Annotated in this window: 57 protein-coding genes (1 of these 57 only partly in view); 35 read left to right on the forward strand and 22 right to left on the reverse strand. The window is 67.3% G+C overall.

From position 1 onward, the window contains the following. Positions 1-1079, reverse strand: the 5' portion of a protein-coding gene (locus IEY31_RS00530) for an ABC transporter substrate-binding protein (RefSeq protein ID WP_188967958.1). It extends 652 nt beyond the left edge of the window; 1079 of the gene's 1731 nt are visible here — the first part of the coding sequence; its start codon is at positions 1077-1079; its stop codon lies beyond the left edge, outside the window. Positions 1080-1481: 402 nt separating this feature from the next. On the opposite strand from IEY31_RS00530, the gene IEY31_RS00535 reads away from it, so the two are divergent. Beyond that, the gene (locus IEY31_RS00535; protein WP_188967960.1) at positions 1482-1955 is read left to right on the forward strand and encodes a hypothetical protein; all 474 of its coding nucleotides are present in this window, start codon (positions 1482-1484) and stop codon (positions 1953-1955) included. A gap of 96 nt (positions 1956-2051) precedes the next feature. On the opposite strand, the gene miaB is transcribed toward IEY31_RS00535, so the two are convergent. Continuing rightward, complete coding sequence (gene miaB / locus IEY31_RS00540; protein ID WP_188967962.1) at positions 2052-3431, reverse strand: tRNA (N6-isopentenyl adenosine(37)-C2)-methylthiotransferase MiaB; 1380 nt, start codon at positions 3429-3431, stop codon at positions 2052-2054. A 247-nt stretch (positions 3432-3678) separates the two neighbouring features. Between miaB and IEY31_RS00545 the strand changes: the two genes are divergently transcribed. Both IEY31_RS00545 and csaB read left to right on the forward strand, forming a co-directional pair. Beyond that, on the forward strand, positions 3679-5574 hold the full coding sequence (locus IEY31_RS00545; protein ID WP_373289085.1) for a DUF5693 family protein: 1896 nt from the start codon (positions 3679-3681) through the stop codon (positions 5572-5574). Next, complete coding sequence (gene csaB / locus IEY31_RS00550; protein WP_188967964.1) at positions 5571-6545, forward strand: polysaccharide pyruvyl transferase CsaB; 975 nt, start codon at positions 5571-5573, stop codon at positions 6543-6545. The genes IEY31_RS00545 and csaB overlap by 4 nt, the downstream gene beginning before the upstream one ends. A gap of 103 nt (positions 6546-6648) precedes the next feature. Here csaB and IEY31_RS00555 read toward each other — a convergent pair whose 3' ends face one another. Further along, positions 6649-6882, reverse strand: coding sequence for a hypothetical protein (locus IEY31_RS00555; RefSeq protein WP_229723223.1), 234 nt, complete (start codon positions 6880-6882; stop codon positions 6649-6651). Positions 6883-7059: 177 nt separating this feature from the next. On the opposite strand from IEY31_RS00555, the gene IEY31_RS00560 reads away from it, so the two are divergent. From IEY31_RS00560 to meaB, 4 genes are all read left to right on the forward strand, one after another. Beyond that, positions 7060-7314, forward strand: coding sequence for a hypothetical protein (locus tag IEY31_RS00560; protein ID WP_188967968.1), 255 nt, complete (start codon positions 7060-7062; stop codon positions 7312-7314). Between the two features lie 92 nt (positions 7315-7406). Continuing rightward, positions 7407-9554, forward strand: coding sequence for a methylmalonyl-CoA mutase (gene scpA / locus IEY31_RS00565; RefSeq protein ID WP_188967970.1), 2148 nt, complete (start codon positions 7407-7409; stop codon positions 9552-9554). A gap of 72 nt (positions 9555-9626) precedes the next feature. Next, the gene (locus tag IEY31_RS00570; RefSeq protein ID WP_188967972.1) at positions 9627-10424 is read left to right on the forward strand and encodes a VOC family protein; all 798 of its coding nucleotides are present in this window, start codon (positions 9627-9629) and stop codon (positions 10422-10424) included. A gap of 58 nt (positions 10425-10482) precedes the next feature. Continuing rightward, entirely contained in the window at positions 10483-11427 is a 945-nt protein-coding gene (gene meaB, locus IEY31_RS00575; protein ID WP_188967974.1) for a methylmalonyl Co-A mutase-associated GTPase MeaB, read from the forward strand. On the opposite strand, the gene IEY31_RS00580 is transcribed toward meaB, so the two are convergent. Next, positions 11414-12064 (reverse strand): DNA-3-methyladenine glycosylase, encoded by a 651-nt coding sequence (locus tag IEY31_RS00580; protein ID WP_188967976.1) that lies wholly within the window; start codon positions 12062-12064, stop codon positions 11414-11416. The genes meaB and IEY31_RS00580 overlap by 14 nt on opposite strands. Before the next feature lie 157 nt (positions 12065-12221). Here IEY31_RS00580 and IEY31_RS00585 point away from each other — a divergent pair, with 157 nt between their 5' ends. From IEY31_RS00585 to IEY31_RS00595, 3 genes are all read left to right on the forward strand, one after another. Continuing rightward, complete coding sequence (locus IEY31_RS00585; protein WP_188967978.1) at positions 12222-12497, forward strand: DUF2171 domain-containing protein; 276 nt, start codon at positions 12222-12224, stop codon at positions 12495-12497. Positions 12498-12615: 118 nt separating this feature from the next. Then, positions 12616-14586 (forward strand): amylosucrase, encoded by a 1971-nt coding sequence (locus tag IEY31_RS00590; protein WP_229723224.1) that lies wholly within the window; start codon positions 12616-12618, stop codon positions 14584-14586. Then, on the forward strand, positions 14583-14786 hold the full coding sequence (locus IEY31_RS00595) for a hypothetical protein (protein ID WP_188967980.1): 204 nt from the start codon (positions 14583-14585) through the stop codon (positions 14784-14786). Before IEY31_RS00590 ends, IEY31_RS00595 begins: the two co-directional genes overlap by 4 nt. A 157-nt stretch (positions 14787-14943) precedes the next feature. Here the strand turns inward: IEY31_RS00595 and IEY31_RS00600 are convergent, their stop codons facing one another. Further along, a complete protein-coding gene (locus IEY31_RS00600; protein ID WP_188967982.1) occupies positions 14944-17181 on the reverse strand; it encodes an ATP-dependent Clp protease ATP-binding subunit in 2238 nt (745 codons plus the stop codon). 252 nt (positions 17182-17433) lie between these two features. Here IEY31_RS00600 and IEY31_RS00605 point away from each other — a divergent pair, with 252 nt between their 5' ends. Next, positions 17434-17832, forward strand: coding sequence for a carboxymuconolactone decarboxylase family protein (locus IEY31_RS00605; RefSeq protein WP_188967984.1), 399 nt, complete (start codon positions 17434-17436; stop codon positions 17830-17832). A 39-nt stretch (positions 17833-17871) separates the two neighbouring features. Here the strand turns inward: IEY31_RS00605 and IEY31_RS00610 are convergent, their stop codons facing one another. Continuing rightward, positions 17872-18531 (reverse strand): outer membrane protein, encoded by a 660-nt coding sequence (locus tag IEY31_RS00610; protein ID WP_188967986.1) that lies wholly within the window; start codon positions 18529-18531, stop codon positions 17872-17874. 273 nt (positions 18532-18804) lie between these two features. Here IEY31_RS00610 and IEY31_RS00615 point away from each other — a divergent pair, with 273 nt between their 5' ends. The 9 genes from IEY31_RS00615 (at position 18805) to IEY31_RS00655 (ending at position 24362) form a co-directional block, all read left to right on the forward strand. Next, complete coding sequence (locus tag IEY31_RS00615) at positions 18805-19566, forward strand: electron transfer flavoprotein subunit beta/FixA family protein (RefSeq protein ID WP_188967988.1); 762 nt, start codon at positions 18805-18807, stop codon at positions 19564-19566. Beyond that, on the forward strand, positions 19563-20513 hold the full coding sequence (locus IEY31_RS00620) for an electron transfer flavoprotein subunit alpha/FixB family protein (RefSeq protein WP_188967990.1): 951 nt from the start codon (positions 19563-19565) through the stop codon (positions 20511-20513). Before IEY31_RS00615 ends, IEY31_RS00620 begins: the two co-directional genes overlap by 4 nt. Before the next feature lie 181 nt (positions 20514-20694). After that, positions 20695-20910, forward strand: a complete 216-nt coding sequence (locus IEY31_RS00625) for a hypothetical protein (RefSeq protein WP_188967992.1) — start codon at positions 20695-20697, stop codon at positions 20908-20910. Positions 20911-20989: 79 nt separating this feature from the next. Next, positions 20990-21325, forward strand: a complete 336-nt coding sequence (locus IEY31_RS00630; RefSeq protein WP_188967994.1) for a DUF2087 domain-containing protein — start codon at positions 20990-20992, stop codon at positions 21323-21325. An 8-nt stretch (positions 21326-21333) separates the two neighbouring features. Further along, complete coding sequence (gene radA / locus IEY31_RS00635) at positions 21334-22686, forward strand: DNA repair protein RadA (RefSeq protein ID WP_188967996.1); 1353 nt, start codon at positions 21334-21336, stop codon at positions 22684-22686. A gap of 164 nt (positions 22687-22850) precedes the next feature. Continuing rightward, positions 22851-23213 carry an ArsR/SmtB family transcription factor gene (locus IEY31_RS00640; protein ID WP_188967998.1) on the forward strand — a complete coding sequence of 121 codons (363 nt, stop codon included), beginning with the start codon at positions 22851-22853 and terminating at the stop codon, positions 23211-23213. After that, positions 23210-23740, forward strand: coding sequence for an SRPBCC domain-containing protein (locus IEY31_RS00645; protein WP_188968000.1), 531 nt, complete (start codon positions 23210-23212; stop codon positions 23738-23740). The genes IEY31_RS00640 and IEY31_RS00645 overlap by 4 nt, the downstream gene beginning before the upstream one ends. After that, complete coding sequence (locus IEY31_RS00650) at positions 23737-23952, forward strand: helix-hairpin-helix domain-containing protein (protein WP_188968002.1); 216 nt, start codon at positions 23737-23739, stop codon at positions 23950-23952. The genes IEY31_RS00645 and IEY31_RS00650 overlap by 4 nt, the downstream gene beginning before the upstream one ends. Continuing rightward, positions 23949-24362: a VOC family protein gene (locus IEY31_RS00655; protein ID WP_188968004.1), complete on the forward strand. Its 414-nt coding sequence runs from the start codon at positions 23949-23951 to the stop codon at positions 24360-24362. Before IEY31_RS00650 ends, IEY31_RS00655 begins: the two co-directional genes overlap by 4 nt. Before the next feature lie 93 nt (positions 24363-24455). Here the strand turns inward: IEY31_RS00655 and clpB are convergent, their stop codons facing one another. After that, a complete protein-coding gene (clpB, locus tag IEY31_RS00660; protein ID WP_188968006.1) occupies positions 24456-27014 on the reverse strand; it encodes an ATP-dependent chaperone ClpB in 2559 nt (852 codons plus the stop codon). Positions 27015-27321: 307 nt separating this feature from the next. On the opposite strand from clpB, the gene IEY31_RS00665 reads away from it, so the two are divergent. Continuing rightward, positions 27322-28212, forward strand: a complete 891-nt coding sequence (locus IEY31_RS00665; protein WP_188968008.1) for a hypothetical protein — start codon at positions 27322-27324, stop codon at positions 28210-28212. A 173-nt stretch (positions 28213-28385) separates the two neighbouring features. Here IEY31_RS00665 and IEY31_RS00670 read toward each other — a convergent pair whose 3' ends face one another. The 3 genes from IEY31_RS00670 to IEY31_RS00680 all read right to left on the reverse strand — a co-directional run bounded on the left by IEY31_RS00670 (position 28386) and on the right by IEY31_RS00680 (position 31074). Next, positions 28386-28898, reverse strand: coding sequence for a hypothetical protein (locus IEY31_RS00670; protein ID WP_188968010.1), 513 nt, complete (start codon positions 28896-28898; stop codon positions 28386-28388). Between the two features lie 122 nt (positions 28899-29020). After that, entirely contained in the window at positions 29021-30259 is a 1239-nt protein-coding gene (locus IEY31_RS00675; protein WP_188968012.1) for a TCR/Tet family MFS transporter, read from the reverse strand. A gap of 194 nt (positions 30260-30453) precedes the next feature. Continuing rightward, entirely contained in the window at positions 30454-31074 is a 621-nt protein-coding gene (locus IEY31_RS00680) for a nitroreductase family protein (protein ID WP_188968014.1), read from the reverse strand. 88 nt (positions 31075-31162) lie between these two features. On the opposite strand from IEY31_RS00680, the gene IEY31_RS00685 reads away from it, so the two are divergent. From IEY31_RS00685 to IEY31_RS00695, 3 genes are read left to right on the forward strand one after another with little or no spacing between them, the layout of a single operon-like run. After that, a complete protein-coding gene (locus IEY31_RS00685; RefSeq protein WP_188968016.1) occupies positions 31163-31564 on the forward strand; it encodes a winged helix-turn-helix transcriptional regulator in 402 nt (133 codons plus the stop codon). A gap of 7 nt (positions 31565-31571) precedes the next feature. After that, positions 31572-31802 carry a hypothetical protein gene (locus tag IEY31_RS00690; protein WP_188968018.1) on the forward strand — a complete coding sequence of 77 codons (231 nt, stop codon included), beginning with the start codon at positions 31572-31574 and terminating at the stop codon, positions 31800-31802. 43 nt (positions 31803-31845) lie between these two features. Next, a complete protein-coding gene (locus IEY31_RS00695; protein WP_188968020.1) occupies positions 31846-32424 on the forward strand; it encodes a hypothetical protein in 579 nt (192 codons plus the stop codon). A gap of 252 nt (positions 32425-32676) precedes the next feature. Here the strand turns inward: IEY31_RS00695 and IEY31_RS00700 are convergent, their stop codons facing one another. The 3 genes from IEY31_RS00700 to IEY31_RS00710 form a co-directional block, all read right to left on the reverse strand. Beyond that, positions 32677-33156, reverse strand: coding sequence for a hypothetical protein (locus tag IEY31_RS00700; RefSeq protein ID WP_188968022.1), 480 nt, complete (start codon positions 33154-33156; stop codon positions 32677-32679). An 89-nt stretch (positions 33157-33245) separates the two neighbouring features. Then, positions 33246-33920 (reverse strand): DUF2270 domain-containing protein, encoded by a 675-nt coding sequence (locus IEY31_RS00705; RefSeq protein WP_188968024.1) that lies wholly within the window; start codon positions 33918-33920, stop codon positions 33246-33248. 135 nt (positions 33921-34055) lie between these two features. Beyond that, complete coding sequence (locus tag IEY31_RS00710) at positions 34056-34715, reverse strand: MBL fold metallo-hydrolase (protein ID WP_188968026.1); 660 nt, start codon at positions 34713-34715, stop codon at positions 34056-34058. Between the two features lie 138 nt (positions 34716-34853). Between IEY31_RS00710 and IEY31_RS00715 the strand changes: the two genes are divergently transcribed. The 9 genes from IEY31_RS00715 to ftsZ all read left to right on the forward strand — a co-directional run bounded on the left by IEY31_RS00715 (position 34854) and on the right by ftsZ (position 44785). Then, complete coding sequence (locus tag IEY31_RS00715) at positions 34854-35930, forward strand: sensor histidine kinase (RefSeq protein WP_373289086.1); 1077 nt, start codon at positions 34854-34856, stop codon at positions 35928-35930. Next, positions 35927-36511 (forward strand): response regulator transcription factor, encoded by a 585-nt coding sequence (locus IEY31_RS00720; protein WP_075835311.1) that lies wholly within the window; start codon positions 35927-35929, stop codon positions 36509-36511. Before IEY31_RS00715 ends, IEY31_RS00720 begins: the two co-directional genes overlap by 4 nt. Positions 36512-36651: 140 nt before the next feature. Next, on the forward strand, positions 36652-37833 hold the full coding sequence (locus IEY31_RS00725) for a pyridoxal phosphate-dependent aminotransferase (protein ID WP_188968028.1): 1182 nt from the start codon (positions 36652-36654) through the stop codon (positions 37831-37833). 102 nt (positions 37834-37935) lie between these two features. Then, positions 37936-39117: an undecaprenyldiphospho-muramoylpentapeptide beta-N-acetylglucosaminyltransferase gene (gene murG / locus IEY31_RS00730; RefSeq protein ID WP_188968030.1), complete on the forward strand. Its 1182-nt coding sequence runs from the start codon at positions 37936-37938 to the stop codon at positions 39115-39117. A 23-nt stretch (positions 39118-39140) separates the two neighbouring features. Then, entirely contained in the window at positions 39141-40574 is a 1434-nt protein-coding gene (murC, locus tag IEY31_RS00735; RefSeq protein WP_188968032.1) for a UDP-N-acetylmuramate--L-alanine ligase, read from the forward strand. After that, positions 40571-41506, forward strand: coding sequence for a UDP-N-acetylmuramate dehydrogenase (locus tag IEY31_RS00740; protein ID WP_188968034.1), 936 nt, complete (start codon positions 40571-40573; stop codon positions 41504-41506). The genes murC and IEY31_RS00740 overlap by 4 nt, the downstream gene beginning before the upstream one ends. After that, a complete protein-coding gene (locus tag IEY31_RS00745; protein ID WP_229723225.1) occupies positions 41503-42207 on the forward strand; it encodes a cell division protein FtsQ/DivIB in 705 nt (234 codons plus the stop codon). The genes IEY31_RS00740 and IEY31_RS00745 overlap by 4 nt, the downstream gene beginning before the upstream one ends. After that, positions 42204-43541, forward strand: coding sequence for a cell division protein FtsA (gene ftsA, locus IEY31_RS00750; protein WP_188968036.1), 1338 nt, complete (start codon positions 42204-42206; stop codon positions 43539-43541). Before IEY31_RS00745 ends, ftsA begins: the two co-directional genes overlap by 4 nt. A gap of 173 nt (positions 43542-43714) precedes the next feature. Further along, the gene (ftsZ, locus tag IEY31_RS00755; RefSeq protein WP_188968038.1) at positions 43715-44785 is read left to right on the forward strand and encodes a cell division protein FtsZ; all 1071 of its coding nucleotides are present in this window, start codon (positions 43715-43717) and stop codon (positions 44783-44785) included. A gap of 451 nt (positions 44786-45236) precedes the next feature. Here the strand turns inward: ftsZ and mobA are convergent, their stop codons facing one another. Both mobA and IEY31_RS00765 read right to left on the reverse strand, forming a co-directional pair. Continuing rightward, positions 45237-45818: a molybdenum cofactor guanylyltransferase gene (gene mobA / locus IEY31_RS00760; protein WP_188968040.1), complete on the reverse strand. Its 582-nt coding sequence runs from the start codon at positions 45816-45818 to the stop codon at positions 45237-45239. Between the two features lie 10 nt (positions 45819-45828). Continuing rightward, positions 45829-47295 carry an aldehyde dehydrogenase family protein gene (locus IEY31_RS00765; protein ID WP_188968043.1) on the reverse strand — a complete coding sequence of 489 codons (1467 nt, stop codon included), beginning with the start codon at positions 47293-47295 and terminating at the stop codon, positions 45829-45831. A 243-nt stretch (positions 47296-47538) separates the two neighbouring features. On the opposite strand from IEY31_RS00765, the gene IEY31_RS00770 reads away from it, so the two are divergent. Beyond that, on the forward strand, positions 47539-47991 hold the full coding sequence (locus tag IEY31_RS00770) for a superoxide dismutase (RefSeq protein ID WP_188968045.1): 453 nt from the start codon (positions 47539-47541) through the stop codon (positions 47989-47991). A gap of 95 nt (positions 47992-48086) precedes the next feature. On the opposite strand, the gene IEY31_RS00775 is transcribed toward IEY31_RS00770, so the two are convergent. After that, positions 48087-49232: a prepilin peptidase gene (locus tag IEY31_RS00775; protein WP_188968046.1), complete on the reverse strand. Its 1146-nt coding sequence runs from the start codon at positions 49230-49232 to the stop codon at positions 48087-48089. A gap of 240 nt (positions 49233-49472) precedes the next feature. Between IEY31_RS00775 and IEY31_RS00780 the strand changes: the two genes are divergently transcribed. Next, positions 49473-50939: a beta/alpha barrel domain-containing protein gene (locus IEY31_RS00780; protein ID WP_229723226.1), complete on the forward strand. Its 1467-nt coding sequence runs from the start codon at positions 49473-49475 to the stop codon at positions 50937-50939. Between the two features lie 72 nt (positions 50940-51011). Here the strand turns inward: IEY31_RS00780 and rimO are convergent, their stop codons facing one another. From rimO to IEY31_RS00810, 6 genes are all read right to left on the reverse strand, one after another. Beyond that, complete coding sequence (gene rimO, locus IEY31_RS00785) at positions 51012-52508, reverse strand: 30S ribosomal protein S12 methylthiotransferase RimO (RefSeq protein WP_188968048.1); 1497 nt, start codon at positions 52506-52508, stop codon at positions 51012-51014. A 125-nt stretch (positions 52509-52633) separates the two neighbouring features. Further along, positions 52634-53881 (reverse strand): phosphoribosylamine--glycine ligase, encoded by a 1248-nt coding sequence (gene purD, locus IEY31_RS00790; RefSeq protein WP_188968050.1) that lies wholly within the window; start codon positions 53879-53881, stop codon positions 52634-52636. Continuing rightward, on the reverse strand, positions 53878-54792 hold the full coding sequence (locus tag IEY31_RS00795; protein ID WP_229723227.1) for an MBL fold metallo-hydrolase: 915 nt from the start codon (positions 54790-54792) through the stop codon (positions 53878-53880). Before IEY31_RS00795 ends, purD begins: the two co-directional genes overlap by 4 nt. After that, positions 54789-54962, reverse strand: coding sequence for a hypothetical protein (locus IEY31_RS00800; protein ID WP_188968052.1), 174 nt, complete (start codon positions 54960-54962; stop codon positions 54789-54791). The genes IEY31_RS00795 and IEY31_RS00800 overlap by 4 nt, the downstream gene beginning before the upstream one ends. A gap of 57 nt (positions 54963-55019) precedes the next feature. Continuing rightward, positions 55020-55364, reverse strand: a complete 345-nt coding sequence (locus IEY31_RS00805; protein ID WP_229723228.1) for an RNHCP domain-containing protein — start codon at positions 55362-55364, stop codon at positions 55020-55022. After that, positions 55361-55786 carry a hypothetical protein gene (locus tag IEY31_RS00810; RefSeq protein ID WP_188968054.1) on the reverse strand — a complete coding sequence of 142 codons (426 nt, stop codon included), beginning with the start codon at positions 55784-55786 and terminating at the stop codon, positions 55361-55363. The genes IEY31_RS00805 and IEY31_RS00810 overlap by 4 nt, the downstream gene beginning before the upstream one ends. Between the last annotated feature and the right edge of the window lie 104 nt (positions 55787-55890).

Raw genomic sequence — 55890 nt, forward strand, 5'->3', positions numbered from 1 at the left:
TTGATGTAGCCCTCGTAGTCAAAGGCGTAGGAGAAGCCGCGGCGCACGTTCACGTCGCTGAAGAAGTTGGCCGGAATGCCCTTGCCGTCCAGCTTGCCGCTGCCCAGCAGGCCGGTGCCCTTGCCCTGAATGTTCTCGTTCATGAAGATGGCGGTGGCGGTGGTGTTGGGCAGGTCGTCCACCCAGGTCACGCCGGGTTTGCCCTTGATCTGCGCCTCGTCGACGGCGCGGCCCGAACCCTCGATGATGTCGGCGTCGCCGCGCAGCAGTGCCTGCTGACGGGCGGCCAGTTCCGGCACCTTCTGACGAATCACGTTCTTGATGGTGGGCTTCTTGCCCCAGTAGCCGTCGAAAGCCTGGAACAGGTGGTTGTTGGCGTCGGCGCGCACCAGCTTGTAAGGGCCAGTCCCGTTGGGCTTCTTGCTCAGCTCGCTGCCGGTCAGGTCCTTGCCGATCCAGTCCTTCCAGGTCTTCTCGGTGCCGTCCCACTCGCCGATCTTGGCGCTGTAGCCCTTTTCCACGATGGCCATGCCGGTGTAGGCCAGCTTGGCCAGGAAAGCGGGATCCACGGCAGGCAGCGTGAAGATCAGCTGGCCGTTGTTGTTGCACTCCACGGACTTGTCGATCTTGGCCCAGGTGATGCTCTTGTCGTCGGCGGCGTTGCTGCCGGTGCCCAGCAGGGCCTCGGCCAGGAACCAGTTGCCGCTGGCGCCGCTGTTGGTGACCAGGTTGCGCTCGAAGGTGTACTCGGCGTCGGCGCAGGTCATGGTGGCGCCGCTGTGGAACTTGACGTTCTTGCGCAGATCAAAGGTGTAGGTCTTGCCGCCGTTGCTCGGGGTCCATTTGGTGGCCAGCAGCGGCACCAGCTTGGTCAGGCTCGCGCCGTCATAGGTGAGGAGCGTTTCGTACATGTTGTCCACGAGCGCCGAGGACGACGTGTCGTAGGTCACGCCCGGGTCCATGGTGGGCACGTCACCGGCCGACTGAATGACCAGGGTATCGGCGGGGGACGCAGCCAGCGCGGCGGAAATAACGAGGAATGAGCTGAGAGCGGCCAACTTTTTGGTGGGTTTCTTCATGGAGCCTCCTGAAAGGGGTTGACGGGTGGGGTGGGAGAGCCAACAAAAACGCAAAGGTCGAAGTTGCCCGGCCTGTCACCTGTCTAGTGTTTGAACGGGCGCATCATAGCGTAGGTCAATCGGCTCTGTGTGAACTGGGCCAGCATCTGCTGAAGAGGGTGGGGGGGGCGGGGGATCCCGTCCAGCCCTGCTGGGCCCAGCAGTCAGACGTGAATCCGCAAAAATGGTGCTCCGTGCCGCCTCACGGTCCGGTGCAACCCATGTCGTACACACGGCCGTCCCTTCACGGCCCATACCCCCTGCTTTCATCGTCAACCGTCGTCCTGGCAGGACGCGCTGTGGAGAGCACGGCACACCGCTGCATGCCCCCATTCTCAGACCGGTGCTGGTACCCTGAGCGCCATGTTCCGCCTTCCCCAGCTGCTGTCACCGCGTCTTGTATTGGTGGGTCTGGCTCTGGCCGCCACCTCATGCGCCCCGCGCGTCACCCTGCCGCAAACCCAGATCAGCTCCGGCGTCAGCGTCAATGGCCGGTTGTTGACTGTCACGCTCGTTAACCTTGGGCCGCACGATCTGCTGCTGAAGAACGACTGCCCACGTCCTTTCAGGCTCAGCGTGCAGGACGCGGCCACAACCGGGCAGCCGGAGCTGAAGTACGGGCAGTTTCAGGTGTGCGTGGCGTCGTACCTGCCGCCCAGGGCGTGGAACATCGGCGAGCGCATCGAGGCCGTGGTGGAGTTTCCCCAGGACACCGGCCTGCGCACGCTGGAGGCCCAGGCCAGCATCAACGTCAAGCTGGCCTCGGAAGGCATGGGGGCCGATGGATTCCGCACGGTGCAGGTGAAAGTGCCGGCCTTTCAGGTGAACATCCAGTAGGCCGGAAGCGCCGCCTCACAGACGCGCCTCTCCCACTCGGTATGAAAAGGCCCTCTTCACGCGAAGAGGGCTGCATGATGACTGGCGTTGGGGGTTTCAAGCCATCTGCAAGGGACTGCTGAGCGCCGCCGCCTGCGGTTCCAGCCGGGGCACTTCCGGCAGCGGCTGGCCGTCCGCGCCCAGGATCTGGCCGTAGAGCATGTGCGGGGTGCTGTGGCCAATGCGCACGGAGTAGACGCCCGCACCGTCCGCGCCGATGGCCTTGGGGACCACAGTGGGGTGGTTGCCGCGCGTGTGGCCTTCCAGAAAGCCCTCGCTGTGAGCGTCGCCGCGCAGCAGCACCTCCTGCACGGTACCCACCTTGCCCGCATTCTTCAGCTTGCTCCACTCCTTTTGCTTGACGATCAGGCGCTGCAGACGCTCGGTCTTCAGCTCGCGCGGCAGGTCCGCGAAGTGCTTGTAGCTGGGCGTGCCGGGGCGCGGCGAGTAGATGAACATGTAGGCGCTATCAAACCCCACCTCGTCGTACAGGCTCAGGGTGTCCTGGAAGTCTTCCTCGGTCTCGCCGGGAAAGCCCACGATGATGTCGGTGGCCAGCACCACGTTCGGCAGGTGCTTCTTGATGTCCGCGATATGGCCCAGGTATTTCTCGCGGGTGTACTCGCGGGCCATGCGCCGCAGCACGCGGCTGCTGCCGCTCTGCACCGGCAGATGTACGAAGTCGCAGACGGCGGGCGTCTCGGCCATTGCGGCGGCCACGTCCTCGGTGAAGTTCATCGGGTGGCTGGTGGTGAACTTGATGCGGCGCACGCCGCTTCCGCCCACCAGCCGCAGCAGATCGGCGAACGACGGGTACCCGGCCAGCCGTGCGCCACCGTCGACGCCGTAAGCGTTGACGTTCTGGCCCAGCAGCGTGACTTCCTGCACGCCGGCTGCGAGTTGCAGGTCCAGCTCCCTGAGAATGTCGTCGGGCGAGCGGCTGACCTGCGGGCCGCGCGTGGTGGGCACGATGCAGTAGGTGCAGTGGTGGTCACAGCCGCGCATGATGGTCAGGTGCGCCTGCAACCGGCCGGTGGGCGACGGTGGGATGTGTCCATGCAGCTCATCCTTGAACTGCAGGCCCCAGAAGCGGCCGTTGCTCTCCAGCGCCGCGCCGATGTCCAGCAGGCTGCCCGGCCCCAGCAGCACGTCCACCTCGAACTTGCGGGCCATCTGTTGGCCCTCTTCCAGCTGTGCCAGACAGCCCATCATGCCCACCACCAGCGGGCGCTGGGCCTTGACCTTCCGCAGTTGCCCCAGCAGGCTGCGGACCTTGTCCACCGGTTTGCCGCGCACCGCACAGGTATTCACCAGCACGAAATCGGCCTCGTCAATGCTCTCCACCAGATCCGCGCCGAAGCTGACCAGTTGCGACTGGACCAGATGCGTGTCGTACTCGTTCATCTGACACCCGTAGGTGATCATGTGTGCCTTCATGTCTGCTGTTCTCCTCTCAGCCTGACGGATGGATTCCGGGGCCTTTCTCGCGCCCGGCGCTGGGCGTGACAGTGGAGTGTAGCGCGTGGGCGGCACGGCAAGGCAGCCCGCGTACCAGCGGACAGGGCGGACACAAGACCGGTATCCCCGGCCCTCCACCCTTCGGCGGACGTGCCGGCCCGGCCCAGGCGCTAGGATGCTGCGATTTTTGGCTGCTTTCTCTTCCCCGCCCCACCCCACCGCTAGGATGTGCTTTGTGACCGACCCGAACCGCGCTCCATTGCCTCAGCCTGCCCCGCCCTCCCCCGTTCCCGTGACCGCGACGACCCTGCCGCCCGCCACGCGCCATCCATGGACCCCGCTGCTGCTGGGGCTGATCGCCCTGTCGCTGATTCCGGCGCTGCTGCTGGCCTTCGGGCGCGTGCAGTACGAGCAGTCCCAGAAAACGGCGGCGCTGGTCATGGACTATCCGGCGCTGGTCACGCAGGCCCGCCGCTTCGGGCTGGAGCCGCAGGCACTGCTGGACCGCTACCGGGCGCTGGGCGTGAACGGCGTGGCGCTGTACGAGGACACCATCGCCAGCCTGATCCAGCGCGGCGAGGTCTACCTGAAAAACGGCTCGGACCTGGCGATGGACTTTCCGGGACAGGGCGTGAAGACCAACGCGGTGTATATGCAGACCGCGCCGGGGGTGCAGCCCGGCGACATCACGGACCGCTACACCATTCCCACCCGCACGGTGCAGATCGGTGGGCAGACCTGGACCGAATGGCCCACGGACCCCACCTTCTTGCCTGCCGGGCCGGACAAGGAGAAGATCGAGGCCTTCAAGACGCAGGGCCTGACGCTGGTCTACCGCCCCTACCAGGATGACGCGGTGCCGGCTACCAGGGTGGGTGCCGACTGGCCGGACGTGCCGTTCATCGCCTTCACGGGCGACGAGGTGATCGGGTCACGCACGCCGGAACTGCTGGCACAGGTGGACAGGGCGATGGGCCAGCGCCTGCCCGCCATCATCGAGGGCAATATTCAATCGGGGCTGGACACGCTGGTGGAAAAACACGGCGGGGTGCGCCTGTTCGCGCTTTCGCCTGCCTATCAGAACAAGCTCGATCCGCTGGACGTGGCCAGCAAGTACAACTTGGCCGCCCGTGAGCGCGGGATGCGCCTGCTGTACCTGCGCCCCTACCCCACCATCAACGAGACCGAGGCGATGCTGGGCCGCACGCAGCAGTTGCTGGCCCGCTCCGGAATCACACTGGAAACGCCGCAGGTCGGCACCTTCACGCCCAGCCCGCTGCTGCGGGGCCTGAGCGTCGTGGGGCCGCTGGCGGCGCTGCTGCTGCTGGGCCTGAGCCTGCCGCTCTCACGGCTGGGGCTGCTCGCGGCGGCGGGGGTGGCGCTGGTGGCCTTTAGTCTGAACGCGCTGCACCCCTTCTCGGGCGCCGCCCTGGTGGCCGCCGTGACCTTCCCGGCGCTGGGCCTGGTGCTGCGGCGCTCACGCGTGACCGACTGGTTCGTGGCCACGGGGCTGAGCCTGGTGGGCGTGCTGTTCGTCTCGGCGCTGGGAGCCAGCCGCGAGAGCACGCTGGGTCTGGAGCCGTTCCGTGGGGTGGGCCTGACCCTGCTGCTGCCACTGATGCTGGTGGCGCTGAGCTTCCTGCCGCGCCAGGACATCCGCAAGACGGCGACCGACATCTACGCCGCGCCCATCCGGCTGGGCGACGTGGCCGTGATGGCCCTGGGGCTGATCCTGCTGTCGCTGGTCTTCGAGCGGCGCGGCAACACCACCGGCGGCCCGGTCAGCGACTTCGAGGCGTCGCTGCGGCGTGACGTGCAGGACTCGGTCATCCGCCCGCGCTTCAAGGAGATCGCCACGCACCCGCTGGCGCTGCTGGGCCTCAGCGGCACGCTGCCCGGCTACTTCAGCGGGCTGCTGATCCTGGCAGGCGTGGTGGGGCAATCCAGCATCCTGAACACCTTCTCGCACTTTCACACGCCGCTGCTGATCAGCGCGGCGCGTGTGTTTATCGGACTGGGACTGGGGCTGCTGCTGGGCGGCGTCGCCATCGGGCTGCTGCGCTACGGAATGCGGCTGTGGACCACTTCCGGCTCACCGCGCGCCGCCAGGGGGCAGGCATGACCCGCCGGGTGGCCGTCAGCGGCTACTACGGCTTCGGCAACACCGGCGACGAGGCCATTGCGCTGGCCATCACCCGCGAGATCAAAAAACGCGGCCTGACGCCCCTGCTGCTCTCGAACACGCCCCAGGCCTCGGCCCAGACCTTCGGCAGCGAGGCGGCGGCGCGCATGAGACCGCTGCCGCTGCTGTCGGCCCTGGCCCGCTCGCAGGTGCTGCTCAGCGGGGGCGGCGGCCTTCTTCAGGACAGGACCAGCGCCCGGACCCTCAGCTACTACCTGGGCGTGATCCGTCTGGCCCGGCTGATGGGCAAGCGCGTGGTGATCTTTAACCAGAGCGTCGGGCCGCTGTCCCCGGAGGGAGGGCGCAAGGTGGCCGCCGCCCTGGCGGGACTCCGGATCATCGTGCGCGACGGGGGCAGCCTGGAAGTCCTGGAAGGCCTGGGCCTGCGGGCGGAATTGGGGGGCGATCCGGCCCTGCTGCTGTCGCCCACGCCGGAATTAACGCGTGACCTGCAGGGCGTGATCATCGCCCCGCGCGGGGACGTGGTGCAGGCGCTGGAGCCGCTGCAGCAGGTCACCGCGCAGCTGCGTCAGGCGGGGCGGCACGTCACCGCCCTGAGCTTCATGCCGGACCACGACGACGCGGCCGCGCACGCCCTAGGGGCCCACCACGTGGTGAGCACCCGCGATCCGCAGACGGCGCTGGACGCCATTGCCCGCAGCGGCTACGTGATCGGCGTGCGCCTGCATGCCCTGATCCTGGCCGCCGCCGCCGGGACGCCTTTTTCCGGCATTGCCTACGACCCCAAGGTGCAGGGCTTCTGCGCCGACGCGGGCGCACCCAGCCACCCGCTTCCCCCGGCAGCGGCCCTGCTGACGGAAGAGGCCGTCCGCCGCGTCACCCCCGACTGGAACGCCATCGAGGACATGAAACTGCGCGCCGCCCACAGCTTCAGCCGGGCGCTGAGCTAGGGCAGTCGCCCGAAGGGTGGACTACACCTGAACGGACAAATGCTCCGGTCCGCCCACGTTAATCAGCGCCGCAGGGTGGTCCAGCACGGTAGTTCAGGCAGGCTCAGGCCCGCGGCTTCACGTACGCCGCCAGGGCCGCCAGGGCGCTGGTCAGCACCGCCAGCCCCACCGCGCGCGCAAAGTGCGTGATGCCGGACAGCCCCAGCTGACCGCTCACGGCGTGTTCCAGGCTGCCTACCGAGCGCAGCCACAGCGGCGCCGTGGACCCCAGCGAGGCGAAAGCCCCCAGCGTCAGGACAGCCAGTGCCACCGCCAGCACCATCAGAACCACGGTCATAAGCCACATCAGGGCGCGCATCAGTGCGGCGTCCCCATCACGCGGATCCTGGTCTGTCGGTCATCGGGGGGCATTCTATTCAAAGTGTCTTTCAGGACAGCGAAGAAAGTCACACCTCGCCCCCCTGGCCCCCATCCGGCAGGCGGCTGTGTGCCCTGTGGGCGGTACCCTGTAAGTGTGAGTCTGCCTGCCCGTGTCCGCGTGACCCGTCCGCCCCTGCCGCTGGCCCCCGCCCTGCATGCTGCCGCCGCCCGGCTGTGTCCCGGCGCCCCGCTGGAGCGCTTGCACAGCGCCGCCCTGGCCATTGCCGGGGGGGCCGTCATCGGCGCGCATCTGGTCTGGACCGACGGCGAGATGCAGGCCCTGGCGACGGTATGGCGCGGACGTGGCATTGAGGAGGCGCTGACGCGGGCAGTGGCCGAGCAAAGTTGAGGCAGTCTCTCCCTTCCGCTCCTGCCTCAGTCCCTTCCTAACGCCCGTTAGGCCCGCGCGTGGCATCATGGCCCCATACGGAGGCCAAGCGCATGAGCGAGCAACACACACCCAAGCTGGACGCCTGGAAGGCGCTGGCCCGCAAGGACCTGAAGGGCGCGGAGCCCGAAACCCTGAACCGCACGACGCCCGAGGGGCTGACCCTGAAGGCGCTGTACACCCGAGCCGACCTGCCCGAAGGCGCGGCCGACACCCTGCCTGGCCTGCCCCCCTACACGCGCGGGCCGCGCGCCACCATGTACGCCGCCCGCCCGTGGACCATCCGGCAGTACGCGGGCTTTTCCACCGCCGAGGCCAGCAATGCCTTTTACCGCCGCAACCTGGCCGCCGGGCAAAAGGGCCTGTCGGTGGCCTTTGATCTCGCCACGCACCGGGGTTACGACTCGGACCACCCGCGCGTGCAGGGCGACGTGGGCAAGGCCGGGGTCGCCATTGACTCGGTCGAGGACATGAAACTGCTGTTCGACGGCATTCCCCTGGACCAGATGTCGGTGTCCATGACCATGAACGGCGCGGTGCTGCCGATTCTGGCCGGATACATCGTGGCCGGGCAGGAGGGCGGGGCCAGGCTGGATCAGCTCTCAGGCACCATCCAGAACGACATTCTCAAGGAGTTCATGGTCCGCAACACCTACATCTACCCGCCGGAACCCTCGATGCGGATTGTGGCGGACATCATCGAGTTCACGGCGCAGCAGATGCCGCGCTTCAATTCCATCTCCATCAGCGGCTACCACCTGCAGGAGGCGGGCGCAAACGCCGCGCTGGAACTGGCCTACACCCTGGCCGACGGTCTGGAATATGTGCGGGCGGCGCTGGCCAAGGGGCTGAACGTGGATGCCTTCGCCCCACGCCTGTCGTTCTTCTTTGCCATCGGCATGAACTTCTACACCGAGGTTGCCAAGCTGCGGGCGGCCCGGCTGCTGTGGGACGAGATCATGACGGGTTTTGACCCCAAAAACCCCATGAGCCGCGCCCTGCGGACCCACTGTCAGACCAGTGGCTGGTCTCTGACCGAGCAGGACCCCTACAACAACGTGGTGCGAACGGCGGTGGAGGCGATGGCCGCCGTGTTCGGCGGCACCCAGAGCCTGCACACCAACGCCTTCGACGAGGCGATTGGCCTGCCCACCGAGTTCTCGGCCCGGATTGCCCGCAACACCCAGCTGCTGATTCAGGAGGAAACCGGCATCAGTGACGTGGTGGACCCCTGGGGCGGCAGTTACCTGATGGAACGTCTGACCTTTGATCTGGCCGAAAAGGCCCGCGAGCTGATGCGCGAGGTGGAGGAACTGGGCGGCATGGCAAAAGCCATCGAGGCCGGGATTCCCAAACTGAGGATCGAGGAAAGCGCGGCCCGCAAACAGGCCCGCATCGACCGGGGCGAGGACGTGATTGTGGGCGTCAACAAGTACCAGCTCCAGGAACAGACGCCCGTGGAGCTGCTGGAGATTGACAACGACGCGGTGAGGGAGTCGCAGATCGCGCGGCTGAATCGGGTGAAAGCCGAGCGTGATCCGGAGGCTGTCAAGTTTGCCCTGGACGCGCTGGAAAACGCCGCCCGCACCGGAGACGGCAACCTGCTGGCCCTGTCGGTGGAAGCCATGCGCGCCCGCTGCACGGTGGGTGAGGTGTCGGACGCCCTGGAACGGGTGTGGGGCCGCCACAGCGCCGAGGTCCGTACCCTGAGCGGCGTGTACGCCCAGGGCTACGCCGGGGACGAGGGCTTCGCGGCCCTGCAGGGCGACATTGAGGCCTTTGCCGAGGCCGAGGGCCGCCGCCCGCGCATGCTGGTGGTCAAGATGGGGCAGGACGGCCACGACCGGGGCGCCAAGGTGATCGCCACCGGCTTTGCCGATCTGGGCTTCGACGTGGACGTGGGCCCGCTGTTCCAGACCCCCGACGAGGCCGCGCGGCAGGCCGTGGAGAACGACGTGCATGTGATCGGCGTCAGCTCTCAGGCGGCGGGGCATAAAACGTTGATTCCGCAACTGATCGCTGCGTTGAAGGCTCAGGACGCGGGCGACATTCTGGTGATCGCAGGCGGCGTGATTCCCCAGCAGGATTACGCGGCGCTGCGTGAAGCGGGTGTGGCTGGGATCTTCGGCCCCGGCACCCCGATCCTGACCAGCGCGCGCGAGGTGCTGCGGCTGTTGCGACAGCGGAATAGCGATAGATGATTACGCCCTTGACAGAATGAGCATTGTGGGCTAAGCTGCTGTTGAAGCCCAATTCAACAGGAGGCACAACCCATGTTCCAGCCGCAGACGTTCGCCCCCGTCGTGCCACCGCCCATTGCTGCGGGAGAACCCATCTGGGTGGATCTCATCACGCCTGCGCCGCAGGCAGCGCGCGACTTTTACGCCGCCCTGTTCGGCTGGGAATATCAGCTCTGGGAGGAGATGGGCGGGTATGCCACTGCCCACCGTGCGGGCAATAAGGTGGCCGGCATCTCGCCGCCGCCGCCGCAAGGGCTGAAGGGCTCCCCCGGTTGGCGGGTCAGCTTCGCCAGCGAAGACATTCACGCCGATGCCGCACGCATCGCAGCGCTGGGTGGACACACCGAGTCTGGCCCGATGCAGATCGGCAATCAGGGTCACATGGGCCAGTTCAGCGATCCCGACGGGGCCTCCTTCGGGCTGTGGCAGGATGATCGGCACGGCGGCTTCGCGGCGTATGACGGGCCGGGCCGCCTGGTCTGGGCCGAGGTGAACACCCGCAATGCCGAAGGTGCCGTGGACTTCTACGCCTCAGTGCTCGGGGCCACCAGCACCCCAATGCCCCAGGGGACCTACCATACCCTGCAACACGGCGGGCAGTCCTTCGCGGGCGTGTCGGGCAACGCGCAGAACTGGAACGCCGTGGGCGCAGCAGGCTGGATGGTGTATTTCTACGCCGACGACGTGGACCAGACTGTGCAGCGGGCCGAACAGGCTGGAGGCAAGGTGCTGGTGCCCCCCTTCGACATGGATTTTGGCCGCATGGCCGTGCTGTCCGATCCGGCGGGCGCGGTCTTCTCGGTCATGAATCCGCGGCCGGCGGGCGCGTAGACCGTCCAGTCCCCCACCGCCCCGCCCAAGTGGTGGGGCTTTCTCTATGATTGGGCGCATGTCCGTCCATCCCCTCGCTGCGCCCCTCTTGGCCGGCAGCCGCCGCGCGCTGGCCCGCGCCATCACCCTGAGCGAGTCCACCCGCGCCGATCACGAGGCGCAGGCCCAGCAGCTGCTTTCGGAAGTTGCGCCGCATGCCGGGCAGTCCATTCGGGTGGGACTGACCGGGGTCCCGGGCGTGGGCAAGTCCACCTTTATCGAGGCGCTGGGTGTCCATCTGGCCGATGCGGGGCGCCGGGTGGCGGTGCTGGCGGTGGACCCCAGCAGCGCCCGCACCGGCGGCAGCATCATGGGCGACAAGACCCGGATGCCCCGGCTGACCGTCCATCCGGGCGCCTACATCCGTCCCAGCCCGGCGGGGGGCAATCTGGGCGGCGTGGCCCGGCGCACCCGCGAGGCCATCACGCTGTGCGAGGCGGCAGGCTACGACACGGTGTTGGTGGAGACCGTAGGCGTGGGCCAGAGTGAGACGCAGGTGGCTGCCATGACCGATCTGTTCGTGCTGCTCACGTTGCCCAACGCCGGGGACGAATTGCAGGGCATCAAGCGCGGGATCATGGAACTGGCCGACGTGTGCGTGGTGAACAAGGCCGACAGCGCCCCGAAGGCGGCGGTGCGCGCCCAGACTGAGCTGCGCGCCGCCCTGCGGCTGCTGACCCCACACGACGCCCCCTGGCGGCCCCGTGCGCTGCGGGCCTCCGCCCTGACCGGCGAGGGCGTGCCGGAGGTGTGGGCAGCGGTACTGGACTACGTGGCGGAGATAGATGTGACGGCCAAGCGCCGCACCCAGACCGCCCAGTGGTTCGACGAGCTGCTGCGCGAGGCGGCCTGGAGAACCTTCCGGGACAGCCTGGATCTGCACAGACTCCAGCAGCTTCGCGCCGAGGTGGAGGCCGGAACCCTCACGGCCATTCAGGGTGTGGCCGCGCTCACGGCCCGCTGAGACCGGTCTCGGTGGTCGCCGCGCTCGGTTTGCCCGGCGACACCCATGGGTTGCCCCGCAGCAGAAAACGCCAGGGCAGATCAGCCCCCCGGCGCAGGCCCACGCGGGCCGTAACTTCCACTTCCGAATCCGGCACCGCCTGACCCGGCAGGATGTAGAAAGCTGGAGTGTCAACCGGCTGGCCGGCCAGTTCCGGCGTCAATCCCAGCGCCGTCACCAGCTTGGCGGGGCCATTGCTCAGGTCTAGCGCGCGTCTGACGGACCGCAACTCGCGCATCCGCGCCTCGCTCAGCAGCGGCTCGGCGGCCCGAATCAGGATGGACGCCTGCACCCCGGAGGGGCGGCAGACCACGTTGAGCAGCGCCTGCCGGTAGGCGTGGTGGAAGTACACGCGGCCCGGTTCGCCGCCCATCGCCGCCGCCGCGCCGGGCAGCCGTGCGATCACATGGCAGCTGGGGTCACGCGGGCAGTCGTACCCCTCGGTTTCGACGATGCGGGCGGCCAGCACCGCGCCATCCTCCAGTACGCGCACCAGCACCGCGCCCATCAGCGAACGCGCCACGTCCACCGGGTCACCCGCAAAGGCCTCCGGCTTCAGTGCCCGATCATGGCCGACGTCCACGACGGAAAAGGACATGCCCCGCAGCGTAGGGGGCAGGCGTGCCCGTCTGTGCAGCGCGGCTTACGCAATCTGCTGCAGCGGGCCGCAACCTCAACATTGGGTGATGCTCTTCTCAACGGCGGGTTATCTCCCATCCAACCAGACGGTCATCTGGCGGGCCTAGCCTGGAGGCATGACACAGAATCAGAACATGGAGGCCGGTCAGATCACGGACCGCATCGCCGAACAGCTTAAGGCCCGGCTGGATCAGGGGGGTGAGCACCTGCAGGTTGTGGACAGAAATGGCGAGCATGTCGGTACCCTGGACCATCTGGACGGCGACAGGATCAAGCTGACCAAAAGTGACAGCAGCGACGGCCAGCACCATTACGTGCCACTGTCGCAGGTGGAGAGCATGGACAATGTGGCTGTCCACCTGAACGTTACCCGCGAAGACGCGATGAAGTAATTCCAATCTGAACCAGAGGCGGTGGAGCGATCTGCCGCCTTCTCTTTTCTTGTCGCTGCATGCCTATGGCCAGAGGTGTTGGAAACACTTCCATTCACACCGTATGCTGGGAGACACTATGCCCACCACCCTGCTGACCCCTGAACAGGCCGAGCGTCTGCGGCTGGCCTTCGATGACGACCGGGACGCTGAAACCTTCTTTCTGCGGCTGGAGCGGTACGGCCCCGAACTGCTGGAGAGCCTGCGCGCGGTCTACAGGGAACGCGCGGACGGGCTGCTGGAACGCCTGCTGGACATCATGCTGCACGCCTACCACACCCGTCCCGCCGACCTGAGGCGACTGGATGAGGCCCGGTTGCTGTCACCCGACTGGCTGCAATCACCGAACATGGTGGGCTACGTGGCCTACACGGACCGCTTCGCCGGAACGCTGCGGGGCGTGCAGGAGCACGTGGACTACCTGGAGGGGCTGGGCGTTACCTATCTGCACCTGATGCCGCTGCTGCGCCCGCGTGAAGGCGAGAACGACGGCGGCTACGCCGTGGCCGACTACCGCTCGGTGCGGCCTGATCTGGGCAGCATGGATGATCTCTCGGCGCTGGCGCGTGACCTTCGGGGCCGGGACATCAGCCTGGTGCTGGATCTGGTTCTGAACCATGTGGCCCGCGAACACGAATGGGCCGAGCGGGCGCGGGCGGGCGAGGACAAGTACCGTGATTACTTCCACCTGTTCGCAGACCGTGGTTTGCCGGATGCTTACGAAGCCACCCTGCCCGAGGTCTTTCCCGACTTTGCCCCCGGCAACTTCACCTGGGACCCAGAGGTGGGAGAGGGGCAGGCGGGTGAGGGCGGCGCAGGCGGCTGGGTCTGGACTACCTTCAACACCTACCAGTGGGACCTGAACTGGAGTAATCCCGACGTGCTGGCCGAATTCGTGGACATCATTCTGACCCTGGCCAACCGGGGCGTGGAGGTGTTCCGGCTGGACGCCATCGCCTTTATCTGGAAACGGCTGGGCACCGACAGCCAGAACCAGCCGGAGGTGCATCACCTGACGCGCGCCCTGCGGGCGGCGGCGCGCATCGTGGCCCCGGCGGTGGCGTTCAAGGCCGAGGCCATCGTGGCGCCGGATGACCTGATTCACTATCTGGGCACCGGCACGCACCACGGCCGGGTCAGCGACATGGCGTACCACAACAGCCTGATGGTGCAGCTGTGGAGCAGCCTCGCCAGCCGCGACACCCGCCTGATGGAAGAGGCCCTGCGCGCCTTTGCCCCCAAGCCGACCAACACCACCTGGGGCCTGTACGTGCGCTGTCACGACGACATCGGCTGGGCCATCAGCGACTCCGACGCGGCGCGGGTGGGCATGGCCGGGCCGGGCCACCGCCATTTCCTGAGCGACTTCTATGGCGGGGAGTTCCAGGGATCTTTTGCGCGTGGCCTGGTCTTTCAGCACAACCCGGCCACGGGAGACCGGCGCATCAGCGGCACGGCGGCCAGTCTGGCCGGGCTGGAAACGGCGCTGGAGGGCGGGGATGGGGTCCAGATTGAGCTGGCCGTTCAGAGGCTCTTACTCCTGCACACCGTGATCCTGGGATTCGGCGGCCTGCCGCTGCTGTACATGGGTGACGAGCTGGCGCTGACCAACGATTACGGCTACGCTGACACCCCCGAACACGCCGCCGACAACCGCTGGCTGCACCGCCCCCGCATGGACTGGGCGCTGGTGCAGGCCGTTCAGGCACACCCTGACACCCCTGCCGGACGGGTCGGTGCGGGCCTGCGCCACATCATCGCCGTGCGCAAGACGCTGCCGCACCTGCACGCCTCGGTTGAAAGCCGGGTGGTTGCCAGCCCCGACCCGCGCGTGCTGGTCTTGCGCCGCGATCACCCGCACGGCACGCTGCTGGAGCTGTACAACTTCAGCGAGGACCGCGTGGTGCTGCCGGCCTACACCCTGCGCGGCCACCTGGGTGAGGAGGCCCGCGACGCCCTGAGCGGCAGCGCCTTTCATCTGACCCGCCCCACCCTGACCCTGGACCCCTACCGCGCCCTGTGGTTGACTGCGGCGGAGGTGAACGCATGACCGATCCACAAACACCCCCAGGGAAGGCCCGCACCAGCGTGCCCACTGAGGCCCTGCTGCGCGCCGTGCGCGACGCCGCTGAACGTCTGACCCGCTTCTCCCGTGACCCGGAGGTGCGCCGCGAGGCTGGAAACGTGGCTCAGGCCGTGGGACGGTTGCTGGAAGCCATTCGCAACGCGGGAGCCGGGAAGGGACGCTAGCACCCGCCTGATCTTCCCTCCTCTCCCCCGCAGGTGACCGAAATGATCACGGGTGGGGGTTGCTGATGCTGAACTGCTGAACACACCCCGCCCCCTCCACTTCCCCACCACAAAAAGCCCTCTTCACCGGGAAGAGGGCTGAGGGCAACAGCGTATCCTACGCCAGAATCTGCGGCGGGGCCGTGGTGCCGCGCTCGAACTGCACGCCTGCGTCGGTCAGGACCACGCGCACCTCGTCGCCGTCGCGGCTGATCAGTTCCAGGGACAGCGGGTCCTCAATCTCCTCGCGTACCAGCGTTCGCAGCTGGCGCGAGCTGCCCACCGCGTGCTTGGGACTGCGGGCCTTGAGCTTGCCCACCAACCACGACGCAATGGCCGGATCGAAGGTCACGTTCAGCTCGCGGCTGGCCAGTTCCTCGCGCATCTCGCCCATCAATTGCTGGGCCACGCGCACCAGTTCCTCCTCGCCCAGCGGCCTGAAGCGGATCACGTCATCCAGGCGGTCCAGGAATTCCGGGGTGAAGATGTGGCGCAGCGGCGCGTTGTTGTCGGGCGTCACCGGGCTGAAGCCGACCGTGGGGCCGACGTTGAAGCCGGTGTTGCTGGTCATGATGATGATGGTGCGCCGGAAGTCCACCGCGCGGCCCAGCCCGTCGGTCAGGCGGCCGTCGTCCAGCACCTGCAAGAAGGTGTTGTATACGTCCGGGTGCGCTTTCTCGATCTCGTCGAGCAGGATCACGCTGAACGGCTGGCGGCGCACGGCCTCGGTCAGGCGGCCGCCCTGCTCGTAACCCACGTAACCGGGAGGAGAGCCGATCAGCTTGCTGATGCTGTGGCTTTCCTGAAACTCGGACATGTCCACCCGGATCAGGGCACGCTCGGAGTGAAACAGGCTGCGCGACAGGGCGCGGGCCAGGTGCGTCTTGCCCACACCGCTGGGGCCGACAAACAGGAAGCTGGCCGCCACACGGGTGCGTCCGCCCAGGCCCACGCGGGCGCGGCGCAGCGCCGAGCTCAGGGCCTTGATGGCGTCCGGCTGGCCGTACACCTGATCTTCCAGGCTGGCCTCCAGATCGCCGAGTTGCTCGGCGGTTTCCTCGCTGTAGATGCCGCCCATCGAGTTGATGACGCTCTCGATGTCCTCGCGGGTCACGTAGGGTTCGCCGTCCTCGTTCTCGGCCACCGGCAGATCGATGCTCATGTTCAGACGCACGCGGCTGGCGGCCTCGTCGATCAGGTCAATGGCCTTGTCGGGAAAGTTGCGCCCCGGCAGGCTGCGCTCACCAATGCGAACGGCCAGTTCCAGCGCCGCGTCGGGAATCTGCACGCCGTGGTGTTCCTCGTACTTGGGCCGCAGGCCACGCAGAATCTGCAAGGTTTCGGCGGGGCTGGGTTCCAGCACGATCACCGGCTGGAAGCGGCGTTCCAGGGCGGCGTCCTTCTCGATGTAGCGGTGGTATTCCCCGGTGGTGGTGGCACCGATCACCTGAATCTCACCGCGTGACAGCGCGGGCTTGAGGATGTTGGCCGCGTCCAGCGTGCCTTCCGCGCCGCCCGCACCCACCAGGGTATGCAGCTCGTCGATAAAGGCCATCACCTTGGCGTTGCGCAGTTCCTCGATGATCTGGCGCAGGCGTTCCTCGAACTCACCGCGGTACTTGGTTCCGGCCACCACGCCCGACAGGTCCAGGCTGATCAGGCGGATGCCGTGCAGGTTGGGCGGCGTGCGCTTCTCCACGATGGCGAGGGCCAGCCCCTCCACAATGGCGGTCTTGCCCACGCCGGGGTCACCAATCAGCACCGGGTTGTTCTTGGTGCGGCGGGTCAGGATCTGCGTGACGCGGCGGATTTCCTCGCTGCGGCCAACCACCGGGTCCAGCTTGCCCTCGCGGGCCCACTTGGTCAGGTCACGGCCATATTCGTCCAGAAACGGCGTCGCCACGGGCTTGGCCGCCTTGCCCCCGCTGCTCTCGCCCTGCGCCAGGATGCGCCAGCGGATGGTGTCCACGTCCTTGGTCAGCTCCTGCAGGATGCGGAAGGCCACGCCGTCGCCCTCGCGGATGATGCCCAGCAGAATGTGTTCGGTGCTGGTCACCTGTGCACCCAGGCTACGAGCCTCACTGCTGGCCAGTTCCATCACCCGGCGGGCGCGCGGCGTGATGCTGGGGGCGTCATTGAGACGGTTGCCCTCGCCGCGTCCGATGATCTCCTCGACGCGGCGGCGCAGGCCGTCCAGGCTGGCTCCGAATTCGGTCAGGATGGTGGCGGCGGTGCCGCCCTCACGCATTAGGCCCAGCAGCAGATGTTCGGGGCCGACCATCGCGTGGCCCAGGCGGTTGCCTTCCTCGCGGGCATAGTGGAACACGAGTCGGGCGCGGTCGTCATATCGGTTCATGGAAGACCCCCAGGGGGCGGAGGGCGCACATTCGCGCGTGGCTCGTTCAAACGGGGCTCGTTCAAAGCAGGGTGGGCCAAAACAGGGTGAGCAGAAAGCAGATTCGGGGTGGACGGACAGTTTGAGTCTAAAGCATCCCTCCCGGTGCACACGCGCCCAAACTTACGTTCTGGCCTGCGCGAACTGTAGTCCTTCCCGCCTGACGGCCGTCTTTCACAGGGCCCGGCGCCCGCGCCCGCTACCCTGTCTGGCATGACCGACACCGAAGGCCACATGGACCCATCCCGCCCGCAGGACCGCGCCAGGAGGGTGATTTTTGGTTCCCAGCACGACCGCATCCTGGAGCGCCTGCAGGGCCTGGACCCTGCCCTGGCCGCCCACATTCAGGATTTTGCCTACGACACCGTGTACGAGCAGTCGGCGCTGGACCTGAAGACGCAGGAGCTGATCGCATGTGCGCTGCTGGTCTCGCTAGGCAGCCCGCCGGAACTGCGGACCCACCTGCGCGGCGCCCTGAACGCCGGGGCGACGGAGCAGGAAGTTCGGGGCGCGCTGATGATGTGCGTGCCCTATCTGGGATTCCCGCGTGCGGTGGCCGGCTTCGAGGCGCTCAAAAGCCATCTGGATGCTCAGGAGACCAAAAAAGGGTGAACGGGCCGCAGCCTGTCCACCCCATTTCAAGACCTCAGCTCAGAACATGTACTTGATGCCCAGACGGGCCTTAAAGTTGGTGCCGGGGCGCACGAAGCGGTTATTGAAATCGTTGTAATTAGCGTCGCCCGTAGCGTAGGAGTCACTCGTCGGTCCCGCAGCGGTGTTGGTCTTGCGGTCAATCGTTGACTTGAAGAAATAGTCCGCGCCCAGATCGCCCACCAAGCTCAGGTTGCCCGTCAGGGCGTAGCTGGCCATCGCACCTGCTCCCAGACCAAAGGAGTTGCTGGAGTATGTGGTGGTCAGACCAGAGCCGTAGTCCTCGGTGCCCTTGAACATGCCGTAACGAGCGCCTCCGTAGACCATTGTGTCGATGCCGGGGGCCACTTCGCCCAGACCGTAGGTACCGTCCACGGAAATTACCGTAGCGCTCCCGCTCTCGGTGGCTCCAGCCGCCTTGTATCCCGAGAAGGGGCCAGCACCAATGTCACTCGAATCGCGGATCGAATCGCTAGGACGGGTATAGGCCACGCCCACCTTGATGCCCACCGGACCCACCACGTTGGGCGCGTGCACAAACGCCTCGCCGCTCAGGCCGCCCGCATAGCCGCCGGTCAAGCCGAGTTCGATGTTGTTAAAAGACTGTGCGGCGGCCGTTGCGGCGGCAGCAAGAATCGTCAGGGAGATCAGCTTCTTCATGTTTCATAGCGTCGGCGCTGAACATGAGAATGCCTCATGCTCTGGTTGACGACGGGTTTAGACTGCGGCGAATGTGGGGGGTGTCCCTACCGTAGGAACGGCTCAGGGGCTCTTTGTGCCCTTTGCCCGCCTACTGCTTACCCGCCTGTTTCAGAATGAAGGGCCGCAAAGGCCTTATGCTCTTGCCGAAGAGTTGCTGTTAAACTTGGACCGAGTTTAATTTTACTGGCGGGTTCATGACGCTGCTGAACCGGCCCACACCCTGGAGGTTGCATGAAAATTTTAACCCTAGTCCGGCAGGTTCCCGACGCTGAAGCGCGTGTCAAGGTCAGTGGTGACCGCGTTGATCTGGACGGCACCACGCTGGTGATCGACGGCATGGACGAGTACGGCGTGGAAGAGGCCCTGCGCCTGCGCGAGGGCGGCGCCAACGTGGAAGACATCGTGGCGCTGGCCGTCGGCCCCAAGAAGGTCGAAGACGCGCTGCGTACCGCCCTGGCGATGGGCGTGGACCGCGCCATTCACATCGAGACCGACGAGCGTCTCGACGCCGTGTCCCTGAGCAAGATCGTGGCGCAGGTGGCGCAGGCCGAGGGCACGAGCCTGATTCTGCTGGGCGGCCAGGAAGCCGACTGGGATTCCCAAGCCCTGGGGGCCGCCAGCGCCGAACGCCTGGGCTGGCCCCAGCTGACCTGGACCAACGAGCTGAGCGCCGACGGCGACACCCTGACCGGCCGCCACGACGTGGACGACGGCAACGAGGGCTTTAAAGTCAGTCTGCCGGCCGTGATCACCGCCCAGCAGGGCCTGAACGAGCCGCGTTACCCCACGCTGCCCAACATCATGAAGGCCAAGAAAAAGGAGCTGCGCAAGGACGAACTGGGCAGCTACGACGTGCAGCCGGGCGTCCAGTACCTGGGTGCGGAAATTCAGACCCGCGCCCGCCTCAACCGGATGATCGACGGCAAGGATCCGCAGGCCGCCGCCGAACAGCTGCTCGACCTCCTGCGAAACGAAGCGAAGGTGCTGGCATGATTTTAGTTGTTGCGGAACACGCCGGGGGCAAACTCGGCAAGTCCACCCTGGAAATGGTCACCGCTGCCCGTGACTCTGGCCGCGAGGGACCCATCACCCTGCTGGTTCTCGGTCAGGACGTGGCCGCCGTCGCCACCGAGGCCGCCGCCGTAGCCGATCAGGTGCTGGTGGGTGACCTGCCCGCGCTGGCGCAGTACAACCCCGAGGTGTGGGCCGCCGCCGTGACCCAGATCGCCCGTGAAGGCGAGGCCAGCACCGTGCTGATCGGCGGCAGCCGTTCGGGCCGCGAGTACGCGCCGCGCGTGGCGGTCAAGCTGGACGCCCCGTACCTGGAAGACGTGATCAAGTTGAGCGCCGAGGGCGACGCCCTGCAGGCGCAGCGCTACACCTTCCTGGCCCGCGTGACCGAGACGGTGCAGGCCAGTGGTCCCGTCATTGTGGCCACCGTCAAGCCCGGCAGCTTTGCCCCGGCCGCCCCGGCAGGCGCGGCGGGCGAGCAGTACGACATCGAACTGGACCTGCCCACCTCCCGCACGGAAATTACCGGCAAGAGCGTGGAGAAGAGCAGCCGCGTGGCCCTCTCGGAAGCCGAGATCATCGTGACCGGCGGGCGCGGCGTGGGCAGCCCCGAGAACTTCGCGCAGTACGTCGAGGGTCTGGCCGACAACATCGGCGCGGGTGTGGGGGCCACACGGGCCGTGGTGGACGCGGGCTGGCGGCCCTACGCCGAGCAGGTGGGCCAGACCGGCAAGACCGTGCAGCCCAAGGCGTATATCGCGCTGGGCGTCAGCGGCGCGGTGCAGCACCTGTCGGGTATGGGCAAGAGCAAGAACATCATCGCCATCAACAAGGACGCCGAGGCCCCGATCTTCAAGGTGGCCGACTACGGCATTGTGGGCGACGTGAACCAGATCGTCCCGGCCTTGATCGCGGCCAGCAAGAAGTAAGTCCGGCTGCACCGCCCGGAGCCCCACAGGACTGGCCGCCCCTCTTCGGAACGGGGCGGCCGGTCTTGTTTTTTGAACAGGACAGCCGGCCCGGCCACGTTGGCCTGAAAGAGTTCTGCGAGATGGCAGGCGGCACAGTGGGGGTGAGGGCAGGTCACGCGGCCCTCAAAGGACCCCACCCTTGGATCTCGTCACCTGCCTCCAGACCTCGGCGCTGGCCGGGGGCCGTGAACACCTGATCGTCGGTGCGGCCTGTGCCGTCACCATCGCCTCGCTGGGCTTCGGCGTGCAGCGCGGGGTGGTTCAGCGCATCATGGTGGGCGTGCTGTTCGCCTTTGTGCTGCTGCTGCTGCTGGGCAGCGTGTATGTGGACTGCCTGGGGCCGGCCCTGTTCTAGCCCTCTGTGTTCTCGGTGTCCGCCGCAGTTTGTGCCTCCCTGCCCGCTGCCCCGCACCCCCAGCGGGTAGCATGGGGCCATGACCAAAAGCATCAATGACTTTCAGGACGACCACGGCCGCATCACCGCCTGGCCCAGCAAACGCCGCCGCGTCCACCAGATGGCGATTCTGGACTACCTGACCGGCCTGTTCGAGCCGGGCGTGTCTTACAACCAGGGGCAGGTAGAGCGCGTGCTGGCTGATCACAGCACCCTGGAAGATCCCTCGGTCCTGCTGACCGAACTGCTGGACAGCGAGTACCTGGCGACTGCCGACGGCGCGTACTGGCGGGCGGACGGGCGGCCCGGCGTGAGCCCGGACACCGCAGGTGAATCTTCTGACGGGGTAGACATCAGCATTGCCAAGAATGGCTAGGGTCCGGCGTGGCTAGAGTCACCACCAAATACGTCTGCAACAGCTGCGGCTACACCTCGGCCAAACCGCTGGGGCGCTGCCCGAACTGTCAGGCATGGAACTCGTTTGAAGAAGAGGTGCCGAGCGTCACCGGCGGCAAGGCGCGGGGCGGCGGGGCAGGCGGCTACGGCGGCGTCACGGGCGGCAAGCTCACGGCGCTGTCCACCGTCGGGCGGCGCGAGGAACCGCGCACCTCGTCAGGGATTGCGGAGCTGGACCGCGTGTTGGGCGGGGGGCTGGTGGCCGGGGGCGTCACTTTGATCGGCGGCGAGCCGGGCATCGGCAAGAGCACGCTGCTGCTGCAGGTCGCCGACAGCGTGGCGCGGGCGGGCGGCACCGTGCTGTACGTGGCGGGCGAGGAATCGCTGGAGCAGATCCGGCTGCGCGCCGACCGGCTGGGCGTCACCGCCGACATTCAGCTTACCCGCGACACCCGCGCCGAACACATCGCCGCCCTGATGAACGAGCACCGGCCCGCGCTGTGCATCGTGGACAGCATCCAGACCGTCACCGTGGAGGGCGAGGGTGCGCCCGGCGGCGTGGCGCAGGTCCGCGACGGCACCTCCATGCTGACCCGCGCGGCCAAGGAAACCGGCACCGCCACCGTGCTGGTGGGCCACGTCACCAAGGACGGCACGGTGGCCGGGCCAAAAGTGATGGAACACATCGTGGACACCACGGTCTTTCTGGAGACGGTGGGCGCGTTCCGCCTGCTGCGCAGCGTCAAGAACCGCTTCGGACAGGCCGGTGAACTGGGCGTCTTCGAGATGCGCGGCGAGGGATTGATAGCCGTGGAAAACCCCAGCGCTGCCTTCCTGGCCGAGCGTCCGGTGGGCGTGCCGGGCAGCGTGGTGGCCGCCACCGTGGACGGCCAGCGCCCCATGCTGCTGGAAGTCCAGGCGCTGGCCAGCAAGACGCCGTACCCCAACGCCCGCCGTGTGGTGGTGGGCCTGGACCCGCGCCGGGTGGACGTGGTGCTGGCCGTGCTGGAACGCCGCCTGGACCTGACGCTGGGCGGGCTGGACATCTACGTGAACTTGGCGGGCGGCCTGAAGGTGCCTGATCCGGGGCTGGATCTGGCGGTGGCCCTGGCGGTCTACAGCGCCGTGGTGGGCCGCGCCCTGCCGGGGAACGTGGCGGTGTTCGGCGAGGTGGGCCTGGCCGGGGAAGTTCGCAGCACCGTGGCCTCGCAGCGCCGCGCCGAGGAGGCAGGCCGCGCCGGCTACAAGCGCCTGATCGTACCGCCGGGGCTGGATGGGCACGCGGGCGTGAAGAGCGTGGAGGAAGCGGTGGGGGTGGTGTGGCAGACGGCGAAGGCCTGAGCCCCACCTCAACCTCCAGACAGCAGGAACCTGTGGCGGTCTTGACGGGAAGCCTCCCGAACAGCCGCCACACATTTTGAACTCGAAACATGCCTTGACAGGAATATTCTTTATATGGAATAATAAGTTCAGCAACGATCCTCAGGAGGTGACCAGCCCAGCCCTTGAACACCGCGACTTTTCAGGCCCTCGCTGACCCGCAGCGTTTCCAGATGGTGGAACTGCTGCGCCGGGAGCCGCTGACCGTGGGCGAGATTGCCGCCCGCCTGCAGCTGCGGCAGCCGCAGACCTCCAAGCACCTGCGGGTGCTGAGTGACGCCGGGGTGATTGACGTGCAGGCCAGCGCCAACCGCCGCATCTGCTCCCTGCGCCCGGACGCCTTCCGGGAACTCGACGACTGGCTCGCCAGCTACCGGCAACTGTGGGAGGAACGCTTCGACAACCTGGACGGCTACCTGCAAACACTTCAGGAGCAGCCGGACCCGCCCCCACCCGTCCCCTCATCCAACACAGGAGAAACCTCATGACCAGCACGGTGCCTGCACTGACCTCCCGAGTGGAACACGGCAAGGAACTCGTTCTGGAACGCACGTTCCGGGCTCCGCCCGCGCTGGTGTTTGCAGCTTTTACCCAGGCCGAACACCTGCGCCACTGGTGGGGACCGCGCGGCTGGGATCTCACCCACTGCACGGTGGATCTGCGCCCCGGCGGCCGCTGGCACTACTGCATGAAGTGCGTGGACCGCACCCAGGGCGATTTCTACGGCATGGAATCGTGGGGCCTGGGTATTTACGACGAGATCGTGGCCCCTGAACGGCTGGTCTACACGGACTATTTCTCGGATGCTGACGGAGAGATCACTTCCGAGATGCCTTCCTCGCAGACCATGCTGACCTTTGAGGAGGTGGCGGGCGGCACACGCGTGGTCAGCCGCTCGGTGTACGCCACCGAGGACGCGCTGAAGACCGTCATGGAGATGGGCATGCTCCAGGGCATCAGCGAAACCTGGGACCGGCTGGCCGAACATCTGGAAGCTCGGGAACAGAACACATGAATCCACCCGACGTCACCCCCTGGCCCCCACCCGGCCTGTCTGTCCCGGTCCGCCGCGCCCTGGCCGAGGAGGGCATTCTGACCCCGGAACAGCTGGCATCCCACACTGAACGGCAGCTGCTGGCCCTGCACGGCCTGGGACCAGCGGCGCTGGAGCCACTGCGGGGAATCCTGAGCCAAGCAGGCCTGACCTTTGCTGAGGAGACGCCATGAACTGGACGCTGGAAGTCGTGGTGGTGCCCGTCAGCGACGTGAACCGTGCCCGCGCCTTTTACGAGGCCGGGCTGGGCTTCAAGGTTGATCACGACACCCGGATGGGCGAGACCCGGCGCATCGTGCAACTGACCCCGCCGGGCTCAGGCTGTTCCATTGTGATGGGCACGGGGCTGACCAGCATGGCCCCCGGCTCGCTTCAGGGCCTGCAACTGGTGGTCAGCGATCTGCGGGCCGCCCACGCGCAGCTGGTGCATCGCGGCGTGGAGGTTGGCCCGGTTCAGGTGATCAGCGCAGCAGGGACGCGCCCCGCCACCGATGATGACGCCCTGAATTTCACCGGCTTCGTCTTCTTCAAGGACCCCGACGGCAACGGCTGGGCCATTCAGCAGATCGACGCCCGGACGTGATCCCTGATCCAGCCACCGAACCGCCCACAGACCTGCCAAGCCCCTCTCCGCCGGGGACAGGGGCTTGGTCAGAGAGGCGGAGGTGAGGGACCGCTAGTTCAGTACGCCCGTATCGAACACGAAGTGACCGTCCCGGTACTCCACGTTCAGTACGCTGTTGTCCGGTACGTGCCCTTGCAGGATCTCGCGGGCCAGCGGCGTCTCGATCTCGCGGGCGATGGCGCGCTTCAGGGGGCGTGCGCCGAAGGCCGGGTCGTAGCCGATCTGGGCCAGCTTGTCCTTGGCGGCGTCGTCCATGTGCAGGGTTACGCGGCGCTCGGCCAGCCGCTTTCTCAGGCCGTTCAGCTGAATGTCTACAATCCGGTGCAGGTCTGCCGCCGTCAGCGCATCGAACACGATGATGTCGTCCACGCGGTTCAGGAACTCCGGGCGGAACTGGGCCTGCAACTCGCCCAGTACGGCCTCGCGGATCTCGTCTGCGCTCTCGCCACTGGCCTGCATTTCCAGAATCAGCGGGCTGCCCACGTTGCTGGTCAGGATGATCAGGGTGTTGCGGAAGTCCACCGTGCGGCCCTGCCCGTCGGTCAGACGGCCATCGTCCAGGACCTGTAGCAGCACGTTGAACACGTCCGGGTGCGCCTTCTCGATCTCGTCCAGCAGCAGCACGCTGTAGGGGCGGCGGCGCACCGCCTCGGTCAGCTGCCCGCCCTCCTCGTAGCCCACGTAGCCGGGAGGTGCCCCAATCAGACGGGCCACCGTGTGCTTTTCCATGTACTCGGACATGTCCAGGCGCACCATCGCGTCAGAGCTGTCGAACAGGTATTCGGCCAGCGCCTTGGCCAGCTCGGTCTTGCCCACCCCGGTCGGCCCCAGGAACATGAAGCTGCCCAGCGGACGGTTGGGGTCGTTCAGCCCGGCCCGCGCCCGGCGGATGGTGTCGGCCACGCTGGTGATGGCGCGGTCCTGACCGATCACGCGGTGGTGCAGCTGGTCTTCCAGGTGCAGCAGCTTCTCGCGCTCGCCTTCCAGCAGTTTGGAAACCGGGATCCCTGTCCAGCGGCTGACCACGGCGGCGATGTCCTCCTCGGTCACTTCCATGTGGGCGAATTCCGCGCCCTTGAGCTTCTTCTCCAGGTCCTGCACGTCCTTCTCCAGCTGCGGCAGCTTGCCGTATTCCAGCTCGGCGGCGCGTTGCAGGTCATAGTCGCGTTTGGCCCGCTCGATGTCGGTGCGTACGGCGTCCAGCGACTCGCGCTTCTCGCGTAGGGCCGCCACTTCACCACGCTCGGCCTCCCAGCGCCCGCGCACCTCGGTCAGCTCGTCGGTGATGGCCTTGAGACTGTCCTCGATGTCCAGCAGGCGGTTCTGCGAATCCTGGTCCTTCTCGCGCTTGAGGGCCTCGCGCTCGATTTCCAGTTGCAGCTTGCGGCGCGACAGCTGATCGATGCGTTCCGGGCTGCTTTCCAGCGCCATCCGCAATCTGGCCGCCGACTCGTCGATCAGGTCGATGGCCTTGTCGGGCAGCTGCCGGTCGGTGATGTAGCGCTCACTCAGGGTGGCGGCGGCCACCAGCGCCGGATCGGTGATTTCCACGTTGTGGTGAACCTGATAGCGCTCCTTGATACCGCGCAGGATAGAGATGGTGTCCTCGACGGTCGGCTCGTTCACCATCACCGGCTGGAACCGGCGTTCGAGGGCCGAATCCTTCTCGATCTCACGGTACTCATCCAGCGTCGTCGCGCCGATTAGGTGCAGTTCGCCGCGGGCCAGCGCGGGCTTCAGCATGTTTCCGGCGTCCGGACTGCCCTCGGTCTTGCCCGCGCCCACAATCGTGTGCAGCTCGTCCACGAACAGGATGATCTCGCCCGCCGAGGCGATCACCTCGTCAATCACGCCCTTGAGGCGTTCCTCGAACTCTCCGCGGTACTTGGCCCCGGCCAGCAGGCTGCCCATTTCCAGGCTGACGATGCGTTTGTTCTTCAATCCTTCCGGCACGTCGCCGCTGATGATGCGGATGGCCAAGCCCTCGGCGATGGCGGTCTTGCCTACACCGGGTTCCCCGATCAACACCGGGTTGTTCTTGGTGCGCCGCAGCAGAATCTGCATGGCGCGGCGGATCTCCTCGTCACGGCCGATCACGGGATCGAACTTGCCGTCCCTGGCGCGCTGCGTCAGGTCGGTGCCGTACTTGTTCAGGGCGTCGAACTGGCTTTCGCTGGATTTGTTGGTCACGGTTTTTCCTTTACGCGCCTCGGTGATGGCGCGGTTGAGTTCAGCGTCTCTGGGCAGCTCCTTCAACTTCGATTCGCCGCACAACGCCAGCAGCAGCGCGTCGGCAGCCACAAAACTGTCCCCGAACTGTCCGGCAATGTTATCGGCCTGGGTGAAAGCCCGGCTTAATGCCGGATCGAGGTACAGCCCCCCGCCGCCGCCCTGCACGCGTGGCAGCTTGTTCAGCTCGGCGTCGAGCGCATTGCGGAGTTGCTGAAGATTGCCCCCGGCAGTGGTGATGACGCGGGCGGCGGTGTCATTGTCGGTCAGGGTCCGCAGCACGTGCGGCACCGTCAGGGTCTGGTGCCCACTCTGCTGCGCGAGTTGCTGGGCGGCATTGAGGGCCTCCGCACTGGCCTCGGTAAAGCGTTCGGGATTCAAGTGGCAACCTCCGTAGAAAGGGGAACGGGACGTCATTTAAGCTAAATGCATTCTGAAACTTGAGTGCAGTCATGTCAAGTTTATTGAGGATTTAGACTGGTATTCATGAACGATCTGGGCGGGCTCCACGCATCCGCCACAGCTCAGAGATGAGGTCAGATGTGGGCCTCGGTCAGCCTGCCGTCATGCTGGCCCGGTACACCCAGGGGGACTGAAGACCAGGGCGACGTCCGCGTGATGAAGTCTGGCGGCCGATCCCCTGCCTCCCTCCCCCCTTGCTGGCCTTCCGCCATTTCCCAGGAGACCTATGTTCCAGACCCGATCCCTGTCCGCCGCCCTGCTGGGCACCCTGGCCCTCGTGACTGCCGCGCTGCCCGCCGCCACCGCGCAAACGGTCAAGGGCCAGAGCATCACCGTGAATCCCAAGTCCCCGGCCACCGTGACCGGCGTGACCCTGATCAACGCCGACACCAACCAACCGGTTCCCGGCTTTGATCCGGTGCAGCCCGGCGCCACCCTGGATCTGGCCCGTCTACCCGCCCGCCTGAACATGCGTGCCAACGTCTCTGGCGCAGTGGGCAGCGTGTGGTTCGGGCTGGACGGCAATGGCAACTACCGCCTGCAGGGCGGCGCACCGCACTCGCTGTGCAACGACAACGGCGGCGATTACGAGCCGTGCCCGGCGGCCGTGTTCGCGCCCGGCGCGCACAGCCTGCTGGTCACCCCCTTTACCGCCGCCAACGGGGCCGGGACCGCGGGGCTGGCTGCCTCGCTGACCTATACGGTGATTCGCAGCGCCGCTGCGCAGCCTGCCCCTGCCGTGGCCGTGACCAGCTTTACCCTGATCAATGCCGACACCAACCAGCCGGTTCCCGGCTTTGACCCGGTACGGCCCGGCGTGCGCCTGCGCCTGTCAGCGCTGCCCCCACGCCTGAACATGCGTGCCAACGTCGGCAATGGGGTCCGCAGCGTGCGCTTCACCGAGAAGGGCGTCAAGGACTACGTGGAAAACGAGGCCCCCTTTGCCTTATGCGGAGACAGCAAGGGCAGCAGCGGCAAGAAGGGCGACTATCTGCCCTGCAACGCCAGCCGATTTGCGCCCGGCACGCACCGTCTAACCGCCACCCCGTTCAGCAAGATGTTCGCGGACGGCACGGCGGGACAGGCCCTGACCCTGGACTTCGTCGTCGAGCGCTGAGCACAGCCTTCCCGGATGACATCCGGGTTCCTCCCGGTCCCGCCTCCGCCCGACAGCGAGTCCTCCTTCAACAGGCCGTGCCCCCTAAGGCACGGCCTGTTCGCCTATCCGGCTGACGCTGCAGGCACCCCGCACCCACAAACTGTGGATTCCGGCGCTGCTCCTCGTACCGTCTACTTCTGCCGATTAAAAAGTCTGGAGAGTCGGCCCGTCGGTTCGGGGACGCTGACCGGGGCCAGCGTCGTCTCAAAGTCGCGAATGGCCGCCATCAGGTATTCGGGCAGGCCAGCATGCGTCAGCCTGGGGGGGTCCATCCATTCGGCACCCAGCAGCTCGTCCTGCTGGGGATTAAGAATGCCAGAGCAGTACTCGCTGCCGAAAATCAGATTGAGGCGGGCATCGGCCGCACCGTCCTGCACGCCACGGGCCGCGTGCGAACCCACCAGACGCAGGTCAGCCACGCCTATACCCACCTGCGCCAGCAATGCGCGGCGCAGCTGGGATTCCACAAAATTGCCTCCGCTGGGTGCCTGCAGCGTGAGCCCCGGCAACCCGTGTGCGCCGCCGGGCAACAGCGGCACGCGGGGCCGCACAATCAGGTAGGTGTCGCGCTGGCGCACCAGCGCAAAGACGCCGACCTGATAGGCCGTCGAAACGTTGTGGTGTTCGGTTGAGGGGATGGACAAGGGGTGGAGGCTCCTGAGAATGCGCGTGAAGGCAGACCTGCACCGATTGTAGTGCGGAAAATGCTTCTCTCAAAACCCCCCAACCCCACCCCGCTCGGGGTGTGAAGGGGGCTGACGAGGCCTCAATCGCCCACGCTGCCCAGCAACGGCTGCTCCGGCGTCCGGCGCAGCACCGACCAGATCATGAACAGGCCCGCCAGCGAGAATCCCGCGCCCATGATGAACGCCGCGCCGGGCACGCGCACAGCCGCGCCGCCGCCGTTGAAGTACGCGAAGACGGCGGTGGCAACCAGGGGGCCAACCACCCCCACCAGACTGTTCAGGCTGGTGATTGCCCCCTGCACGCGACCCTGCTCGGTCTCGCTGACCTGCCGGCTGATCAGGCCCTGGATGGCCGGTTGCGCCAGCCCGCCGCCCGCGCCCACCACCAGCGAGGCATACAGCACCGGCGAACTGCGCGCAACACTCAGGATCAGGAACTCGGCGGTGGACAGCATCAGGCCCAGCAAAATGGTGCGCCGTTCCCCCAGGCGCCGGATCGCGGTACCGATCAACCCGCCCTGCACAACGGCCGTCAGCAGCCCAAAGAAAGCCAGCGCCACGCCATTTTGCAGCGGTGTCCAGTTCAGGACACCCTCGGTGTACAGCACCCAGGTGCTGAAGATGACCTGCCCAGCCAGCCCCAGCAGCACAAAGGTCAGGGCCAGATTACGCAGCAGCGCATATTCACCCAGGGCCTTCAGCGGCGTGAACGGATTCAGGTCCTTGCGGTTGAGCCGCTTGCCCCGCGCCGAAGCAGGCAGCGATTCGGGCAGCACGAAGTAGCCATAGACCAGGTTCAGGCTGCTCAGAACCGCTGCCGCCAAAAAAGGCGTCCGCAGCCCGTACTCGCCCAGCAGGCCGCCCAGCGCCGGCCCCAGAATGAAGCCCACGCCAAAGGTAGCGCCCAGCAGACCAAAGTTCTTCGCGCGGCCAGCGGGCGGCGTCACGTCGGCGATGTAGGCGTTCGCCACCGTCAGACTGGCCCCGGTGACCCCGGCGATCAGGCGGCCGATCAGCAGCCACCACAGGCTGGGCGCGAAATACAGCAGCAGGTAGTCCAGCGCCATGCCCAGCAGGCTCAGCAGCAGCACCGGCCGCCGCCCGTAGCGGTCGCTCAGCGTCCCCAGAATCGGCGCGAAGATGAACTGCATCACCGCGTAGGCGGCGGTCAGCAGGCCAATATCGCGTGCGCCGGCGGCCTCGGACCCGGCCAGGCTCTTGACCAGTCCCGGCAGCACGGGAATGATCAGCCCGATGCCCATAACGTCGATCAGCGCAGTGATGAGGATAAAGATCAGGGCAGCGGGACGCTTGGACACAACACAACCTTGTGGTCAATGAGAACGGGGAAAAATGTGGGCCGCCAGACTCCAGACAAGTTTCACCGCGAATTTTATTCCCAGACAAAATTACGTCAATAGGCAAAGAGGCGGATCGGATCAAACCGCTCCTTAGCCATCCAGAAAAACCGCCCCCACTGGGAGGGCGGCCTGAGGCGTTACGGCACCGGAGTTCAGTAAAACTTGACAACGCGCTCAACGCTGTGGCGGTGGTGCGGGAAACCGTCCTCGGCGCGTTTGCCGATGGGCAGCAGCCCGGCAAACTGAACGTGCTCGGGCAGGCCCAGCAACTCGCGCACCTTCTGCGGCTCGAAGCCCAGCATGGGCACGGTGTCGTAGCCCAGGCTGCGGGCCGCCAGCATCAGGAAGCCGAAGGCGATGTTGGCCTGCGAGAGGCCCCACTGACCGCGCTGGGCCACGTCCTGGCCGCCAAACGCGCCGTCGAAGGTCTGGCGCTGCCCGGCGCGGCCCTGCTCGCCCATACCGGGGTGGGCGGTGTCCTCCACGGTGTTCAGGGTGTCTTCCATGTCGCTGTAGACCACGATCACGGCGGGCGCACTGCCGATCTGGGGCTGTCCGTAGGCGGCAGCCTGCAGTTGCGCCTTGATCTCGGGGTTCTGGACCACGGCAAAGCGCCAGGTCTGGGCATTCCAGGCGCTGGGGGCCAGGCCGGCAAGGCGCAGGATCTCGCGCAGATCACCCTCGTTGATGGGTTCTTGCACGAACTTGCGAATGCTGCGGCGGCTTTCGATGGCCTCGGCGACGGTCAGGGGCTGAATCAGGGTAGCGGTCATGGGCGCAACGCTACACCTCATGGTTTAAAATGTCAAGCGCTGTGATCTGTTGCTTAATTGACTTTGCCTTTAGGTGTAGAATCCTGGCATGAACACTCAACACGTCTCCCGCGGAGCCTCTGCTGTGGCGGAGAAGGGTGTGACAGAGCGGGGCTTCTGCCCGGTCTACCGGGCCATCGGCGTGCTGCAGGAGAAGTGGGTGCTGCACATCATCCGTTCCCTGCTGGACGGCGAGAAGGGTTTCAATGAGCTGGCCCGCGCGGTGGGCGGCTGCAACAGCGCCACCCTGACGCAGCGGCTGGAGCACCTGGAAACGCTGGCCATCATCAGCAAGCGCACCGAGGACACCCACGGCAAGCTGGCCCGCAGCGTCTACACGCTGACCCCGGTGGGGCGCGAACTGCAGAGCGTCATTGACGCCATCGACACCTGGGCCCGCGCCCACCTCCTTGAAGACCAGTCGGGCGTTGTTCCGACACAGGGCTGTTAGACCAGTCATGTGGGCCGCCGTCCTGATCTTCATCGTCCTGCCGGTGGCCTTGATCGTGCTGGCCTTCCGGATCAGACCGCTGGTGGACACGGACCGGGAGCGCGGCGACGCGGCAGGTGGCATGCGGGCGGCGGGCGGCATGTTCGGCAGCCACGGCCTCGCGCCCGACGAACGCACGGTCCGCGAGGACACCGGGCGCGTCCGGCTGCGTCTGGATCACGTGAAGACTCGTGAGTGAAGCCGCTTTCCTGGGCCTATGCCGGCTGCATTAAGCTGGGCGCATGAGCCTTAAAGACAACTTCACTGCAGACGAGTGGTTCAAGGTCATGACCGGCCCCGGACGGGCCGGCGCCGCGGTGGTAGCCGCCAGCCCCAGCGGCGTGACTGGCCTGCTGGCCGAGGCCGGGGCTATTGCCAGCGCCATGCGCGAGAGCGTCAGTCAGGAAAGCCGCACGCCGCTGATGGAGGCGATGGCCGCCGACCTGCTGGGCCAGCCGGCCGCCCGCCCCCCCGAGCAGGAACGCGCCCGTAACGTTGAGGATGTTAAAAACCAGAGCCTGGAGGGCGTGCGACAGGCGATGTGGCTGGTCAGCGCCAAGGCCAGTCCTGAGGACGCCGCTGCCTACCGCAACATGATCATGCTGGTGGCCCAGCGCACCGCCGAGGCCGCCAAGGAAGGCGGGTTTCTGGGCATTGGCGGCACGCAGGTCAACGACAAGGAACACGCCGTGATCGAGGAGTTGCGCCAGCTGGTCGGGGGCGCAGAGACGGGCCGGGGCCTGATCACGCACGAAACGCCGCCGGGCGCGGCAACAGTGCGCCCAGAGCCGGGGCCGGACGGTTCGGGCAACAGCAACTGAGCTGTCCTGGCAGGTGGCCGGGGCGGCAGGTGATGGGCGGGGAACCACGCGGCCGGCTGGCCGGGATCACCGCTCAGGCACAGACGGCGCAGTCCGCCCGAACGGCCCAGGGCATCTGTCAAAAGAGCTGTTGACTTTTGACAGAACGAAGTGAGCGAATTCGATTGAGGATCTGGGACTTACAACGCTGCGCCGCAGGGAATGAAAGCGTCAGACGACTCTTTTTCTGACGCTTCCATTCCGACAAATGCTCTAGGGCACGGCCGGAACCGGCGCGGCAGCGGGTGCCACTACCGGAGCCGCCCCCGGCACCTGATTCAGCTCAATGGTGTATCCCAGCAGCTCCCGGCCCAGCAGCACCGTTCTCAGCACGCCGCTGATCTTTGTGCCGTGCAGCGTGGCATGTAGATTGCCGCGGTGCTTGTCACCGTTCTCGAACAGGTTCATTTCCAATGCGCCGCCCTGGTCCAGACGCTTGAACGTGCCGCTGGCGGCGTAGACCTTGCGGCTTTCCAGGTTGGTGATGACCCCGGCAGCGCGGCCCTCGCGCTCCTGCACGGTCAGGGTCATGCGGTAGGGCACGCGGCCCGTGCCGCCCACGCCAATGCCCTCGTAGGTGCCGTTCACGGCGCGTTCCAGTGGGGTCATGGGGCTGAGGTAGGCCCCGAAGGCGCAGCCGCTCAGCACGGGGGGCAGCAGCAGGGCGGCGGCAAGGAAACGCAGGTCACGCATGGCAAGGAGCGTATCGAGAACTCATGAAGCGCGTCTGATGCGGCCCGGACCGGGGCAAGGCTTCGCCAGCCGCCACCAGTGGACCTGCTTCAGCCCTCTTCCAGCGGGTAGGTACGTGCGGCGCGCAGGGCCAGCCAGATCAGGTAGCTGTAGAACACCGAGACAATGGCGAACACCACCCAGCCCGGAAAGTTGCCGATGTCGGCCAGCGCAAAGGCGTCGGGAAAGCTCAGGACATAGCCCTTGGGCTGGCCCAGGTCCAGCTTGGCGATCCACGCCAACAGCACCGCCGCGTAGATCCACAGGTAGTTGCGGCCCAGCCGCCAGCCCAGCGCGTCGTTGCGGCTCATGGGACTGCGCGGCTTGCTCAGTTCGGCCAGCAGCAGCTGATGCCAGCCAGGGTCCACCTTGTCGCCCAGCATGGCGGGGTAAAAGAAGCGCTCCATGATCCGCACCCGGTGGTGGGCGATCTCGTAGGTGCGGAAGCGGCGGGCTTCCAGCCGCAGAAAGAAGTAGTTCATGAACATGGCAAACAGAAAGGTGGCGTGGCTGTTGCCCTGGTCCCCCAGCGCGAAGGAAGCCAGACCCGCGCTGGTCACCACCGACCAGTTGGTGGTCATGTCCAGGCGCTGACGCCACGCGGTCATCTTGCCGACCTCGGCGCGGTACAGGTGGATCAGCGCGTTGGCCTGGTTGGTGCTGTAGCTGACCTCCGTCATGCCAGGCGCAATCACTGCGCCCGGCCCGCCGCCGGCGCCCGGCATCAGCCTCTGCCCCCAGACATGCCGCCCCAGCTCATGTTGCCCTGCCAGATCATGAGGCCCAGCGTAGCGCGTCCACGCCGTGGCCGGACCACCGGGCCCGTCACCCAGCCCCAGACCGCTTGAGCCAGACAGCCTTCATCGCAAGAAGGGATTGCTGCGGCGTTCCGCCCCGACGGTGGTGGCCCTGCCATGACCGGGGTAGACCGTGGTGGCGTCGGGCAGCGTCAGCAGTTCGCGCGCAATGCCTGCCATCAGGGTGGGGTGATCGCCCCCCGGCAAGTCGGTGCGCCCGATACCGCCCTGAAACAGCGTGTCGCCGGCCACCACCACGCCGTCCTCGCCGTCGGTCCCGGCCAGGAACACCACATGTCCCGGCGCGTGGCCCGGCAGCTCGCGGGCACCCAGGGTCAGGTCTCCGGCCGTGAAGGCCTGGTCCTGCGCGATCTCGTGGTCCGGGGCGTCCGGCTGGATGAATGGAAGGCTCCACCTCGCGGCCGACGCCGCCCCCTGACGGTAGATTTCCAGATCAGCCGGGTGCAGCCACACTGGCACCCGCAGCGCCTCCCGCACCGGCTGCACCGCCCCGATGTGGTCGAAGTGCGCGTGGGTCAGCAGGATGCCGCGCACCGTCACGCCCGAGTCGCGCACCAGGGCCAGAATCCGGTCCGCGTCGTCGCCGGGATCGAAGAGAAAGCCCTCACCTTCCGCGCCCGCCACCAGCACGGCATTTTCCTGCAGGGGACCGGTGGGCAGGGACCACACGCGAACGTGACCGTGTTTTAACGCTTGCTGCATGCCGCCGAGTGTAGCGGTCCAGGGTTCAGGGCGCCGCACCACCCGCAGAAAGCGGGGCCTGGGCAGGCGAAAACCCGGAACACACCCGGCCCGCTGCGGTGAGGGTTCTGTCAGACCCCCCCCCATAAGCTGAGTTTCGTGAGTGCCCGCCTGACTTCTGAACACCACCCAGAGCCGGGTCTGGCGGGGCGGCGCAGGGCCGGGCGCAACACGCTGCGGACCCAGTTCGCACTGGTGATCTTCCTGCTGGCGTTTCTGCCCAATCTGGTGCTCACCTTCACGGCCCAGCCGAACCTTCCGGCAGGAGCGCTGCTGGGATGGATGCTGCTGGTGGGCGTCCTGTGCGGCATGGTGGGCTACGTCCTGAGCGGCGCGCTGCTGCGGCCCCTGAGCCGCCTGCAGGCAGAGGTGGAGAGCGGTGACCTGCCCGCCCGCACGGATGATCCGGCAGAAATCCTGGCGCTGCGCCGGGCCTTCACGGATGTGCTGGACCGCCTGGGCACCGAGCAGACGCGCCGCAACGCCTTTATGGCGACGCTGGTGCATGACCTGAAAACCCCGCTGATCGCCGCCGGCCACCTCACGCACGCGCTGACCACCCTGCCGCTGCCTGAAGCCGAACGCCGGGAGGTGGGCACACAGATGCAGGCCGAGACCCAGCGGCTGCTGGCGCTGGTGCAGCAGATGGCCGACGCCCACCGGTTCGAACGCGAGGACGTGAGCATCCAGCGCGTCCCCACCGATCTGCGTGCCTTGCTCGACGGCGTGGCCCGGCGGGTGCAGCCGCAGACCGAGTGGGGCAGCCTGACCCTGAGCGTGGAGGGCCACGGTGTTGCGCTGGCCGACGCGCAGGTGCTGGAACGCGCCGTGACCAATCTGGCCGAGAACGCCATTCGCTACGCCCACTCGCGCGTTGAGCTGTCCGTCACCCCTGAGGGGCTGGCGGTGGCCGACGACGGCCCTGGCCTGGGCGGCTCCCTGGCCCTGCTGGCCCAGCCGTTTACCTCGCAGCCCACCGCCATCGCCGGCCAGCAGTACACCGCCGGAACTGCGGGCCTGGGCCTGTTCATCGCCCGCCGGATTGCCGAGGCGCACGGCGGCGAGCTGCGCTACACCTACCACCCCCACCAGCTGCCTGAGCACGACGCCGCTTCCCTGTCCGCATCCTGCCTGCCCACCATCTTCACGCTGACTCTTCCGGAGGTCACCCCATGAAACTCGTTATCGCTGATGATCACCCGCTGTTCCGTATGGGCCTCAAGTACGCCCTGATGCACCAGGGCTTCGACGTGGTGGCCGAGGCCGCCGACGGCCTGAGCGCCCTGGACGCCTGCCGCACCCTGCAGCCCGACGCCGCGCTGCTGGACATCAAGATGCCCGGCATGACCGGCATCGAGGTCTGCGAGCGGCTGCGCATGACCCACCCCCAGGTCGTCAGCGTGCTGATCACCACCTTTGCCGAACCTGCCATCGTACAGGCGGCCCGCGCCGCCGGGGCCCGCGGCTACGTCAGCAAGGAAACCGATCCCGAGAGCCTGGCCCGGCAGCTGCGCGACATCGTGGCCCACCCGGAAATTGACCGCCTGCCGCAGGTGGACGTGCCCCGCCTGACCCCCCGCGAATCCGAGGTGCTGCCCCTCCTGGCCCAGGGCTACAGCAACAAGGAGATTGCCAAGAACCTGGGGGTCAGCCCCGACACCGTCAAGGACCATCTGGCCCGCCTGTACGCCAAGCTGGACGCCGGGGACCGCACCCAGGCCGTCAGCCGCGCCCGCAGCATTGGCCTGCTGCACTGAACCTGGATGCAGAAGTGTCGCCGGGCGTGAATCTGGGGGCCACCTACCGCTTCTGAGGGGCAGTCAGGAGGACCAGCGGGCGGTGAGACCGTTAGACCTTCCTGGCGGTTTTTTCTCCCCGGCCCTGTACCCTGAACCCCATGAGCAGCCCCTTTGCCCTGTCGGCGCGTGCGCTGAGCCTCAAGCCCTCCTCGACGGTGGCCGTGACCAGCCGCGCGCTGGAACTGCAAAAAGCCGGGGTGGACGTGATCAGCATGAGCGTGGGCGAGCCAGATTTCGACACGCCGGCGCACGTCAAGGCCGCCGCCATCCGCGCCATCGAATCCGGCAAGACCAGATACACGCCGGTCAGCGGCATCCCCGAACTGCGGGAGGCCATCAGCGCCAAGTTCCGGCGCGAGAACGGACTGGAGTACGCGCCGGACGCGGTGACGGTCACGTCGGGCGGCAAGCAGGCGCTGTTCAATGCCTTCTTCGCCCTGCTCAATCCGGGGGACGAGGTCCTGATTCCCGCGCCGTACTGGGTCAGCTATCCGGAGATGGTGGCGCTGACCGGGGCGTTTCCGGTGGCCGTGCCGACGCATCCGGCCAGCGGCTTTCAGCTGGACCCGCAGGCGCTGGAGGCCCGCGTCACCCCCATGACCCGCATGATCGTGCTGAACAGCCCCGGCAATCCCACGGGCGCGGTGTTCACGCCGGAGGTGTTGCAGGCGGTGGCCGGGGTGGCCCAGCGCCACAACCTGATGATCGTCACCGACGAGATGTACGAGCATCTGGTGTACGACGCCTCCCAGGTCAGCATCGGCACCTTCGCGCCGGAGCATACGCTGACCGTGAACGGGGCCAGCAAGGCGTATGCCATGACCGGCTGGCGCATCGGCTACGCGGGCGGCCCGAAGCCCGTGATCGCCGCGATGAACGCCCTGCAGTCACAGAGCACCAGCAACGCCAGCAGCGTGTCACAGTACGCCGCCCTGGCCGCGTTCCAGCAGCACGAGGAAACCACCCAATTTATCGAGATGACCCTGGGAGCGTACCGCCAGCGGCGCGACCGCATCGTGGCCGGCCTGAACGCGCTGGGTCTGACGACGCCCACGCCGCAGGGGGCCTTCTACGTGATGGCCGACACGACCCGCATCCACCCCGACGAGCTGGAGGCCGCCCGCATCATCCTCGACGACGCGCGGGTGGCTGTGGTTCCCGGCACCGATTTCGCCGCTCCCGGTCAGGTGCGCCTGAGCTACGCCACCAGCATGGACAACATCGAGGAAGTGCTGAGGCGGCTGGGCGAACTGCTGGAGCGCCGCACACCGGCCGACTGAGCCGTTCCGGGCGGTTGAGGCCCACCGCCAGAGGCCGGCGGGACGGCCTGGGCAGACCACCGCGCGCCACCCGGCACACCCCATCCTCTACACTGCGCCCCAATGGCTCTGGTGGTGATGGCAACAGGTGGAACGGGCGGACACATCTACCCGGCGGTGGCAACCGCGCACGAACTCATATCGCGCGGGCACGCGGCGATGATCCTGGGACAGCGCGGCGGCATGGAAGAACGCGTTGCCGCCGAGCAGGGCCTGCTGTTTCAGGGCGTGGACGCGGGCAAGCTGGCCCGCAGCGGGCAGGGCCGCCCCGACCCGCGCGAGTTGATCCGAGCCGGACAGGGGGTGGCGCAGGCGCGGGCGGTGCTGTCCAGGCTGCGGCCCGGCGTGGTGGTGGGCTACGGCGGCTTTGCCAGCCTGCCGGGGGTGCTGGCTGCCCAGAGCCTGCGGATCCCCACCGTGCTGCACGAACAGAACGCCCGCCTGGGCCTGACCCAGCGGCTGGCGGTGCGGCGGGCGCGGGCGGTGGGCACGGCCTACGAGCGGGTGCTGGGCCTGGACCCCCGCAAGGCCAGCATGGTGGGCATGCCGGTGCGTGAGGAACGCATGGACCGCATGACGGCCTTGAATCGCCTGAACCTGCGCGCCGGCCCGCTGACCATTCTGGTGATGGGCGGCTCGCAGGGATCGCTGTTCCTGAACAACCACGTCCCGGACACGCTGCGCAACATCCTGGGCACCGAGGGCCTGCTGGAAAGCGGCTCGGCGGCCACCACCGCCCGCATCGACCTGCAGTTCGAGCCGCAGGGCCAGCGCGACCTGTTCCGCGATCTGGTCTCAGAGGCGGTGGGCAGCGAGGCGATTCAGGTGCTGCACTCCACCGGGCCGCGCTGGTTCCCAGAGGTGGCCTCGCGGGTGCAGGACATGGACTGGTACCACGCCACGGGCTTCGTGGACGCGGTGGCAGCCTGGTCGGCGGCGGACCTGGCCATCACAAGGGCGGGTACAGGCACCCTGGCCGAGGCCGCCTTTCACGGCGTACCCACCATCATGGTGCCGCTGCCCGAATCGGCAGAGAACCACCAGCTGCACAACGCCCGCATGGTGCAGGAGGCAGGGGCCGGCATTCTGGTTGAGCAGGCCCGCGTGAGCGCGGAGCTGGGGGCGGCGGTGTTACAGTGTTCCTCGCCCGCCGTGCGCGCCGAGATGCGCGACGCGGCGCTGGGACGCTCCCCGGTGGGCGCCGCCGCCCGCTTCGCCGACCTGATCGAAGGCAGCCTGCGCTGATGGCCCCCCTCCCCCCTTCCACCATGACTGACCCTTCCCTGCCTTCCCCCACCCCCGACGCAGCCCGCCCCGAACCGCTGCACTACCACCTGATGGGCATCGGCGGCATCGGCATGAGCGCCTTTGCCCGGCTGCTGCACGCCCGCGGCGCACGGGTCAGCGGCTGCGACGAGTCGGTGACCGAACTGACGGCGCAGCTTCTGGCCGAGGGCATCGCGGTAGGCCGTGGCCACTCGGCGGCGCACGTCACTACGCAGCCGCACAGCAGGATTGACGTGCTGGTGGCCTCCGAGGCGGTGCCCAAGTCGCATCCCGAACTGGTGGCCGCGCGTGAAGCAGGCATTGAGGTCCGCCCGCGCATGGCGCTGCTGGACGAGCTGCTGCGCGCCGGGCCGAGCATCGGCGTGATCGGCACGCACGGCAAGACCACCACCACCAGCATGATCGCCGTGGCGCTGGCTGGGGCGGGCCTGGACCCCTCGGCCTTTGTGGGCGGCATCGTCCCGGAATTCGGCAGCAACGCCCGCGTCGGCGCCGGCCCCTTTGTGGCCGAGGTGGACGAGTCGGACCGCGCCTTCGCCGAACTGGGCAGTGAAACCGCCGTGTTCACCAACGCCGAGGACGACCACGTGGGCGGCAACCAGGCCACCTACTGGGCCACCGTGGAGGAGCAGCACGCGGGCTTCGCCCGTTACGTGGCGCAGTCGGGGCGGGTGCTGCTGTGCGCCGACTGGCCGGGTCTTGCCGACCTGTGCGCGGGGACGCAGGAAACCCTCAGTTACGGACAGGCCGAGGGGGCCGACTACCGCGCCGTCCACCTGCGCCCGGACCCGGACGGCACCTCGTTCACGGTGACCTTTCAGGGCGAGGCGCTGGGCGAGGCCCGCGTGGGGTTACCCGGCGTGCACAACGTGTTGAACGCGCTGGCGGCGCTGGCGGTCAACCACCTGTACGGCGGGGCGTTCGGGGCCGCCGCCGCCGCCCTGGCCGCCTTCGGGGGACCGGGCCGCCGCTGGCAGCGCATCGGCACCCTGAACGGGGCGCTGGTGATCGACGATTACGCGCACAACGCCACCAAGGTGGCCGCCGCTGTTCAGGCCGCGCGACAGACCGGGCGGCGGGTACGGGTGGTCTTTCAGCCGCACCGTTACCTGCGGACGCAGCAGAGCTGGCCGCGTCTGGCCGACGCCCTGATGGACGCCGATGAGGTGCTGCTGCTGGACATTGTTGCCGCCTCCGAGCCGCCCATTGAGGGCATCCACACCACGCTGATCTCGGACCGCATGACCGCCAACGGCCACGCGGGCGTGCGCTACCTGCCGGACCGCGAGGAGGTGCTGCAGGTGCTGCGCGAGACGGCAGCCCCCGGCGACGTGATCGTCACGATGGGCGCAGGCGACGTGTGGAAGCTGGCGCGCGAGCTGGTGACCCCGGACGCGGCTGGAGCGCGCCCGTGACTGCCGCGCCACACAGCCGGACAGGCGCGCGGGTGGACCGGCTGCCGCTGGCCCGCTTCACGACGCTGGGCGTGGGCGGCGAGGCCGAGGTCTGGTTCGTCTCGGACCACGCGCAACTGGCCGAGGCGATGGCCCAGCCCTACCGCATCCTGGGCGGCGGCAGCAACCTGGTGATTGCCGACGAGGGGGTGCCCGAGCGTGTGATTCGCCTGAGCGGCCCGCTGGCCGAACGTGACCTGATGCCGGACCCCGCACTCAGCGACGGCGATCAGATCGTGACCGGCTGGGTGGGGGGCGGCGTGCCGCTGCCCGGACTGGTCCGCGCCCTGCAGAAGCTGGGGCTGGGCAACCTGGAAGGCACCGTGGGGATTCCCGCGCAGGTGGGCGGCGCGGTGTGGATGAACGCCGGAACGCGCTACGGCGAGATGTTTGACGGCCTGCACACGCTGGAAATCGCCACGCCGGACGGACTGAGGGTGGTCGCCCCCGGTGAGCTGCGCTGGGGCTACCGCGACAGCGGCATTCCGCGGGGGCACATTGTCACGCGCGTCCGCCTGAAGCTGCAGCGCAGCACGCCCGAAGAGGTCCTGGCAAAGATGACCCTGGCCGACACCGCCCGCAAGGGGCAGCCCAAGATGAAAACGCCGGGCTGCGCCTTCAAGAATCCCGGCGGCGTCGGAGCCGGGCGGCTGATCGACGAGGCGGGTCTGAAGGGTGCGCGGGTGGGCAACGCTTTAATTGCCCCCGAGCACGCCAACTTCATCGTGAATCTGGGCGGCGCAACCGCCAGCGACGTTCACGCGCTGCTGGACCTGATCCGCCAGCGCGTCGCCGTGCCGCTGGAACTGGAGTATGAACTGTGGCCCGGCGGCGCGCTGGGGCAGGCGACGTCCGCCGTCACTGGCTTTTCGTGGCCTGTGGGGCCAGAGTGAGCAGGCCTTCCGGCCCTGAGTCCCAGGCGGCGCCGGACATCACCCCTGCGGCCCCGCTGCTGACGCTGCACGCACCTTCCCGCCGCCGCTGGTGGTGGCTCGGCGGCGGCGTGCTGCTGGCCGGGGCGCTGGCGGCCAGCTGGTTCGCGCTGCCCATCCGCACCACCGAGGTTATCGGGGCGCGGCACCTGAGCGCCGGGCAGGTGCGCGGGCTGGCCGGGCTGACCCCGGGCTTTGGCTGGTTGTATTACGGCGCGTGGCGGGCACGCGGTCTGCTGAATGATCCCTGGGTCCGCTCGGCAGTGGTCACGCGCCGCTTTCCAGACGCGGTCACCGTGGAGGTCCGCGAGCGCGAGCCGGTGGCCCGCTGGAGAAAGGCCACAGGAACGGTGGTGGGGCTGGCCGCCGACGGCACGGTCCTGCCGCTTTCGCCGGGGCGCAGCGCCGATTTTCAGGGCCTGCCCTTCATCCAGGGGTGGGGTCCGTCCCGTCTGCCAGATGCCTTGAAGGTGTTGACTGCTCTGGGCGGTTACAATGTTGAGTCGGTGGCCTACACCCCGACCGGACTCCGGGCCAAACTGCCCGCTGGGTCGGTCTGGAGCGGCGACCTCAAATCCTTACTGAAGTATGCTGGGAGCATCGGCATGTATCCAAAACAGAACCTCAACATCTACCCCTGGGGGGTGAGCGTCCAGGAATGAAGGACAACACGATCATCGTGGGCCTGGATATCGGCACCACCAAAATCACCACCGTTATCGGCGAGGTCGCCGCGGGCGGCGTCCACATCATTGGCGAGGGCAGCGTGCCCAGCGAGGGCATGAAGCGCGGTAGCGTGGTCAACCTGGAACGCGCCACCCACGCCATCAAGCAGTCGGTGCTGGCCGCCGAGCGCGTCAGCGGCGTCAAGGTCAGCAGCGTGTACGTCACTGTGGCCGGTAACCACGCCAAGGCCATCACCTCTCATGGGCTGGCCGCCATCCGGCGCAACCAGGAAATCGGGCAGCCGGACGTGGACCGCGCCATCGAGAACGCCCGCGCCGTGCCGCTGGACCCCAACCTGGAAATCATCCACACCCTGCCGCAGGAATACGTGGTGGACGGTCAGGAAGGCATCAAGAGCGCAGTGGGCATGCACGGCGTGCGGCTGGAGGTCGACGTGCATATCGTTGCCGGCACCGCCGGACCCCTGCTGAACCTGCGCCGCTGCGTGCAGGAGGCAGGGCTGCAAGTCGAGGGCTTCGTGCTGCACGTGCTGGCCTCGGGGCTGGCCACGCTGGAGGCGGCCGAGCAGGCCCAGACCGTCATCGTGATCGACATGGGCGGCGGTACCACCGACATCGGCGTGTTCAAGCGCGGCAACCTGGCGCACTCGGCCACCATTCCCATCGGCGGCGAACACGTCACGGCGGACCTGGCGCAGATTCTCAAGATTCCCATGGAGGAAGCCGAGAACGTCAAGAAGCGCTACGGCTCGGCCCTGCCGGATCTGGCCGATCAGGACCTAACGCTGGAGATCACCACCTCGTCGGGCAGCACCCACGCCATCAGCGCCTTCGAACTCTCGCGCATCATCAAGCCCCGGCTCTCGGAGATCTTTTCCATGATCCGCGAGGAGATTGACCACACGCTTGGCCCTGCCGAACTGGTGGCACAGGGCGTGGTTCTAACCGGCGGCGCGTCGCTGCTGCGCGGCACGGTGGAACTGGCCCGCGACCGCTTCCGGTTGCCGGTCCGCATCGGGCGTCCGCGCGGCATCGGTGGCCTGACCGATATCGTCGGCGGCCCCGAGCATGCCGCGAGCGTCGGTCTGGTGCTGTACAGCCTGGGCGAGAACGGCCGCATTCCACAGATCGTGTTCAAGGACACCGAACACACGGAAGAGTCGCAACTGGACACGGGCGTCTCCCCAGAGGCCGCCCCGCCCAAACCCACCCCCAAATCACCTCCATCCTCTTCCAAGCCGGCAGGTTCCGGCGACGCCGGCGCTGGCCTGCTCAACCGGGTCCGCAACTGGCTCAAGGAATGGACCTGACGTGACCCCACACGGGTCAGCCGTGCGGTGAGAGTCCTTCCGGGCCGCTCACCGCGTCGTGCTGGGCTGTGTCCCTGTTTCCCCCGCACCACACACAAAGGTGCGCTAAACTACCGCCAACCAGAAAGCGACCTCTCCCTGCCCGGCAGGACGTTGAGGCAAGGAGACCAAAGATGCAAGCGGCCAGAATTCGCGTGATCGGCTTGGGCGGGGCGGGCAACAATGCCGTTAACCGCATGATTGAATCGGGACTTGAAGGCGTGGAGTTTATCGCCGGCAACACGGACGCACAGGTGCTGGCCAAGAGCCACGCCGAGATCCGCATTCAGCTGGGCGACCGCCTTACGCGCGGGCTGGGCGCGGGCGCGGACCCGGACGTGGGAGAGAAGGCGGCCCTTGAGGACCGCGAGCACATCAAGGAGTACCTGGGCGGCACCGACATGCTGTTCATCACGGCGGGCATGGGCGGCGGCACTGGCACTGGCAGCGCCCCGGTGGTGGCCCAGATTGCCCGCGAGATGGGCATCCTGACGGTGGCCATCGTGACCCGTCCCTTCCGTTTTGAAGGCCCCAAGCGTCTGCGGATCGCCGAGGAAGGCATCAGCCGACTGGCCGACGCGGTTGACGGCATGATCGTGGTCGACAACGAGAAGCTCCTGACCGCCGTGGACAAGAAGGTGTCGTTCCGCGAGGCCTTCCTGATTGCCGATCGCGTGCTGTACTACGGTGTCAAGGGTATCAGCGACGTGATCAACGTCGAGGGCATGATCAACCTGGACTTCGCGGACGTGCGTAACCTGCTGTCGAACAGCGGTACCGTCCTGATGGGCATCGGGGCAGGCCGGGGCGAGAAGGTTGCGGAAGAGGCCGCCATGAGCGCCATCCACAGTCCGCTGCTGGAACGCGGCATCGAGGGTGCGCGCCGCATCCTGGTCAACGTGACCGGCAGCTATGACCTGAGCATGACCGACGCCAACGAGATTGTCGAGAAGATCCGTCAGGCCACCGGCTTCGAGGACCCCGACATCCTGTTCGGCATCACGCCCGACGAGGCGGCGGGCGACGAGGTACGCGTGACTGTGATCGCCACCGGATTCAACGAGACGCCCATGAGTATCGCCAGCGGCGGCGGCCGGACCAGCGTGATCGACAACATCGTCCGCCCGATCCGGGGCAGCGGCAGCACTTACGATCCCAAGGACTACGATATCCCCGCGTTTCTGCGCAACGTCGAGCGCGAGTAATCTTCAGTGAGTAGGGGGCTGGGGCGTACTGCTCCGGCCCCTTTTCTGTATTTAGGACCCCTTCCCCCGCCGCTCTGATAAAGCTCCCGGCTGCAAGCGATGTGCCGTGACTCTGGGACCGCTCACACCCCACTACCATCCGATGCGTATTGGGAACCGGACAAAATTCACCTGCGAGGAAAAAGACCGTCAGAGTCGATATCTCTGGACTGCATACCAGCTGTGCCCTCCCTCCGGCCATACACGCATAGCTGCCACTCCCGTAAAAATTTGGGCGTCCCTGACGCAAGCTGCATAGGGCCTGTTCCGACTGGACGCTCAATCGGGATCGTAAAACGCCGATATGACCGTGAATACTCAGACTTTTGTCCGGTTCCCAATGCATAGATTTGACAGGCGCTGAATACTACGCTATTTTCTTTGTCAACACCGCCGAACCAGGCGGCTTTTTTTATTGCCTTTGTGAATCAGGGTGTTCAGCAGCGACAGCCGCCAGAGCTTCAGGGGTATTTACATTCCGCAGAGCAGCCGACAGGCCGCCCAGAAACACACACTGCTCGGCTGGCACGGCAAGCCGCAGCCGCCGCTCCCCAGCGTCCAGCAGGGCGCTGACACGCGGCAGCAGTTCGCGGCGGTACAGTCCGGCCAGCGGCTGGGGCCGGTCCGCTTCATCCAGCGGCAGCACGGCCAGCGCCTCTGACGTGCGGGCCTGTGCCAGCGCCGCCCAGAATCCGGGCGTCAATCCGGGCAGGTCCACCCCCGTGAAAGCCAGCCACTGGGCCGGGGCATGGTGCAGGGCAGCCTCCAGGCCAGCCAGCGGCCCCTCGCCCGGACGGGTGTCGGGCACCACCGTCCAGCCGTCCAGCACGTATTTACCGGGGGGAGCAATCAGCAGCCGGGCCGGGCAGGCCTGCAAACTGGCCGCGACATGGTGCAGCAGGGGCCGCCCGTGCAGCAGTGCCAGCGCCTTGTCCGACCCGAAACGGCTGGAGCGCCCCCCTGCCGTGATGGACGCCGTGAAATCCCAGGACACGCCCTAGTCCCTAGCGGCGCGGGCCAGCCTGCCGTTCCAGCAACCGCAGGGCCCAGGTAGTCAGACGCGGCAGCGGGCGACCGTATGGCGGGTACATCAGCCGCACCGGGGACCGGCCGGGTTCGCGCATGACGGCCCGCTCGTGGCTGAAGGTCCGGAAGCCGTATTCACCGTGGTAGTTGCCCATGCCGCTGCTGCCCACGCCGCCGAAGGGAAGGTGCGGGTTGGTCAGGTGGATCACCGTGCCGTTCACCACCATGCCGCCGCTGGTGGTGGCCTGCCGGGTCTGCGTGACCGCGCCTTCGTCCTCGGCGAACAGGTACAGGGCCAGCGGGGGGGCCAGCCGACGCACCTGTGCCAGCGCCTGACCAAACTCCCGGTATGTCAGCACCGGCAGCACCGGGCCAAACAGTTCCTCGGCCATCAGTGGCATGTCGTGCGTCACGTCCGTGACCACGGTGGGCGAGATGAAGCGGGCCTGCGGATCGAACTCGCCGCCCAGCGCCACCCGCGCTCCCTGTTCGACACTCCGGGCCGTCAGCTTCTGCAGGCGCTCAACGCTGCCCGCGTCCACCATGCGGCCGTAGTCGGGGCCGACGCGCTGCCACGCATGGTCCCCGTAGCGCCGCGCGATCAGGGCGTCCAGTTCCATGACAAAGGCGTCGCGCATGTGTTCGGGCAGCAATACGTAGTCAGGGGCCACGCAGGTCTGCCCGGCATTCAGCAGCTTGCCCCAGGCGATGCGCTCGGCCGCCGCTTTCAGGTCCGCACTGGGATGCACGATGGCCGGGGATTTGCCGCCCAGTTCCAGCGTCACGCTGCTCAGGTTCTGGGCGGCGGCGGCCATCACCTTGCGCCCGATGGCGCCGCTGCCCGTGAAGAAGATGTGGTCAAAGGGCAGCGTGGTCAGCGTATGCGCCGCCGCGCCGTCACCCTCCACCACCGTCACCAGACGCGGCTCGAAGACGCTTTCCAGCAGTTCCCGCAGGGCGCGTGAGACGTTCGGGGCCTTCTCGCTGGGCTTAAGCACCACCGTGTTGCCCGCGGCCAGGCTGGCAATCAGCGGCGACAGCGCCAGGTTGACCGGGTAGTTCCATGGGCTCAGGATCAGGGTCACGCCGCGGGCCTGAAACTGCACCTCGCTGCTCGCGCCCACCATCACCAGCGGCGTGCCCACCCGGCGCGGGGCCATCCAGCGCGGCAGGCGGCGGATGATGAACTGCAGTTCCTCCAGCACCGGATGAATCTCGGTGATCTCGGCCTCGGCTCGGCTCTTGCCCAGGTCCAGCGCCAGGGCATCGGCCAGGGCCACCCGCCGCGCCCTGACCGCGTCGTGCAGCCGCCGCAGGATCGCCTGACGCTCGGCAGCCCCGGTCTGCGCGGCCCGCCAGCGCCAGTCCTGCTGGGTCTGGAACAGCTGATGCAATTCCGTTTCGGAAGGCTGTGGAACGGCGGACGCAGGTGCGGTGGCAGTCATGGCGGAACCTCGCAGGAACTGGAAGTGATGGGAATTGGACTGAGTATAAGTCCTTGGGCGGTCAGAAACTGTGTGCGCCGGACGGCGTTTCCTCTCTCCCCCCCGGTATGCCGGGCCCGCCGCCAGGTTGGATGAGCCGCCTTAACCACTCTGTTACAAAGCGGGGAAAACGACACTCAGGGTCAGGGGCACACGGCACACTGCGAGTCGAAAGACAATTCAAAGCTTCACGGAGGTTCCGCTATGAAAACGATTCTGATGCTGCCCGCCCTGGCCGTCGCCCTCAGTGCCTGCACCATGATGTCGGGTGACATGAAGGCCTACACCCTCAACAAGCAGCCGGCCGGAATGGCCCTGAGCTCCAGCGGCACAGTCACGCCCAAGATGGACGGCACCATGGTCATGACCACCGCCAAGGTCATGGGTCTGGCCCCCAGCACCTATTACGTGGCCCATTATCACGTGATGGGCACCAAGAGCGCTGACCCCTGCGCCAGTGAAGGTGCGCCCATCATGGCCAGCAAGATCGTGGGCCAGACCGACGCCGCGGGCATGCTGAGCCTCAGCGGCAGCGTGGCCAAGTCAGAGATCATGAACGCCAAGTACTTCAACGTCCACACCGCCAGCGGCCCGGACGGCACCCCGGCGGACGCGGGCGTGACCTGCACGGCGATCGACATCGCCATGATGAAGTGAGCTGACCACGGCGTCAGCGTCTCCAGACGCAAAGAGGGAGGCCAGGGCAACTCACCCTGGCCTCCCTCTCTGGCCGCCGCGATGACAGCCGCGCTCTACAACCCCAGCATCTGCCGGTATCCCTGCACGATGCCTGCACCCCAGACCAGGGCCACCAGTGCGCCAAAGGCCAGGAAGGGGCCGAACTTGACGCGGTTCTCGCGCCGCAGGGCCATCCCTACCACGCCAATGATAGCCCCGGCAAACACTGCCACCACCAGCGCCACCAGCAGCCGTTCCCAGCCCAGGAAAGCGCCGATCACGGCAGCGAGTTTCACGTCACCGAAGCCCATCGCGCTGGCGTCGTACTGAGTGTCCGCGCCGTCATCCTCGGTGCCGGGCCGGTGTTTGACCCACCAGTACACGCCGGCCACCAGCGACACCGCGCCCGCCGCTGCCAGCGCTCCCTGCACCATCAGGATCAGGCCGGGACCGATGCCTGCGCTGCCCAGGACCACGCTCAGGAGCAGGCCGCCCAGGGTGAGCGCCTCTGGAATCCGCACCACACGGCGGCCGAGCACGTTGGCGGCCGCCGACAGCAGCCCCACGCCTGCTCCCCACCACGGCCCCAGCCACGCCCCCGCCAGCAGGCCGAGGCTGATCTGCTGAAAGCCGATGGGAAACTCGGGGTACTGCCGCTCACGGAACCGGCGCAGCACCCAGGACCCGAACTGGTTGATGGCCACCAGCAGGCCCGCACCCAGGAGTGCCCCGTTGACCGCCCCGGCCAGATCAGGCAGGCCCTCTACCGCATTGCGGCCATTAAAGAACCCGAACAGCAGGCCCAGGGCCACCCCCGGCAGGGTCAGCTCGTCGGGAATGGTGTATGTGTCCAGGTCAATGGCGCTGCTCACTAATAGCAGCGTGAACAGCAGCATCAGGCCCAGGCTGCCCGCGCCGTAGACGCTCAGGGGAAACAGCACGGCGATGCCAGCGTAGCCCAGCCCGGTCAGTGCCTCCACGATGGGGTAGCGGGTCTTGATCGGCGCGCGGCAGTAACGGCACTTGCCCCCCAGCGACAGCCACGAGAACAGCGGCACCAGATCGCGCGGGCTGAGGCCGTGGTCACAGTGGGGGCAGTGGCTGGGCGGAAAGGCAATGTTCTCGCCGCGCGGAAGCCGCCAGATCAACACGTTGGAAAACGAACCTACCAGCAGGCCGAACACACCTGCGAAAACCACCAGCAAGACGTCGAGATTCACCGGCGAAGTGTAGGCCTCCCGGCCTTACAGCGGCCTTGCACCCTGAGACCAGCCCCAGCCAACCTTTTGACTGCGTTCCAATTTGAACACCATTCGGCGGGGCAGTGAGATACTGACGGGACAAAAATCCGGGATGCTGCTGCCCTGTACCTCCCCGCCGCACCCTGCCTGTCCAGCGCCTCATCCCGCGCCCCATCCGCTTCCACCCCGCCGACCTCGGCGCCCCCAAAGGTTCTGACCATGACGCAAACCCCCACAACACACACGTCCGCCCCCGCCGATAGCCCCCGCATCACCCCACCCCTGCCACAGATCATTCAGGGCGGCATGGGCGTGGGCATCTCGCACTGGGGACTGGCACAGGCCGTGTCCAGCGTGGGCCAACTGGGCATCGTGTCCTGCACCGGCATCGACAACGTGCTGGTGCGCCGCCTGCAGGACGGCGACGAGGGCGGCCATGTGCGCCGCGCGCTGGCCGCCTATCCCAACCAGGAACGCGCCGAGAAGGTCATTCGGATGTACTTCCTGGAAAGCGGACGCGCCCCCGGCCAGTCCTACCGCCGCGTGCCGCTGCCCACCGTGACCAAGCACGGCGCGGCGTGGGAACTGGGCGTTATGGGCAGTTTCGTGGAAGTGTTCCTGGCGCGTGAGGGGCACAGCAACCCGGTGGGCGTCAATCTGCTGACCAAGCTGCAACTGCATACGGTCCCGGCCCTCTACGGCGCGATGCTGGCCGGGGCCGACGTCGTGATCATGGGCGCGGGCATTCCGCGCGAGATTCCCGGCGTGCTGGACGCTTTTGCGGCGGGTGGGCCGGCCTCGATCAAGCTGGACGTCAAGGGCGGGGACGCCGCCGTCCTGACCTTTGACCCTGCCGAGTACGGGCTGGAGCGGCGCGAGTTGAAGCGTCCGAAGTTCTACCCGATTGTGACCTCGCACATTCTGGCGGGCGTGCTGATGAAGAAGGCCAGCGGCTCGGTGGAGGGTTTTGTGATTGAAGGCCCCACCGCCGGGGGCCACAATGCCCCGCCTCGCGGCACGCCCACCTTCGACGAGTCCGGCCAGCCGATCTACGGCGAGCGCGACATTGCCGATCTGGACGAGATGAAGAAGCTGGGCCTCCCGTTCTGGCTGGCTGGCAGCCGCGCCACCCCGGAGGCGCTACAGGAAGCGCTGGCACGCGGCGCGGCGGGCATTCAGGTGGGCACGCTGTTCGCCTACTGCGCCGACAGCGGCCTGCGTGACGATCTGCGCGAACAGGTTCACGTGCTGACCAAGGAAGGCGGCGTGGACGTGTACACCGATCCGCTGGCCTCGCCCACCGGGTTTCCGTTCAAGGTGGTGCAGGTGGACGACACGCTGGCCCGCATGGAACAGTACCTGGCCCGCCCGCGCGTGTGCGACATCGGCTACCTGCGCGAAGCCTACGCGGGTGAGGACGGCAAGACCGGCCTGCGTTGCGCCGCCGAGCCCGTGGACGCCTACGTCGCCAAAGGCGGCAAGATTGAGGACACTGTGGGCCGCAAATGCCTATGTAACGCCCTGATGACCGACGCCGGATACGCCCAGGTCCAGAAGGGTGGCTACGTGGAAGACTCGCTGATGACCAGCGGCGACAGCCTGAACGACATCGCCGCATGGCCTTTGGGATATGGGGCAGAGGATGTGGTCGAATTCCTGCTGGGGCGGTACACGCCGGGAGCATAACGCTCAGCAAAAGCGATGGGGGCCGCCTGAACAGGATGCGGCCCCCATCGCCCGTTAGCACCTACGGCAGCTTCAGTGATGTCCCCCGAAATGCCCCAGTTGCGGCACATTCGGCTTCCACTCTGGCCGTTCCACCACTTCTCCAAACAAATCGTATTCGTCGCTGTCCTCAATGCGGGCGCGCACAATGTCGCCGATTTTAATCTTGCCTGCGAAATCGCCTGCGAACAGATAGACCTGACCGTCGATGCCGGGCGCGTCGCCCTTGGTGCGCCCGATCAGCCGGGTGCCCGGCGCGTCGCCCTCGTCGTCGTTGAATTCGTCGATGATCACGTCCATCACCCGGCCCACCTTCTCGGCCAGCCGCTCGGTGCTGATGCGCTGCGCCACTTCCATGAAGCGGGCGAGGCGTTCCTGCTTCACGTTCTCCGGCACGGGATCGGGCAGGGCGTTGGCATCGGCTTCCTCCACGTCCGAGTACGCGAAGGCGCCCACACGGTCCAGGCGGGCGTCTTCCAGGAAAGTCAGCAGTTCCTGAAACTCTTCCTCGGTTTCGCCGGGAAAGCCCACGATAAAGGTGCTGCGGATGGTCAGTTCGGGGCAGATGCCGCGCCAGCGCCGGATGGTGTCCAGTTGTTTGCCTGCGCCGGGCCGCCGCATCAGCCGCAGGATGCGCGGTGAGGCGTGTTGTAGCGGCACGTCCAGATACGGCAGGATTTTTCCCTGCGCCATCAGCTCCACGATCTTATCGACGTGCGGGTACGGGTAGACGTAATGCATCCGCACCCACGCGCCCATCTCGCCCAGCTTGACGGCCAGATCGGTCAGGTGGGCGCGCACCTGTTCGCCCTGAAACTCGGATTCGCGGTAACGCACGTCCACACCGTAGGCGCTGGTGTCCTGCGAGATGATCATCAGTTCCTTGGTGCCGCCCGCGATCAGGCGGAAGGACTCGTACAGCACCGCGCCCGCGTCGCGCGAGACCTGCAACCCGCGCAGCTTGGGAATGATGCAAAAGGCGCAGGTGTGGTTGCAGCCCTCGGCGATCTTGACGTAGGCGTAGTGCCGGGGCGTCAGCTTGATGGTGGGCGCGAACACGTCGCCGTGCTTGGTGACCTCACGCTCAGGCCGCATACCGGGGGCCGCGACGGGCAGCACCCCCGTAAATTCGTCCGTTTCGATGGGCAGCAGCTCGCGCACGTGCATCATCACGTCGTCTACCGCCTCGCTGCCGGTAATGGCAGCGACTTTGGGGTGACGCTCCAGAATCTTGTCGGGGCGTTCGCCCAGGCAACCGGTGACGATCACGCGGCCGGTGGCCTCCAGCGCCTCACCAATGGCGCTCAAGGATTCCTCCACGGCGGGGGTGATAAAGCCGCAGGTGTTGACGATCACGGCGTCTGCGCCCTCGTAGCTGGCGGCCACCTCGTAGCCCTCGACGCGCAGCTGCGTCAGGATGCGTTCGCTGTCCACCAGGGCTTTGGGGCAGCCCAGGCTGATAAAGCCCACCTTGCGGCTTCCCACGTTTTGTATGCCCGTTGTTGTGGGCGAATCTACCGTTTGAGTCATGCGCTCTCCTCCGTCCTCTCGCCTCTCTCCAGCAGGGCCAGAGGCAGGGTCAGCCCGGCAGTTTACAGGAAAGGACCGGCAGGGAGCAGGCCGCAGCTCACCAAAGGCCGGGGCAAGGCGAGGGGTTACTCCTCGGTTGCGCGCGCCCCGATGCGGGAGCCGATGTCACGCCGCAACTGCGCTCCCGCAAACTCCACCCGGTCTGCCAGCGCGTAGGCCCGCGCCAGCGCCGTGTTCAGCGTCGGGGCCACGGCAGTGACGGCCAGCACGCGCCCGCCGCTGCTGTGCAGCTCACCGCCCACCTCGCGGGTTCCGGCGTGGTAGATGATCTCGTTCTCGCCCACACCCGGCAGGCCCAGCGGCACGCCGCGCAGCGGATCGCCAGGGTAGCCGGGGGCTGCCAGAATGACCACGGCGCTGGCCTCGTCGCTGAAGCGGACGGTGTGCGGGTCCAGCCGTCCGTTAGCCGCATCCAGGCAGTGCTGGGCGAGGTCACTCTGAAGCAGCGGCAGCACCGCCTCGGCCTCCGGATCACCGAAGCGGGCGTTGAACTCCACCACCTTCGGGCCGTCCGGCGTGAGCATCAGCCCGGCGTACAGCACGCCCTGAAACGGCAGGCCCTCGGCACGCATGCCCGCCAGGGTGGGAACGATAACGCGCTGCTTGATGGTCTCAAGAGCATCATCAGACAGTGGAAACGGACAGATCACGCCCATGCCGCCGGTCATGGGGCCGGTGTCGCCCTCGAAGATGGTCTTGTGGTCCTGGCTGGGTGGGGTCAGGGCAAACGCTACGCCGTCGGTCAGGGCCAGCACCGACACCTCCTGCCCGGTCATGAAGTCCTCGATCACGGCGCAGGCGTCCGGCACGCTGAAGATGTCGCGCAGGGCCGCCTGAGCGTCGGCGACGCTGTGGGCAACCGTGACGCCCTTGCCCGCCCGCAGCGCCGCGTCCTTGATGACGATGGGCGCAGGCTGGGTGGCCAGATGGGCCAGGGCCGCGTCCAGATCATGAAACGTGGCGTGCCGGGCTGTGGGAATGCCGTGACGCTGCATAAACGCCTTGCTCCAGCCCTTGTCCCCTTCCAGACGACTGGCCGCTGCCGTGGGACCAAAGGCCGGAACGCCGCGTGCCGTGCAGGCGTCCACCACGCCCGCCGCCAGGTACGCTTCCGGGCCGACGATCACCACGTCGGCCGCCTCGCGCAGCGCCAGTTCAGCCAGCGCGTCGGCGTCCTGGGGGCTGTCCAGCACCTGTGCCAGCCCCGCGATACCAGGGTTGCCAGGGGTACACAGCACGGTATGCCCCTGTCGGGCGCAGGCATGGACGATGGCATGTTCGCGCCCGCCGCCGCCGATCACCAGCACCCTCAAGACGGACGCACCGCCTTTTTCTGCCAGTAGCGCATCAGCCCCTGCACGCTCATCCACGGCGGGCAGGCGAAGTCGTAGCGGGCGGGCAGGTCCTCACCCTCCGCCAGCAGTTCCTGCATCAGCATCCTGGTATACGCCTCCGAGATCGCCCCGAAGTCCTGGCCCGCCTCCATTCCGGCGTGGATGCGCCCCGCATCCAGTTCCATCTTGTTCAGCAGGCCGGCCCAGTGGGCCGCCCCCTGGGCGTAGCTGCCGAAGTGCGCCAGATGCAGGGTCTGCGCGTCCCGCTCCCGCAGCGCGGCCACGCTCTGCCGCCAGACCTCCAGGTTGATGTCCGGCGGCGGCGTGGGCGCACGCGGGGTCTGGTGCGTGTCCAGGCGCACGCCGCCCACATCACCCACGAACAGGTCTTTCCCCGTGTGGTAGGCCAGGTGGTGAACCGCGTGCCCCGGCGTGTACAGGGCGTCCACGCTCAGGTCACCGATGTGCAGCGCCTCGCCGCCCGCCAGCACCGTCAGCTTCTCGGCGGGGATGGGAAGCATCTCGCCCCACAGGCGGTCCATCGCGTCGCCGTAGATCTGGGTGGCGCTGGCCACCAGCCGTTCCGGGCTGGCCAGATGCTTCGCGCCGCGCTCGTGGACGTAGGCCCGCGCCCCCGGCACCTGCGAAAGGATGCTTCCGGCAGCCCCGGCATGGTCAAAATGGATATGGGTAAGCAGCAGGTGGCGCACGTCCGCAAGCGTTGCGCCCAGGGCCTCAATGCCTGCAACCAGCGTGGGCAGGGTGCTGGTCGGCCCGGTGTCCACCACCGCCAGCCCGTCTCCGGTGTCCAGGATGTAGGCGGCGATCACGCCGGGGGTGTCCTGGAAATTCAGGTCCACCGTCTGCACCCCACCCCGCGTACCGGTCACGCGGCCCCCGTGACTCGCGCGGCGGCCAGCAGGGCGGCGGCGACGTACTGCACGGCCGCCAGCCCCCGCAGGGTCCGCACGTTCCCGGCGGTCTTGAGCGGCCCCAGACTGAGGAACAGAATGAACGTCGCGCTGAGCAGGATGAACCCGCAGAAAAGCCAGAGAAGCATGGGCGGCAGGATACCGTCTGGGGTCAGGCGGTGAGAAAAGAGTGGGCGGACGGCTGTCTAGCGCCGCGTCGTCAGCCCGATCAGGGCGTCCCAGTCGTCCGGCTGCCGGGCGTCGTCCAGGGCGGCGCGGTTGCGGCCCGTGAAACCGCACTTCTGGCACTGGTGCACGATGATCCAGCCTTTCTTGCCGCTCTGCTCGGCACCCACCGGAGACAGCAGCCCGTGGCAGGTGCTGGCGCGGTCACCGGGCAGCACGTCCACGTGCAGGCTGTGCAGGCACGCGGGGCAGTGGTTGCGCACGCTGCCGTTGGTCAGGGGCAGGACCTCCGCGCCGCAGTTGCGGCACACGAAGGCATTGTTGGTGCCCTGCACGGTGAAGCGGCGGCCCGCTGTGTCGGTCACCGTCCGCGCCTCAGCTGCCGCCCGCGCGCCTCCCAGCGGGAATCCAGAAAGGCGCGGATCACGGCGGTGCCCACTAAGGCCGTACCCAGAAGCAGGTACGCCAGCCCGGCCCCGCTGACCACCCAGCCCTGCCACGCCACCGAGCCGGCCAGCATGCCCACCACGAACACCAGCAGGCCTGCCACCATGCACAGCCCCACGGTCAGCCGCCAGGCCCACACGCTGCCGCGCCACACGCTGTACAGCAGCGCGGCGGTGGCGACGGCGTACAGCACGTTGCGGCCCCAGTCCGCCGTCTGCCCCTGCACCAGCCCGGCCACGAAGGGCGTGACGGTCACCATGAAAATGCCGACCAGCACCGCCAGCGTGGGCGTGCGCCCGGCCTCGGCCTGCCGGGAATCAAAGGGGGAAGACGCGGCCATCAGACCGCTATTTCACCACGGCCAGGGCAGGACAAATGAGGGGCGGGCGCAGTTCAGAGGGGCCGGGCTGGTGGCAGGCACACGGCGGTGCCCTCCGAAGAACG

Origin of the sequence: Deinococcus aerolatus, from assembly GCF_014647055.1 — a bacterium.
Classification (GTDB): Bacteria; Deinococcota; Deinococci; order Deinococcales; family Deinococcaceae; genus Deinococcus; species Deinococcus aerolatus.

What these genes read in the sequence shown, in the direction of transcription:
- IEY31_RS00545 (WP_373289085.1), top strand. Translation starts at nt 3,679, where the DNA reads ATGTGCTTTGTGACCGACCCGAACCGCGCTCCATTGCCTCAGCCTGCC.
- IEY31_RS00710 (WP_188968026.1), bottom strand. Translation starts at nt 34,715, where the DNA reads ATGCAGCAAGCGTTAAAACACGGTCACGTTCGCGTGTGGTCCCTGCCC.
- IEY31_RS00535 (WP_188967960.1), top strand. Translation starts at nt 1,482, where the DNA reads ATGTTCCGCCTTCCCCAGCTGCTGTCACCGCGTCTTGTATTGGTGGGT.
- IEY31_RS00770 (WP_188968045.1), top strand. Translation starts at nt 47,539, where the DNA reads ATGAAAACGATTCTGATGCTGCCCGCCCTGGCCGTCGCCCTCAGTGCC.
- IEY31_RS00695 (WP_188968020.1), top strand. Translation starts at nt 31,846, where the DNA reads ATGAGCCTTAAAGACAACTTCACTGCAGACGAGTGGTTCAAGGTCATG.
- IEY31_RS00555 (WP_229723223.1), bottom strand. Translation starts at nt 6,882, where the DNA reads ATGACCGTGGTTCTGATGGTGCTGGCGGTGGCACTGGCTGTCCTGACG.
- murC (WP_188968032.1), top strand. Translation starts at nt 39,141, where the DNA reads ATGACTGACCCTTCCCTGCCTTCCCCCACCCCCGACGCAGCCCGCCCC.
- scpA (WP_188967970.1), top strand. Translation starts at nt 7,407, where the DNA reads ATGAGCGAGCAACACACACCCAAGCTGGACGCCTGGAAGGCGCTGGCC.
- ftsZ (WP_188968038.1), top strand. Translation starts at nt 43,715, where the DNA reads ATGCAAGCGGCCAGAATTCGCGTGATCGGCTTGGGCGGGGCGGGCAAC.
- IEY31_RS00800 (WP_188968052.1), bottom strand. Translation starts at nt 54,962, where the DNA reads ATGCTTCTCTGGCTTTTCTGCGGGTTCATCCTGCTCAGCGCGACGTTC.
- IEY31_RS00645 (WP_188968000.1), top strand. Translation starts at nt 23,210, where the DNA reads ATGACCAGCACGGTGCCTGCACTGACCTCCCGAGTGGAACACGGCAAG.
- IEY31_RS00650 (WP_188968002.1), top strand. Translation starts at nt 23,737, where the DNA reads ATGAATCCACCCGACGTCACCCCCTGGCCCCCACCCGGCCTGTCTGTC.
- IEY31_RS00705 (WP_188968024.1), bottom strand. Translation starts at nt 33,920, where the DNA reads ATGCCGGGCGCCGGCGGCGGGCCGGGCGCAGTGATTGCGCCTGGCATG.
- IEY31_RS00655 (WP_188968004.1), top strand. Translation starts at nt 23,949, where the DNA reads ATGAACTGGACGCTGGAAGTCGTGGTGGTGCCCGTCAGCGACGTGAAC.
- IEY31_RS00685 (WP_188968016.1), top strand. Translation starts at nt 31,163, where the DNA reads ATGAACACTCAACACGTCTCCCGCGGAGCCTCTGCTGTGGCGGAGAAG.
- IEY31_RS00585 (WP_188967978.1), top strand. Translation starts at nt 12,222, where the DNA reads ATGACACAGAATCAGAACATGGAGGCCGGTCAGATCACGGACCGCATC.
- IEY31_RS00620 (WP_188967990.1), top strand. Translation starts at nt 19,563, where the DNA reads ATGATTTTAGTTGTTGCGGAACACGCCGGGGGCAAACTCGGCAAGTCC.
- IEY31_RS00720 (WP_075835311.1), top strand. Translation starts at nt 35,927, where the DNA reads ATGAAACTCGTTATCGCTGATGATCACCCGCTGTTCCGTATGGGCCTC.
- ftsA (WP_188968036.1), top strand. Translation starts at nt 42,204, where the DNA reads ATGAAGGACAACACGATCATCGTGGGCCTGGATATCGGCACCACCAAA.
- csaB (WP_188967964.1), top strand. Translation starts at nt 5,571, where the DNA reads ATGACCCGCCGGGTGGCCGTCAGCGGCTACTACGGCTTCGGCAACACC.
- IEY31_RS00680 (WP_188968014.1), bottom strand. Translation starts at nt 31,074, where the DNA reads ATGACCGCTACCCTGATTCAGCCCCTGACCGTCGCCGAGGCCATCGAA.
- IEY31_RS00580 (WP_188967976.1), bottom strand. Translation starts at nt 12,064, where the DNA reads ATGTCCTTTTCCGTCGTGGACGTCGGCCATGATCGGGCACTGAAGCCG.
- miaB (WP_188967962.1), bottom strand. Translation starts at nt 3,431, where the DNA reads ATGAAGGCACACATGATCACCTACGGGTGTCAGATGAACGAGTACGAC.
- meaB (WP_188967974.1), top strand. Translation starts at nt 10,483, where the DNA reads ATGTCCGTCCATCCCCTCGCTGCGCCCCTCTTGGCCGGCAGCCGCCGC.
- IEY31_RS00600 (WP_188967982.1), bottom strand. Translation starts at nt 17,181, where the DNA reads ATGAACCGATATGACGACCGCGCCCGACTCGTGTTCCACTATGCCCGC.
- IEY31_RS00590 (WP_229723224.1), top strand. Translation starts at nt 12,616, where the DNA reads ATGCCCACCACCCTGCTGACCCCTGAACAGGCCGAGCGTCTGCGGCTG.
- rimO (WP_188968048.1), bottom strand. Translation starts at nt 52,508, where the DNA reads ATGACTCAAACGGTAGATTCGCCCACAACAACGGGCATACAAAACGTG.
- IEY31_RS00595 (WP_188967980.1), top strand. Translation starts at nt 14,583, where the DNA reads ATGACCGATCCACAAACACCCCCAGGGAAGGCCCGCACCAGCGTGCCC.
- IEY31_RS00605 (WP_188967984.1), top strand. Translation starts at nt 17,434, where the DNA reads ATGACCGACACCGAAGGCCACATGGACCCATCCCGCCCGCAGGACCGC.
- IEY31_RS00570 (WP_188967972.1), top strand. Translation starts at nt 9,627, where the DNA reads ATGTTCCAGCCGCAGACGTTCGCCCCCGTCGTGCCACCGCCCATTGCT.
- murG (WP_188968030.1), top strand. Translation starts at nt 37,936, where the DNA reads ATGGCTCTGGTGGTGATGGCAACAGGTGGAACGGGCGGACACATCTAC.
- IEY31_RS00700 (WP_188968022.1), bottom strand. Translation starts at nt 33,156, where the DNA reads ATGCGTGACCTGCGTTTCCTTGCCGCCGCCCTGCTGCTGCCCCCCGTG.
- IEY31_RS00690 (WP_188968018.1), top strand. Translation starts at nt 31,572, where the DNA reads ATGTGGGCCGCCGTCCTGATCTTCATCGTCCTGCCGGTGGCCTTGATC.
- IEY31_RS00780 (WP_229723226.1), top strand. Translation starts at nt 49,473, where the DNA reads ATGACGCAAACCCCCACAACACACACGTCCGCCCCCGCCGATAGCCCC.
- IEY31_RS00810 (WP_188968054.1), bottom strand. Translation starts at nt 55,786, where the DNA reads ATGGCCGCGTCTTCCCCCTTTGATTCCCGGCAGGCCGAGGCCGGGCGC.
- IEY31_RS00615 (WP_188967988.1), top strand. Translation starts at nt 18,805, where the DNA reads ATGAAAATTTTAACCCTAGTCCGGCAGGTTCCCGACGCTGAAGCGCGT.
- IEY31_RS00725 (WP_188968028.1), top strand. Translation starts at nt 36,652, where the DNA reads ATGAGCAGCCCCTTTGCCCTGTCGGCGCGTGCGCTGAGCCTCAAGCCC.
- IEY31_RS00610 (WP_188967986.1), bottom strand. Translation starts at nt 18,531, where the DNA reads ATGAAGAAGCTGATCTCCCTGACGATTCTTGCTGCCGCCGCAACGGCC.
- IEY31_RS00630 (WP_188967994.1), top strand. Translation starts at nt 20,990, where the DNA reads ATGACCAAAAGCATCAATGACTTTCAGGACGACCACGGCCGCATCACC.
- IEY31_RS00765 (WP_188968043.1), bottom strand. Translation starts at nt 47,295, where the DNA reads ATGACTGCCACCGCACCTGCGTCCGCCGTTCCACAGCCTTCCGAAACG.
- IEY31_RS00665 (WP_188968008.1), top strand. Translation starts at nt 27,322, where the DNA reads ATGTTCCAGACCCGATCCCTGTCCGCCGCCCTGCTGGGCACCCTGGCC.